This is a genomic window from Ureibacillus aquaedulcis, from assembly GCF_030418165.1.
GTDB classification, from domain to species: Bacteria; Bacillota; Bacilli; order Bacillales_A; family Planococcaceae; genus Ureibacillus; species Ureibacillus aquaedulcis.
The window spans coordinates 1-54214 of the sequence record NZ_JAUHTQ010000020.1 but is presented as its reverse complement, the minus strand read 5'-3'; the positions used below and the strand labels follow the sequence as shown (position 1 = coordinate 54214).

At 38.6% G+C, this 54214-nt stretch carries 53 protein-coding genes; 49 read left to right on the top strand and 4 right to left on the bottom strand.

Annotated features, from left to right (window positions below; all coding sequences use genetic code 11):
• Positions 1–538: 538 nt before the first annotated feature.
• The 10 genes from QYB95_RS17790 to rsmI all read left to right on the top strand — a co-directional run bounded on the left by QYB95_RS17790 (position 539) and on the right by rsmI (position 7996).
• Positions 539–1960 (top strand): aminotransferase class I/II-fold pyridoxal phosphate-dependent enzyme, encoded by a 1422-nt coding sequence (locus QYB95_RS17790; RefSeq protein WP_301139715.1) that lies wholly within the window; start codon positions 539–541, stop codon positions 1958–1960.
• 19 nt (positions 1961–1979) lie between these two features.
• A complete protein-coding gene (tmk, locus tag QYB95_RS17785; RefSeq protein ID WP_301139714.1) occupies positions 1980–2615 on the top strand; it encodes a dTMP kinase in 636 nt (211 codons plus the stop codon).
• Positions 2616–2679: 64 nt separating this feature from the next.
• Complete coding sequence (locus QYB95_RS17780; RefSeq protein ID WP_036197895.1) at positions 2680–3009, top strand: cyclic-di-AMP receptor; 330 nt, start codon at positions 2680–2682, stop codon at positions 3007–3009.
• 166 nt (positions 3010–3175) lie between these two features.
• Positions 3176–3616 (top strand): YaaR family protein, encoded by a 441-nt coding sequence (locus QYB95_RS17775; protein WP_301139713.1) that lies wholly within the window; start codon positions 3176–3178, stop codon positions 3614–3616.
• 114 nt (positions 3617–3730) lie between these two features.
• The gene (gene holB / locus QYB95_RS17770; protein WP_301139712.1) at positions 3731–4735 is read left to right on the top strand and encodes a DNA polymerase III subunit delta'; all 1005 of its coding nucleotides are present in this window, start codon (positions 3731–3733) and stop codon (positions 4733–4735) included.
• Positions 4728–5543 (top strand): PSP1 domain-containing protein, encoded by an 816-nt coding sequence (locus QYB95_RS17765; protein WP_301139711.1) that lies wholly within the window; start codon positions 4728–4730, stop codon positions 5541–5543. Before holB ends, QYB95_RS17765 begins: the two co-directional genes overlap by 8 nt.
• 23 nt (positions 5544–5566) lie before the next feature.
• Positions 5567–5923 carry a DNA replication initiation control protein YabA gene (gene yabA / locus QYB95_RS17760; protein ID WP_301139710.1) on the top strand — a complete coding sequence of 119 codons (357 nt, stop codon included), beginning with the start codon at positions 5567–5569 and terminating at the stop codon, positions 5921–5923.
• Positions 5924–6130: 207 nt separating this feature from the next.
• Entirely contained in the window at positions 6131–6880 is a 750-nt protein-coding gene (locus QYB95_RS17755) for a tRNA1(Val) (adenine(37)-N6)-methyltransferase (protein ID WP_301139709.1), read from the top strand.
• A complete protein-coding gene (locus QYB95_RS17750; protein WP_301139708.1) occupies positions 6864–7127 on the top strand; it encodes a GIY-YIG nuclease family protein in 264 nt (87 codons plus the stop codon). The genes QYB95_RS17755 and QYB95_RS17750 overlap by 17 nt, the downstream gene beginning before the upstream one ends.
• Positions 7124–7996 (top strand): 16S rRNA (cytidine(1402)-2'-O)-methyltransferase, encoded by an 873-nt coding sequence (gene rsmI / locus QYB95_RS17745; protein WP_301139707.1) that lies wholly within the window; start codon positions 7124–7126, stop codon positions 7994–7996. Before QYB95_RS17750 ends, rsmI begins: the two co-directional genes overlap by 4 nt.
• Before the next feature lie 200 nt (positions 7997–8196).
• Here the strand turns inward: rsmI and abrB are convergent, their stop codons facing one another.
• Positions 8197–8481 (bottom strand): transition state genes transcriptional regulator AbrB, encoded by a 285-nt coding sequence (gene abrB / locus QYB95_RS17740; protein WP_301139718.1) that lies wholly within the window; start codon positions 8479–8481, stop codon positions 8197–8199.
• Positions 8482–8843: 362 nt separating this feature from the next.
• Between abrB and metG the strand changes: the two genes are divergently transcribed.
• The 26 genes from metG (at position 8844) to QYB95_RS17610 (ending at position 36178) form a co-directional block, all read left to right on the top strand.
• Positions 8844–10808, top strand: a complete 1965-nt coding sequence (gene metG / locus QYB95_RS17735; RefSeq protein ID WP_301139706.1) for a methionine--tRNA ligase — start codon at positions 8844–8846, stop codon at positions 10806–10808.
• Between the two features lie 251 nt (positions 10809–11059).
• Positions 11060–11830 (top strand): TatD family hydrolase, encoded by a 771-nt coding sequence (locus tag QYB95_RS17730; RefSeq protein WP_301139705.1) that lies wholly within the window; start codon positions 11060–11062, stop codon positions 11828–11830.
• A 133-nt stretch (positions 11831–11963) separates the two neighbouring features.
• Positions 11964–13169, top strand: a complete 1206-nt coding sequence (locus QYB95_RS17725; protein WP_301139704.1) for a G5 and 3D domain-containing protein — start codon at positions 11964–11966, stop codon at positions 13167–13169.
• Positions 13170–13519: 350 nt separating this feature from the next.
• Positions 13520–14086: a ribonuclease M5 gene (rnmV, locus tag QYB95_RS17720; RefSeq protein WP_301139703.1), complete on the top strand. Its 567-nt coding sequence runs from the start codon at positions 13520–13522 to the stop codon at positions 14084–14086.
• Positions 14079–14966: a 16S rRNA (adenine(1518)-N(6)/adenine(1519)-N(6))-dimethyltransferase RsmA gene (gene rsmA / locus QYB95_RS17715; protein ID WP_301139702.1), complete on the top strand. Its 888-nt coding sequence runs from the start codon at positions 14079–14081 to the stop codon at positions 14964–14966. The genes rnmV and rsmA overlap by 8 nt, the downstream gene beginning before the upstream one ends.
• A 148-nt stretch (positions 14967–15114) precedes the next feature.
• Positions 15115–15375 carry a biofilm formation stimulator Veg gene (veg, locus tag QYB95_RS17710; RefSeq protein WP_036197871.1) on the top strand — a complete coding sequence of 87 codons (261 nt, stop codon included), beginning with the start codon at positions 15115–15117 and terminating at the stop codon, positions 15373–15375.
• Positions 15376–15478: 103 nt separating this feature from the next.
• Complete coding sequence (locus QYB95_RS17705; protein WP_036197869.1) at positions 15479–15673, top strand: small, acid-soluble spore protein, alpha/beta type; 195 nt, start codon at positions 15479–15481, stop codon at positions 15671–15673.
• A gap of 200 nt (positions 15674–15873) precedes the next feature.
• Positions 15874–16740, top strand: a complete 867-nt coding sequence (gene ispE / locus QYB95_RS17700) for a 4-(cytidine 5'-diphospho)-2-C-methyl-D-erythritol kinase (RefSeq protein ID WP_301139701.1) — start codon at positions 15874–15876, stop codon at positions 16738–16740.
• Between the two features lie 127 nt (positions 16741–16867).
• On the top strand, positions 16868–17695 hold the full coding sequence (gene purR, locus QYB95_RS17695) for a pur operon repressor (protein WP_301139700.1): 828 nt from the start codon (positions 16868–16870) through the stop codon (positions 17693–17695).
• A complete protein-coding gene (locus tag QYB95_RS17690; protein ID WP_301139699.1) occupies positions 17696–18070 on the top strand; it encodes a RidA family protein in 375 nt (124 codons plus the stop codon). It abuts the gene before it with no gap.
• A 152-nt stretch (positions 18071–18222) separates the two neighbouring features.
• The gene (spoVG, locus tag QYB95_RS17685; protein WP_301139698.1) at positions 18223–18513 is read left to right on the top strand and encodes a septation regulator SpoVG; all 291 of its coding nucleotides are present in this window, start codon (positions 18223–18225) and stop codon (positions 18511–18513) included.
• A 166-nt stretch (positions 18514–18679) separates the two neighbouring features.
• Positions 18680–20044: a bifunctional UDP-N-acetylglucosamine diphosphorylase/glucosamine-1-phosphate N-acetyltransferase GlmU gene (gene glmU / locus QYB95_RS17680; protein ID WP_301139697.1), complete on the top strand. Its 1365-nt coding sequence runs from the start codon at positions 18680–18682 to the stop codon at positions 20042–20044.
• 25 nt (positions 20045–20069) lie between these two features.
• Positions 20070–21029: a ribose-phosphate diphosphokinase gene (locus tag QYB95_RS17675; RefSeq protein WP_301139696.1), complete on the top strand. Its 960-nt coding sequence runs from the start codon at positions 20070–20072 to the stop codon at positions 21027–21029.
• Positions 21030–21567: 538 nt separating this feature from the next.
• Positions 21568–23775 carry an MBL fold metallo-hydrolase gene (locus tag QYB95_RS17670; RefSeq protein ID WP_301139695.1) on the top strand — a complete coding sequence of 736 codons (2208 nt, stop codon included), beginning with the start codon at positions 21568–21570 and terminating at the stop codon, positions 23773–23775.
• Positions 23776–24068: 293 nt separating this feature from the next.
• A complete protein-coding gene (locus tag QYB95_RS17665) occupies positions 24069–24698 on the top strand; it encodes a 50S ribosomal protein L25/general stress protein Ctc (protein WP_301139694.1) in 630 nt (209 codons plus the stop codon).
• A gap of 304 nt (positions 24699–25002) precedes the next feature.
• The gene (pth, locus tag QYB95_RS17660) at positions 25003–25575 is read left to right on the top strand and encodes an aminoacyl-tRNA hydrolase (protein ID WP_301139693.1); all 573 of its coding nucleotides are present in this window, start codon (positions 25003–25005) and stop codon (positions 25573–25575) included.
• Positions 25576–25869: 294 nt separating this feature from the next.
• On the top strand, positions 25870–26097 hold the full coding sequence (locus QYB95_RS17655; protein WP_036197852.1) for an anti-sigma-F factor Fin: 228 nt from the start codon (positions 25870–25872) through the stop codon (positions 26095–26097).
• A gap of 217 nt (positions 26098–26314) precedes the next feature.
• Positions 26315–29827: a transcription-repair coupling factor gene (mfd, locus tag QYB95_RS17650; RefSeq protein ID WP_301139692.1), complete on the top strand. Its 3513-nt coding sequence runs from the start codon at positions 26315–26317 to the stop codon at positions 29825–29827.
• A gap of 167 nt (positions 29828–29994) precedes the next feature.
• Positions 29995–30531 (top strand): stage V sporulation protein T, encoded by a 537-nt coding sequence (gene spoVT, locus QYB95_RS17645; protein WP_301139691.1) that lies wholly within the window; start codon positions 29995–29997, stop codon positions 30529–30531.
• Between the two features lie 235 nt (positions 30532–30766).
• Complete coding sequence (locus QYB95_RS17640) at positions 30767–32374, top strand: putative polysaccharide biosynthesis protein (protein ID WP_301139690.1); 1608 nt, start codon at positions 30767–30769, stop codon at positions 32372–32374.
• An 8-nt stretch (positions 32375–32382) separates the two neighbouring features.
• Positions 32383–33852 carry a bifunctional methyltransferase/pyrophosphohydrolase YabN gene (gene yabN / locus QYB95_RS17635; protein WP_301139689.1) on the top strand — a complete coding sequence of 490 codons (1470 nt, stop codon included), beginning with the start codon at positions 32383–32385 and terminating at the stop codon, positions 33850–33852.
• Positions 33853–34143 (top strand): RNA-binding S4 domain-containing protein, encoded by a 291-nt coding sequence (locus QYB95_RS17630; protein ID WP_301139688.1) that lies wholly within the window; start codon positions 33853–33855, stop codon positions 34141–34143. It begins immediately after the preceding gene.
• A gap of 144 nt (positions 34144–34287) precedes the next feature.
• Entirely contained in the window at positions 34288–34587 is a 300-nt protein-coding gene (gene yabP, locus QYB95_RS17625; RefSeq protein WP_036197841.1) for a sporulation protein YabP, read from the top strand.
• Positions 34584–35081, top strand: coding sequence for a spore cortex biosynthesis protein YabQ (gene yabQ, locus QYB95_RS17620; RefSeq protein WP_345783733.1), 498 nt, complete (start codon positions 34584–34586; stop codon positions 35079–35081). Before yabP ends, yabQ begins: the two co-directional genes overlap by 4 nt.
• Before the next feature lie 44 nt (positions 35082–35125).
• A complete protein-coding gene (locus tag QYB95_RS17615; RefSeq protein WP_301139687.1) occupies positions 35126–35542 on the top strand; it encodes an FtsB family cell division protein in 417 nt (138 codons plus the stop codon).
• 201 nt (positions 35543–35743) lie between these two features.
• Entirely contained in the window at positions 35744–36178 is a 435-nt protein-coding gene (locus QYB95_RS17610; RefSeq protein ID WP_301139686.1) for a S1 domain-containing RNA-binding protein, read from the top strand.
• 439 nt (positions 36179–36617) lie between these two features.
• On the opposite strand, the gene QYB95_RS17605 is transcribed toward QYB95_RS17610, so the two are convergent.
• Positions 36618–36800, bottom strand: coding sequence for a hypothetical protein (locus QYB95_RS17605; protein ID WP_301139685.1), 183 nt, complete (start codon positions 36798–36800; stop codon positions 36618–36620).
• A 237-nt stretch (positions 36801–37037) separates the two neighbouring features.
• Here QYB95_RS17605 and QYB95_RS17600 point away from each other — a divergent pair, with 237 nt between their 5' ends.
• The 8 genes from QYB95_RS17600 (at position 37038) to cysK (ending at position 47774) form a co-directional block, all read left to right on the top strand.
• The gene (locus QYB95_RS17600; protein WP_301139684.1) at positions 37038–39431 is read left to right on the top strand and encodes a SpoIIE family protein phosphatase; all 2394 of its coding nucleotides are present in this window, start codon (positions 37038–37040) and stop codon (positions 39429–39431) included.
• A gap of 29 nt (positions 39432–39460) precedes the next feature.
• Entirely contained in the window at positions 39461–40888 is a 1428-nt protein-coding gene (tilS, locus tag QYB95_RS17595; protein WP_301139683.1) for a tRNA lysidine(34) synthetase TilS, read from the top strand.
• 184 nt (positions 40889–41072) lie between these two features.
• Positions 41073–41615: a hypoxanthine phosphoribosyltransferase gene (gene hpt / locus QYB95_RS17590; protein ID WP_301139682.1), complete on the top strand. Its 543-nt coding sequence runs from the start codon at positions 41073–41075 to the stop codon at positions 41613–41615.
• Positions 41616–41750: 135 nt separating this feature from the next.
• The gene (ftsH, locus tag QYB95_RS17585; RefSeq protein WP_301139681.1) at positions 41751–43805 is read left to right on the top strand and encodes an ATP-dependent zinc metalloprotease FtsH; all 2055 of its coding nucleotides are present in this window, start codon (positions 41751–41753) and stop codon (positions 43803–43805) included.
• 307 nt (positions 43806–44112) lie between these two features.
• Entirely contained in the window at positions 44113–44883 is a 771-nt protein-coding gene (locus QYB95_RS17580; RefSeq protein WP_301139680.1) for a type III pantothenate kinase, read from the top strand.
• 17 nt (positions 44884–44900) lie between these two features.
• Entirely contained in the window at positions 44901–45785 is an 885-nt protein-coding gene (hslO, locus tag QYB95_RS17575) for an Hsp33 family molecular chaperone HslO (protein ID WP_301139679.1), read from the top strand.
• Positions 45766–46719, top strand: a complete 954-nt coding sequence (locus QYB95_RS17570; protein ID WP_301139678.1) for a peptidyl-prolyl cis-trans isomerase — start codon at positions 45766–45768, stop codon at positions 46717–46719. The genes hslO and QYB95_RS17570 overlap by 20 nt, the downstream gene beginning before the upstream one ends.
• A gap of 125 nt (positions 46720–46844) precedes the next feature.
• Positions 46845–47774 (top strand): cysteine synthase A, encoded by a 930-nt coding sequence (cysK, locus tag QYB95_RS17565; protein ID WP_301139677.1) that lies wholly within the window; start codon positions 46845–46847, stop codon positions 47772–47774.
• A 66-nt stretch (positions 47775–47840) separates the two neighbouring features.
• Here the strand turns inward: cysK and QYB95_RS17560 are convergent, their stop codons facing one another.
• On the bottom strand, positions 47841–48119 hold the full coding sequence (locus tag QYB95_RS17560) for a hypothetical protein (protein WP_301139676.1): 279 nt from the start codon (positions 48117–48119) through the stop codon (positions 47841–47843).
• 252 nt (positions 48120–48371) lie between these two features.
• Between QYB95_RS17560 and folP the strand changes: the two genes are divergently transcribed.
• The 4 genes from folP to dusB all read left to right on the top strand — a co-directional run bounded on the left by folP (position 48372) and on the right by dusB (position 51246).
• Positions 48372–49235 (top strand): dihydropteroate synthase, encoded by an 864-nt coding sequence (folP, locus tag QYB95_RS17555; RefSeq protein ID WP_301139675.1) that lies wholly within the window; start codon positions 48372–48374, stop codon positions 49233–49235.
• 20 nt (positions 49236–49255) lie between these two features.
• The gene (gene folB, locus QYB95_RS17550; protein ID WP_301139716.1) at positions 49256–49627 is read left to right on the top strand and encodes a dihydroneopterin aldolase; all 372 of its coding nucleotides are present in this window, start codon (positions 49256–49258) and stop codon (positions 49625–49627) included.
• Positions 49620–50123, top strand: a complete 504-nt coding sequence (gene folK / locus QYB95_RS17545; protein WP_301139674.1) for a 2-amino-4-hydroxy-6-hydroxymethyldihydropteridine diphosphokinase — start codon at positions 49620–49622, stop codon at positions 50121–50123. Before folB ends, folK begins: the two co-directional genes overlap by 8 nt.
• 109 nt (positions 50124–50232) lie before the next feature.
• Positions 50233–51246 (top strand): tRNA dihydrouridine synthase DusB, encoded by a 1014-nt coding sequence (gene dusB / locus QYB95_RS17540; protein WP_301139673.1) that lies wholly within the window; start codon positions 50233–50235, stop codon positions 51244–51246.
• Positions 51247–51298: 52 nt separating this feature from the next.
• Here dusB and QYB95_RS17535 read toward each other — a convergent pair whose 3' ends face one another.
• Positions 51299–51778, bottom strand: coding sequence for a DinB family protein (locus QYB95_RS17535; RefSeq protein WP_301139672.1), 480 nt, complete (start codon positions 51776–51778; stop codon positions 51299–51301).
• Positions 51779–52145: 367 nt separating this feature from the next.
• Here QYB95_RS17535 and lysS point away from each other — a divergent pair, with 367 nt between their 5' ends.
• Positions 52146–53636, top strand: coding sequence for a lysine--tRNA ligase (gene lysS, locus QYB95_RS17530; RefSeq protein ID WP_301139671.1), 1491 nt, complete (start codon positions 52146–52148; stop codon positions 53634–53636).
• Positions 53637–54214: the final 578 nt, after the last annotated feature.

Genomic DNA, 54214 nt, shown 5'->3' with positions numbered 1-54214 from the left:
TAAAAGAATTAAAAGTTTAGAGATTAATAAGGAATTATTTTTTGCAAATAAATAATTTTTTGGTATCACCCAATCTCAAACTGTTAAAGCTGACGAAGGATTATTGCACGCAGCCTTAGATTGCGAAAAATGAGGGTACTCCTATGTAGTTGGAAGTGTTCTATCTACCAGTGCAATTTTGCTTGAAACTCTAGAAATGATTAGTAAGCGGGCATTGCATGTTTATGAAGGAGTGGGAATGGGAAATGGAGTAACTTTGGCAGTAGTGAAGAAGTTTGGTAAAATGGCAACGGCATTATTAAATGATCGGATAGAATCGTTGTAGATTTACTTTACGCGAAAGTGAAATGATTGAAGCTAAAACGATGAAACCAGGGGATCTTGTACTATATTTATCATCCGTCCCTTATAATTTTAAATAAAATCAAAGAGTATCTTAAATTAATTCATTTCCCTTTACGGATGCTTACCTATTCACTTCCGTTTTCGCGCTCTCTGCGACTATAATAGAAAGGAATATATGAACGGAGTGAGAAAGATGAAAAGGGAAAGACCGGTCGTTTCGGCTTTGCAAAAATTTACTGAGATGAGGCCGATGAGTTGGCATGTTCCGGGACATAAAAATGGTTTGTTATCAAATTTACCAAGTACGATCAAAGAGGCACTTACATATGACTTAACAGAGTTAACGGGCCTGGATGATTATCATCATCCCGAGGAAGCTATTGCACAGGCTGAAGAGCTCTTAGCCAAGACCTATCAAGCAAGAAAAAGTTTTTTCTTAGTAAATGGCTCTACAGTAGGAAATTTGGCAATGATCTATGCAACCTGTAAACGAAATGAAAAAATCATTGTTCAAAGAAATGCACATAAATCCATTTTCCATGCACTGGAGCTGGTTGGAGCAAAAGCCATATTTATTGCCCCGGCCTGGGATGAGGCAACTACCGCTGCTGGAGCTGTGCCAACTGCTACACTGAAAGAAGCATTGCAGGTTCACCCTGATGCGAAAGCGGTTGTTCTAACCTATCCAACATACTATGGTGTAGCAGGTAAGGAGATGGCGCTGCAAATTAAAATGTGTCAAGAACTTAAGATTCCTGTTCTTGTTGACGAGGCCCATGGAGCTCATTTAATCGCAAGCAAGGATTTCCCGCCCTCGGCCATTCAATTAGGAGCAGATATTGTTGTCCAGTCTGCACATAAAACACTCCCAGCTATGACCATGGCGTCCTTTTTGCACGTGAATTCAGATCTGATTCATCCAGAACGAATCAATCATTATCTAAGAATGCTTCAATCCAGCAGTCCATCTTATCTGCTTCTGGCTTCTCTGGATGACGCAAGGGACTATATAGATAGTTATTTAGAAAGTGATGCCAACTATTTAAAAGATAAACGAAATCAGTGGATTGAAGCATTGCGTTCAGTAGAGCCCCTACAGGTGATTGAAGTAGACGACCCATTGAAGCTATTGTTGCGCATTCCGGGTTATACTGGGTACCAGTTAAAAGAAGTACTTGAACAACAAGGAATATTTGTCGAACTTGCAGACCCTTACCAAGCATTATTGATTTTGCCGCTGCTAAAACACGGACAGGCTTATCCCTTCGCAGAGGCACGTATACGGATAAAAGAAGCAATTTTTAATTTAAGGAAAATAGGGGTAAAGACTGAACAGACGGTTTCTCCATCAAAAGAATTTACAACCGTTTCAATACCCGAGTACTCTTATGACGAGTTAGATGAGCTTGAAAAGGAATGGGTACCATATATGCGGGCAATTGGGCGGGTAAGTGCAAGTATGCTCATTCCTTATCCACCTGGAATACCCTTATTCTTGCCAGGGGAAAAAATTACAGTGGCGAAATTAAGCCAACTAGAAGAGTTACTAGCAACGGGTGCAGCTTTTCAAGGGCAACATCGTCTAAACGAAAAGCTCCTATACGTCATAAAGTAATAGTCGGAGGAATATAGAAATGAAAAGCAATTTATTTATTACATTTGAAGGACCAGAGGGCGCAGGGAAAACGACAATTTTAAATAAAATTGCCGAGCGACTTCAAGAAGAAGGCATCGACGTTTTAGCTACCCGGGAACCAGGTGGAATCGAAATCGCGGAAAAGATTCGTGAAGTAATCTTGAACCCTGAAAATACAGCGATGGATGAACGAACAGAAGCCTTATTATACGCCGCTGCAAGAAGTCAGCACTTCTTTGAAAAAGTAGAGCCGGCAATGAAACAGGGCAAACTGGTATTATGCGATCGTTTTATTGATTCCTCATTAGCCTACCAAGGTTATGCTCGTGGAATTGGCATGGATGAAGTATTATCCATAAATGAATTCGCTATTGGGAAACAGTTGCCGGACCTAACGATATTATTTGATTTAGACCCAGCAGTTGGACTAGCCCGCATTCATTCACACAATGAGCGGGAGTTGAATAGACTTGATGTTGAGAGCTTATCATTTCACGAGAAGGTTAGGGAAGGTTATCATGAGGTAGTAAAACGTTATCCTGATAGAATTAAAATAGTTAATGCTGACCAGTCTGTGGAGAAAGTGGTAGAAGATGTGTGGAGACTGATTGTTCAGTCACTAGAAGAAAAGTAAATGAAGTAGGCTAGTTTGTATGATATAATATAAACACCAATTCAATATATGGGAGTGAGTGCGGATGAAGTTAGTTGTTGCAGTCGTTCAGGACCAAGATAGTAATCGTTTGTCTAGCGCGTTAACTAAAAATAATTTTCGTGCAACAAAATTAGCAAGTACTGGTGGTTTTTTACGTTCAGGGAACACAACCTTTATCGTTGGAACGGAGGATGCATTAATTCCTCAATTGCTTGATATTATTCGAGATAATTGCCGTTCCCGCGAACAAATGGTATCACCTGTTTCGCCTTTAGGTGGCAATGCAGACTCGTATATCCCGTACCCCATTGAAGTTGAAGTTGGGGGAGCAACAGTTTTTGTATTACCGATCGAACAGTTCCACCATTTCTAACCCTATTTATTAACTATCATAATTCAACCATCAATTCATTGTAGAATTTATATAGTAAGATTTCTAGCAAATAAAAAGGTGTTGCCACAGCGGTTGTGTGAACGGATCCAGAAGATTTCGGACATATACGCTATTGGCTTTGTAATATGGTGGAGGCGAAGAGTAATTGAAGATAAATCAAGATTTACGTGTAGGCTTGAAAACCAATCATCATGATATAAAACAGCCCAACCAGCCAGGAAATCGCTTTGGTGACGTCCTTGTGAAACAAGGATCGAAGCTGCAAACAGAGCAGTTAACGAGATTAATGGGCGATATCTCCGCAGCGGGTGACCGTGTAGCAAGATCCCGTAACTTGCGAGAATTGACTCGTTTTAAAATGCTAATTAAACGGTTCTTGCAAGAAGCTGTTGAATATGGCCTCGATATGAAACAATCCCATACATGGAATCGTTTCGGAGAAGGTCGTCGCCTAAAAATTGTCGAAACGATTGATGAGCGATTAGTAGAACTTGCACAAGATATTTTAAGTGAAGAAAAGAGTTCAATCGATTTGCTTGATAAAATTGGCGAAATCAAGGGATTGTTAATTAATTTATATATGTAAAACCCGTGTCTACTTACTTCCTGTGTTGGGCACGGGATTTTTTCTAAGAAAACTTAAATGGGGGAACTTAAATTTGTTTTCATAAACGTTATCTAAAGAAAAAGGTGAAGGAAAGTGGCAGAAAATGTGGAAGAACTAAAGGTTTTACAACCGGTAGTAATGAAGCAATTACAAACGATTTTTGAGAAAAATAGAACCGGTCATGCGTACATATTTGATGGAGAAAAAGGAACAGGTAAAAAGGAAATCGCAATGTTCTTCATAAAACTGCTTTTATGTCTGAACCCGTCGAAAAATGTTCCATGTGAAACATGTCGAAATTGCAAACGTATTGAAACTGGGAATCATCCGAATATTAAACAGTTAGAACCGGACGGGCAATTTATCAAAATCGACCAAATTCGAGAGCTAATTTCTGGAATGACGAAGACAAGCATGGAAGCGGGCCGTAAAATTTATGTCCTCCATCATGCAGATCGTATGAATACATCTTCCGCTAATACACTACTTAAATTTTTAGAAGAGCCAGAGGGTAATGTGACAGCCATTTTACTGACGGAAAGCTATCAATCCATTTTGCCGACCATACAGTCACGTTGCCAGCATATAAAATTTGCTAGCATTCCACGAGATATTTTATTAAAGCAACTTCAAGAACAAGGTATCACCTTTTCAATGGCATCCACTGTTAGTATGCTGACAAATAACTTGGATACGGCGATTTCATTGGCACATGATGAGCAGTTTGCACATGCAAGAAAAACAGTGTTAAAATTAGTAGAGACAGTTAGAAAAAATGTCCATGAGGCATTATTCGTTGTCTATGAAGATTGGCTGCTTTCCTTTAAAGAAAAAGAGGAGATAGAACGAGCCCTAGACTTACTACTTTTCGCATACCGTGATATTGTAGCTGTAAAGGCGAATCCGCAAAGCTCATGTACATATCCGGACATGTTACAAAGTTGGAAGGAAATTGCGTTGCATACAACGTATGATCGTCTATCTGATCAATTGCAAGCAATTTTGCATGCTAGACAAAATTTGCAGCGCAATATGAATCGGTCGCTTTTGATGGAGCAGTTAATGCTTAATCTGCAGGAGGGGTATACATTTGTATAATGTAGTAGGAGTCCGTTTTAAAAAAGCGGGTAAAATATATTATTTTGACCCCGGTGAATTTCTACTGGAAATTGGGCAGTATGTCATAGTAGAAACAGCAAGAGGGGTTGAATACGGAAAGATTGTTGTTCCGATGAAACAGGTTGGGGAAAATGATGTTGTTTTACCACTAAAACAAGTATTGCGCCCAGCTGATGAACGGGATCGAATCCAGGTTGATGAAAATAAGCAGGAATCACAGCGAGCATTCGAACTAGCCAGCACTAAAATTAGTGAGCACAAGTTGGAAATGAAGCTTGTTGATGTTGAGTATACATTTGATCGCAATAAAATTATCTTTTACTTCACTGCTGAAGGTAGAGTTGACTTCAGGGAATTAGTAAAGGACTTAGCTTCGATTTTCCGAACACGCATTGAGCTACGTCAAATTGGCGTGCGTGATGAAGCGAAACTTCTTGGGGGTATAGGTCCTTGTGGCAGAATGCTTTGCTGTTCGACATTTTTAGGAGATTTTGATCCAGTCTCAATTAAAATGGCGAAGGATCAAAACCTATCGTTAAACCCAACGAAAATCTCTGGATTATGTGGTCGTCTTATGTGCTGTCTTAAGTACGAGAATGACGATTATGAGAATGCCAAGGAAGGAATGCCTGACATCGGTGATTCAACAATGACACCAGATGGTCCAGGTAAAGTAATAGGAATTAATGTATTAGAACGATTGATTCAAGTCTTCTTAGAAGAGCAGGTGCGCACTGTTGAATATTCATTAGAAGAAATTATTGAATGTGAGAAGAATTTGATTTAGATAAACAATGGGGTGGCTTTCCAGTGAAGGACCGTAATTTTTTAGATACAGTTATGGAATTCGAACAACAGCTCGAATCGCTGCAGCAACAATATAATGATTTGAAAAAATATGTTGCACATATGGTGGAAGATCATCAAGCAATCCAAACGGAAAACCTTCACCTACGCAGACGTCTAGAGGAACTTTTATCTGCAGATTCTACCGATGAGAGTAGTAATGAAGAGAAAGTAAACCTATTAGATATTGGCGAGGGGTATGATAACCTAGCACGTCTATACCAAGAAGGGTTCCATGTTTGCCATGTACACTTTGGCGGTTCTCGAAAAGGTGAAGATTGTTTATTTTGCCTATCGTTTTTAAATAAACAAAATGCATAAATTCTCCCTTGTTAGTAGAAAGGCTGATACCACTTTATAATGGTTTCAGTCTTTTCTTTTGTTTAATTTTTATAATTTTCTTTTTGATAGTACAATGATAAAAGAAAAATAAACTGGGTAGTCAAAGTTGGAATAACCGTAACTTCGATAGTTCATTTTAAGCGGAGAACTATCAGGCTATATAGTGGATTTATTAGGAGGTTTTTTATGGAACAATGGTTAAAAGAAGATGAACGGCTGGATTATTTATTGGCTGAGGATTTGCGAATTATTCAGAGTCCGTCCGTGTTTTCTTTTTCATTGGATGCAGTACTATTATCGAGATTTGTCAATGTCCCTATAAATAAAGGTAAAATTGTCGACCTTTGTTCTGGAAATGGCGTGATACCATTGTTTCTAAGTGCCCGAACGAAAGCGGAGATTATTGGTGTCGAATTACAGGAACGATTGTTTGATATGGCAGAACGCAGTGTGAAATACAATGGATTGGAAAACCAAATCCATATGATTCTTGGAGACGTAAAGACGATTCCACCTCAGCTGGGCATTGAAAAATATGACGTGGTGACATGTAATCCGCCCTATTTTTTGGCGCATGAACTGAGTGATAAGAATATCAGTGAGCATTATGCTATTGCACGTCACGAGCTGCATCTCACATTGGAGGAAGCGATTGAATCAGCAAGCAAATTATTAAAACAGGGCGGAAAGGCCGCTTTTGTTCACCGTCCAGGGAGGCTTCTCGATATTGTAACAGCAATGAGAGCACATCGACTTGAACCGAAGCGCATTCGTTTTGTCTATCCGAAATTTGGCAAAGAAGCCAATACGTTATTAATAGAGGGCATCAAAGACGGGAAACCGGATTTAAAGGTATTGCCTCCATTATACGTATATAATGAGAATAACGAGTATACGGATGAAGTGAGTGAAATTCTATATGGAGACAAAAAATAATCATTTCTTTTATGTATTGGAATGTGCAGATCAATCTCTTTATGCGGGCTACACTAATAACTTGGAAAAGCGGGTTGCCACTCATAATGCCGGAAAGGGAGCAAAATATACCAAAGCACATTTACCTGTCAAATGCGTCTATTTTGAGCGCTATGAAACGAAGCAAGAGGCGATGCGTGCGGAATACGCATTTAAACAATTAAAACGAAATGAAAAGTTGAAGTATATTGGAGGGGCACCAACATGAAATCACAAAAAAGCAGTCAGCACGAACAGGGTAGCTGTCTATATTTAGTGGGAACACCAATAGGAAATTTAGAAGATATGACAGTCCGAGCACTGCGAATCTTGAAAGAAGTAGACGTCATTGCAGCAGAAGATACACGAAATACCAAAAAGCTATGCAATTATTTTGAAATTCAAACACCACTTGTGAGCTATCACGAACATAATATCGAGCAAGGGGGAGAGAAGCTGCTAGGGTATCTAAGAGAAGGAAAATCAGTTGCCTTGGTTAGTGATGCGGGCCTTCCTTGTATCTCGGATCCTGGTGCTGATATAGTCGTTAAGGCCATTGAAGAAGAATTTGCCGTCGTACCAGTACCAGGAGCAAACGCGGCTTTGACTGCATTGATTGCGTCAGGGATTTCACCTCAGCCTTTTTATTTCTTTGGCTTCTTGAATCGCCAAAAAAAAGAACGCAGATTACAGCTTGAGAGATTAGCAAAGCGGGAAGAAACGATGATTTTTTATGAAGCCCCTCATCGATTAAAAGAGACATTAAAGGATTTGGAACTTGTTTTAGGAAATCGAAGAATTGTGTTGGCACGGGAATTAACAAAGAAATTTGAAGAATTTTTGCGCGGAACGATTTCTGATGCACTTAATTGGGTTAATGATAATGAAATTCGCGGTGAATTTTGCGTAATTTTAGAAGGAAACGCAAACGGAGAGATAGAGAAGGAAGAAGAAGCCTATTGGGCAAACCTGTCAATTGTAGAACATGTTGACTATTTAATAGAAGAAAACCAAATGAACTCAAAGGACGCGATTAAAGAAGCAGCCAGATTGAGAGGCTTACCAAAGCGCGATGTATATCAGCAATATCACGTTTAGTGATGAAGGTAAAGATATAAAAAAGTGTAAAATGACATACCCATAGCGCGTTAAAATGTACATACGTTAACACGTATGCAGTAAATAAAAAGGAGGATCTCATCCACTCATGAGACCTCCTTTTTTCCTGTAAAAAAATATTATTGAATAAGAAAAAAGAAGTTGCCATTTTAATGGCGAAAATCATATTTTCTCATAAATTATTTTGAAAAGTGTTTTTGAATTTCTTTTACTAGAATTTCTGCACCTTCTGGACTTAAGATTAATTTTCCGTCAGCAAGACGTAAATTCTCGTCTGATACTTCCCCAGTCACAGCACAAGTCATATTTGGCATGTATTTTTTTAGAATGATTTTATCATCATCAACGTAGATTTCTAATGCATCCTTTTCAGCAATTCCTAGTGTACGACGAAGTTCGATAGGGATAACTACACGTCCTAATTCATCTACTTTACGAACGATACCTGTTGATTTCATGGCAATATTTCCTCCTATATTTTGTATAATATATTTTACATTCGTCAAAATTCGACATATTTCTTCTTTCTGAATAGAATCATACCAAGTAATACCATATACGTCAATTATTTAGTATTAATGGTTGAAACTTGATGTGAACATGTTGTGAACATTATTATAGATAAATGAGGTTTAATATATATAAATAGCATTAATTGGAGATTATTATTATAAAGAATGAATTCTAGTGGAAAAGTTTCAGTAAATTTACACCATTTTCTAATCATATTTTTCCACAAGTGCCTGTAATAATATTCTTTCATTGAAACAATTTTCTTACTTCGATAAAATAAACATTATACAGTTGACAATGGAGGCCATTTTACGTGAACGAAAAGAACACATTTTATATAACTACCCCAATTTATTATCCAAGTGGTAAATTTCATATCGGTACCGCATACACTACTGTCGCATCAGATACAATCTCACGTTATAAACGTTTAAGAGGATATGATGTACGCTTCTTGACAGGAATGGACGAGCATGGACAAAAAATTCAGGAAAAGGCTGCGGAAGCGGGCAAGAATCCTCAAGACTATGTAAATGAAATTGCTGAAAGTGCCAAGAAGCTTTGGGCTTTAATGGATATTTCTTACGATGACTTTATCCAGACTACACAAGAACGCCACAAAAAAAGTGTAGAAAAAATTTTCCAGAAGTTTTTGGATAATGGAGATATTTACAAAGGTGAGTACGAAGGATGGTACTGTACGCCTTGTGAATCTTTCTATACGGATACGCAATTAGAGAACGGAAATTGCCCGGACTGTGGACGCCCAGTACACAAAGTAAAAGAAGAATCTTATTTCTTCAATATGAAAAAGTACTCTGAACGTCTTCTGCAATACTATGAAGAAAACGTTGAATTCATCGAACCAGAATCACGTAAAAACGAGATGATTAACAATTTTATTAGACCAGGACTAGAAGATTTATCAGTATCACGTACTTCATTTGACTGGGGAATCAAAGTTCCAGGCGATCCAAGACATGTTATTTATGTTTGGGTGGATGCGCTGACAAACTATATTACAGCATTGGGATATGGCTCGGATAATGAAGAGTTATTTAACAAATACTGGCCGGCGGATGTGCATGTAGTAGGAAAAGATATCGTTCGGTTCCATACAATTTACTGGCCGATTTTCCTAATGGCGCTGGATCTGCCATTACCGAAAAAGGTATTTGCACATGGATTCATTATGATGAAAGATGGAAAAATGTCGAAGTCCAAAGGGAATGTTGTATACCCGGAAATGCTAATCGAGCGTTATGGATTGGATGCTACACGCTACTTCCTTCTACGTGAATTGCCATTTGGTGCTGATGGCGTATTCTCGCCTGAATCCTTTGTCGAACGGACAAATTTCGATTTAGCAAATGATTTAGGAAACTTACTAAATCGCACTGTTTCCATGATGAATAAATATTTTGACGGCATTATTCCAACCGAGAACCTGGTTGAGACAGAATTTGATGCAGCTTTAAAAGTGCATGCCAAAGAAACGCGCTTAATTTATGAGAAGAATATCGAGAAAATGCAATTTAGTGTTGTATTGTCCGATGTCTGGTCACTTATTTCTCGTACAAACAAGTATATCGATGAAACACAGCCATGGGTTTTGGCAAAAGATGAGGAAAATAAAGGGAAGCTTGCTTCGGTAATGTATAACTTGGCTGAGAGTCTTCGCCACATTGCTGTAATGCTTCAGCCATTTATGACTTCTGCGCCTAAGCAAATTGTCGAACAATTAGGTTTAGACGCGACTCACCTGGCTTGGGAAACAATTGAAACATACGGAAATACTATTTCAGCAAATACAAAAGTGGTAGAAAAAGGAATACCTATTTTCCCGCGCCTAGATGTTGAAGTAGAAGTTGGATATATAAGAGAGCAAATGAGAGCATCTGTAAAAACACCTCAGGATGAGGAGAAAAAAGCAGTGGTAGAAGTGCCGGAAGTACCGGAAATCTCGATTGATGACTTTATGAAAGTGGACTTGCGAGTGGCTACTGTTACAGCATGCGAACCAGTTCCAAAAGCAGATAAATTACTTAAGCTTCAGGTTGACCTTGGCTACGAACAACGCCAAGTTGTATCCGGAATTGCACAATATTATAAACCAGAGGAATTAGTGGGGCAAAAAGTAATTGTTGTGGCAAACTTAAAACCTGTAAAACTTCGTGGTGAACTATCACAAGGAATGATTCTGGCAGGCTCCCATGATGGGGTTTTAACACTTGCTACAGTGGATCCAAAACTTCAAAATGGTGCAAAAGTAAAATAACTTTTAATAATTAGTTAGCCTGTTGGACAAACTTTGTTCAGCAGGCTTTTCACTCGAAAACTTTCTATCCATGAAACTATATTATAATAATAAAATCCTGTAAAATGACTGTCGAAATAGGGAAAAATTACTAAGTACAGCAGAAAACTGTATGATTTATGACACGAATTGTAGCCCTTGTAATAATTCTGTAATTTTATTGTCAACTAAGAAATGTTTATATCCAATACAATAGGTTAGGAGAATGAAGTATGTTTATAGATACACATGTCCATTTAAATGCAGATCAGTATGATGAAGATTTACAGCAAGTAATCGAGAGAGCAATCGAAGCGAAAGTTGAAAAAATGGTGGTAGTCGGGTTCGATCGTAAAACAATCGAAAGAGCTATGAAGCTAGCAGATGACTATGAATTTATCTATGCGGTGATTGGTTGGCATCCTGTTGATGCAATTGACTGTACCCCCGAAGATTTGGAGTGGATTGAACAAATTGCCGCTCATCCAAAAGTTGTCGGTATTGGCGAAACTGGTTTGGATTATTATTGGGATAAGTCACCAAAAGATGTACAACAGAAGCTATTCCGCAAACAAATTCATCTGGCACAGAAATTAGAACTGCCGATTATTATTCATAATCGCGAAGCTACAGGTGATGTTGTAAGGATATTACGTGAAGAAAATGCAGCATCCGTTGGCGGTGTTATGCATTGTTTCAGTGGAAGTGTTGAAACTGCTCGTGAATGCATTGATATGAATTTCATGATTAGTCTGGGTGGCCCTGTTACATTCAAAAATGCTCGACAACCAAAAGAGGTAGCAAAGGAAATTCCTCTGGAGCATTTAATGATTGAAACGGACGCCCCTTATTTAGCACCACATCCTTATCGCGGAAAGCGCAATGAACCGTCATTTGTACCATTGGTTGCAGAAGAAATTGCCCGCCAAAAAGAGCTATCGGTTGATGAGGTTGCAAAAGCAACAACCTCAAATGCTATTAAATTTTTCAATCTCGATGAATAGATTTCCTAAATGCCTCCAATACTGCGTTTAGGAAGGCTTCGTTTAAATGGACTATTTTTTAAAAAAGTTAATTTGGTTGACAGCTAGAAAAGTAGTCCGTATAATCCAACGAGTGCTAAGGAGGCGTTTTTTCATGTCAAAAATTATTTCCATGAAAAACTTGTTCCGAGGATCATTGAGGAGTAAGCAAACAGTAGTTGGTGTAATTTCGCTAATTCTGTTTGTTTCAGTAGTATCATTCGTAGTATTTCAAGTCACCAAGGACTCGGTGGTAGTGAATGCAAACGGAAAAGAAGAAGAAATATTAACACATGCAAATACAGTAGGCGACCTTCTAGATTCTGAAGGTATCGCAATCACTCAATATGATAAAGTATCACCCTCACTGAATACAAAAATCGTCGATGGTATGACGGTTGATTGGGAACAAGCAAGAGAAGTCACAATTTCAGTTGACGGAAGTCAGTCAAAGGTATGGACAACTGAAAGTAAAGTGAAGAACATTTTGGAAGAAGCAAATATCGAAGTAACAGAGCAAGATAAATTATCAGCTGCTCTGGACGCAGAAGTAGGCGAGACTAACCAAATTGATATTCAAAAAGCGTTTCAGTTAACGCTTGTCGATGGTTTAGAAGAAAGACAAGTTTGGTCCACTTCGACTACGGTCGCTAACTTTTTGAAACAACAGGGAATTCAGCTTAATGAGTTTGATCGTGTTGAAAATGGTCTGGAGAAAGAAATTGCCCCAGGAGATAAAATCACAGTTGTTCGCGTAGAAAAGGTTACCGATGTAGTGGAAGAAGCTATTGATTTCGCGGTAGAAACGAAATCCGACTCTTCATTGCTAAAAGGAAAAGAAAAAGTAATTACACAAGGTGAGCCAGGTAAAGTTGCTCGTACTTATGAAATCACAAAGAAAAATGGTAAGGTCTCACAAAAAGTGATTAAATCTGAAGAAGTGATTCAAGAACCAACTACGAAAGTAGTGGCAGTTGGAACGAAGGTTGTAACAGCAGCTGTTTCACGTAGTAAGAGCACTGCTTCTAGCAGCAGCAGTAAAGAATTTTATGTTACGGCAACAGCTTACACCGCAAACTGCTCAGGTTGTTCAGGTATAACGGCAACAGGTTTAGCCTTGAAAGATGGCATGAAAGTTATTGCTGTAGATCCAAGCGTGATTCCGTTAGGGTCTAAAGTATGGGTTGAAGGTTACGGAAATGCCATCGCAGCAGATAAGGGCAGTGCCATTAAAGGAAATAAAATCGACGTATTTATAGGCTCTAATTCAAAAGCAAATAGTTGGGGCCGCAAAAAAGTACGCATAAAAGTTTTGAATTAAACTGGTACTATACAAAAAGTTTAGCAGCGTTCAACCAAAATGATGAAAGCCTTCCTGTAGACTGACAGGAAGGCTTTTCTTTTTTTATGTAGAATCAAGGTAATTGTGGCTGCCTATTATTAGTGAGATCGGGATCAGAGCTAGTATGGTGAAACATTCAAGCGCAAATAAGTTTGTTTTGTCTGAATAAAAAGCCCGTATGGTGAAATTCTATTAGCCAAAGCACACCATACTGATATTTTAATAGTCGAGCATTCTAGACTTAAGTATACAACAAACCAATGAAAACGACGTTTAACCACTTTTCGTGTTATTATAGTCAGAGATTGCTTTAGAAGAGAGGTATATTTTTGAATATACAAGAAATCATTGTTGTAGAAGGAAAAGATGATACAACGGCGATTAAAAGAGCGGTAAATGCAGATACAATCGAAACAAATGGTTCCGCTATTTCCGAGGAAACAATTCGCCGTATCGCCCATGCGCATTCAAAACGTGGTGTGATTGTTTTTACAGACCCCGATTACCCGGGCCGTCGCATACGTGCCATAATTGAAGAAAGAGTTCCTGGAGTAAAGCACGCATTTTTAGCGAAGGAAAAAACCATTGCGAAAAATGGAAAGGGACTTGGAATCGAGCATGCACGGGATGAAGATATTCGAGAAGCTTTACGTCATGTATATACGCCAAATCCCGGGTTTAAAACGGAAATTGATATTACTATGGAAGATTTACTATTAGCCCGAATGATTGGACATCCCCAGTCAAAGCAACGTCGCAATCGTTTAGGAGAAATACTGAATATCGGGATGACGAATGGTAAACAATTGCATAAAAGACTTGCAATGTTCCAAATTACTGCAGAGCAATTTGGTGAAGCAGTAGTTCAACTAGATCAGGAGGATCAAAATGCATAAAGATATCGCAACCCCAATACGAACGAAAGAAATTCTAAATAAATATGGCTTTGCCTTTAAAAAAAGCTTGGGTCAAAACTTTTTAATTGACCCGAATATTCTACGCAATATCGTGAGCCATGCAAACTTGACAAAAGATAGTGGAGCCATTGAGGTGGGACCCGGTATTGGTGCACTAACGGAGCATCTTGCACGCGAGGCAAAAAAAGTTGTTTCCTTTGAAATTGACCAACGACTTTTACCGGTACTAGAAGATACATTAAGCCCATACAATAATGTGAAAATTGTCCATTCCGATATTTTAAAAGCGGATGTAGAAAAAGTAATAAAAGAAGAAATGCCAGGTATAGAAGATATCATGGTTGTGGCAAACTTACCTTATTACGTCACTACGCCAATTTTATTGAAATTGCTGAATGATCGCCTTCCGATTCGCGGATTTGTTGTAATGATGCAAAAAGAAGTGGCAGACCGTATTACGGCAAAGCCAGGTACAAAGGAATATGGCTCGTTATCCATCGCGATTCAATATTACGTATCAGCAGAAGTAGCGATGGTTGTGCCGAAAACGGTATTTATGCCGCAACCAAATGTTGACTCTGCCGTTATTCGTCTAATCAAGCATAATGAACCACCTGTAAAAGTGATCAATGAAGACTTCTTGTTTGAAGTGACTAGAGCCTCTTTTGCCCAACGCAGGAAAACCATTTTAAACAATCTGCAGTCAGGGCTCCCAGCCGGGAAGGAAAAGAAAGAACTTATTTTGGCTGCACTTGAAGAAGCGAATGTTGACCCGACAAGAAGAGGGGAAACTTTGTCGATTGTTGAATTCGGTAAATTGGCAGACGCACTCCATCCCCATTTTTGCAATGTACAATAATTTGAACATGACTCTATAATCTATAAGATTTATGAATATTTTTATATAAAAAAGTTGACAAGGATATTTGTCTGCTGATAAAATATTATAATTTGTTGACATTTATCCAAAAATGGGCTACACTATTATATAGTGAGGTGTATGCGAAATGCCAAAAACGTTAGCTGACATTAAGAAGTCTCTAGATTGTAATTTGGGTAAACGTTTGCGATTAAAAGCAAACGGAGGTCGCAAGAAAACGGTTGAGTGTGATGGAGTGCTAAGTGACACATATCACGCAGTCTTTGTCGTTGAACTCGACCAAGAAGATAACGCATGTAAACGCGTTTCTTATAGCTACACAGATATTTTGACAGAAGCAGTAGAAATTACTTTTTTAGATGATGTACAGGTTGCAATTGCCAAATAGTTTTTATTTGTCTTATTAAAACACTCAGATCTTGAGTGTTTTTTATTTTCTTTCGCACATACTACTATTGTCAACTTACTTATTCCTAAGGAGGCAAAACTGCATGGCCAGAAGAAAAGGTATCATGTCGAGTCGTCTAAAAGAAGAGATAGCCAAGGAACTCGGATTTTATGATGTAGTCGAACGTGAAGGCTGGGGTGGAATTAAATCACGTGATGCAGGTAATATGGTAAAGCGGGCAATTGAAATGGCCGAACAAGGTCTAGCACAGCAAAACCAAAACAATATGAATAAGTAATGTTGACATTTTGCCAATAGCTCCTTTTAGGGAGTCTATTGGCTTTTGCTTTATATAAAGATTATTTAACCAATTCAAAACGGTAAGGAAGAATGAGCTAGCGACACTGCTATGTATAATATGGTAAAATATATGGAAGTATTAATGCTCAAATTTAAGGTTAAGAAAAGGATTTGGATGGCAATCCGAGGAGGATATATATGCTTTATGTAAAAGCCCCTGCGAAAATAAATTTAACATTAGATGTTCTATATAAACGTCCTGATAATTATCATGAAGTGGAAATGATTATGACGACGGTAGATCTAAGCGATCGAATTGGACTGGAGTCCCGAGCTGATGGTCTCATTAAAATCATTTCAACAAATGGTTTTATACCGGATGATAGTCGAAATCTTGCTTATCAAGCTGCCCAGCTCATTAAGGATACATATGGTGTAGCAGAAGGTGTGACCATCTCCATTGAGAAGGAGATACCGGTAGCTGCCGGCCTTGCCGGTGGCAGCAGCGATGCTGCAGCTACATTAAAAGGATTAAATGAATTATGGCAGTTAAATTTATCGGTCGATACTCTAGCTGAACTAGGGGCTAAAATTGGGTCTGATGTTTCGTTTTGCATTTATGGCGGGACAGCACTGGCAACCGGACGGGGGGAAAAGATTCAAAAATTACCGGCTCCTCCAACTTGCTGGGTCGTTTTGGCGAAGCCCAAAATCGGTGTTTCTACTGCCCAGGTCTATGGCGGGTTAAATATTGAAGGGATAGAACACCCTAATACCAAACAGATGATTCAAGCGATTGAAACAAACGATTATGATTTAATGTGCCAATCACTTGGGAACGTCCTGGAATCTGTTACATTTAAATTGCACCCGGAAGTGATCATGATTAAAGAGCAAATGAAACGCTTCGGAGCGGATGCTGTACTAATGAGCGGAAGTGGCCCGACAGTATTTGGTTTAGTAGATAATGAATCAAGATTAGGAAGAATATATAACGGCTTAAGAGGATTTTGTGATGAGGTTTTTGCGGTTCGTTTATTAGGTGAAAGGAATTCACTTGCTTAAATGCGTATGTTTATGTTACTTTTTCTATAAAATATTCGTGTTTAAAAACTGATTCGAATTGCAATAAATCGGGGGAACTGTCTGCTGTTAGTAGGCAGTTAATTTTACATGTGTAGGAGTGGATCTCGTGAAATGGAAGCGAAGCGAACGTCTTGTTGATATGACGTATTATTTACTTGAGCATCCACATCAGCTAATTCCGCTTACCTTTTTTTCTGAAACATACCAATCTGCCAAATCATCTATCAGTGAGGATCTTTCGATTGTTAAAGAAACGTTTGAAGAAAAGGGAATCGGGTTGTTGATGACAGTACCTGGAGCAGCAGGCGGGGTGAAATATATCCCGAAGATGTCGGAGAACGAAGTGCGGGAGATTATTCAAATCTTGATTTCGGAATTAAGTCAGTCAGATCGTTTGTTGCCGGGTGGTTATTTGTTCATGACGGATTTACTAGGAAATCCTGAACTGATGAATAGAGTCGGCAAAGTATTTGCAAGCATCTATGCTGACCAGCAAATTGACGTTATTATGACGGTGGCAACAAAAGGAATATCGATTGCGCATTCGATCGCGAGACATCTAAACGTGCCTGTTGTTGTAGTGCGCCGTGATAGTAAAGTAACAGAAGGTTCTACAGTAAGTATCAATTATGTATCCGGATCATCACGCCGTATTCAAACAATGGTACTTTCTAAACGCAGTATGAAAGGCGGCCAACGCGTTCTGATTACCGATGACTTTATGAAAGTTGGCGGAACAATGAACGGCATGAAAAACCTGCTTGAAGAGTTTGATTGCCAGCTAGCTGGGATGGCGGTTCTGGTAGAAGCAGAACATGCTGATGAAACATTGGTAGATGATTACTATTCTTTAGTAAAACTTCATGCTGTGAATGAAAAGGATCGTACAATTGCTTTAAGTGAAGGTAATTACTTTTTAAAGGAGAGAAAATAAATGAAAACAGTATCTACAACAAATGCACCAGCCGCAATTGGACCATATGCACAAGGAATCGTAGTAAATGGAATTTTTTATAGTTCAGGACAAATTCCTTTAACCGCTTCCGGCGAATTAGTTGAAGGTGATATCGTTGCCCAAACGAATCAAGTTTTCGAAAACTTGAAAGCAGTTCTGGAAGCAGCAGGAAGCTCGCTGGATAAAGTTGTGAAGACAACGGTTTTCATGGGTGATATGAATGACTTCGCTGCTATGAATGAAACATATGCAAATCATTTCGGTAATCATAAACCGGCTCGTTCAGCAGTAGAAGTTGCTAGATTGCCAAAGGATGTAAAAGTAGAAATTGAAGTAATAGCAGTTGTGGAATAGAATTTTAATGATGGATGCAAAATTAGCATCCATCTTTTTTTACAAAAAAAATATTTATAATTTTTCAAATTTTTGTATAATAAAAGAAGGAAAATTAAAGTTTTTGTAGAATCATATCTTTTAAAGGCATCATAGAAGAGAGGAGTGAAAGAATGGAAGTAACTGACGTAAGATTAAGACGTGTCCAAACTGATGGACGTATGCGAGCGATTGCTTCAATTACATTAGATGACGAATTTGTCGTACATGATATTCGTGTAATTGATGGCAACAATGGATTATTTGTTGCAATGCCAAGTAAACGGACACCAGACGGAGAATTCCGTGATATCGCACACCCTATTAACTCTGATACACGAAATAAACTTCAGGAAGTTGTACTGGCTGCATATCATGCATCTAATGAAGAAGAAGTACTGCAACTTGAAGAAGCAAATGCTTAATACTTAGAATGGTGGGTCTACTCAATATGGGTGGGCTCTTTTTCGTCTTAGAATAAATTTCCAAAGCAGATGTCATTGATTTGTCAAGTCTGGAAACCTTGAAAAAGCAGAGAATTTACTATATAGTCATAAGAGAATATGAACATAAATGGAGGACTCAAAGATCATGACGAACATTTTTGCGGTCATTTTGGCTGCTGGTCAAGGAACTCGCATGAAGTCCAAATTATATAAGGTGCTCCACCCTGTATGTGGAAAGCCAATGGTAGAACATGTTGTAGATAATATTCAATCATTGAATGTTAGTCGAATTGTTACTATTGTTGGACATGGAGCTGAAAAAGTAAAAGAACAGCTTGGTGACAAAAGCGAGTATGTACTTCAGGAACAACAACTTGGTACTGCACATGCAGTGATTCAAGCAGAAAGTATATTGAATGGTCTTGAGGGAACAACATTAGTTGTCTGTGGCGATACACCACTAATTCAGCCAGAAACAATGAAAGCGCTGTATGAACACCATAATAGTCAAAACGCAAAAGCAACAATCCTAACAGCTGTAGCTGGAAATCCAACAGGATATGGCCGAGTGATTCGTGATGCAGATGGTCAGGTTTCACAGATTGTAGAGCAAAAGGATGCTACACCAGAACAGCAGTTGGTAACTGAAATTAATACAGGCACATATTGCTTTGATAACAAAGCCTTATTCGAGGCCCTAAAATTAGTAAGCAATGAAAATGCACAAGGCGAGTATTATTTACCGGATGTCATCGAAATTTTACAAAAACAAGGTGAAATCGTTTCAGCCTATACTTGCAATGATTTTGATGAAACATTGGGAGTAAATGATCGTGTGGCATTAGCGCAAGCAGAAGAAATAATGCGTAACCGTATTAATGAAAAGCATATGCGAAATGGTGTTACAATCATTAATCCATTGACAACGCATATTAGTGCAGATGCACAAATCGGCCGCGACACGGTGATTAAGCCAGGTACGACTATCGAGGGGCAAACAGTCATTGGTGAGGATTGTATTATAGGACCTAATTCTAACATTGTGAATAGTAGAATTAGTGACCGTACTACTGTACAGAATTCTGTTGTAACTGATAGTTATATAGGGGAAGATACAGCCGTTGGTCCATTTGCACATTTACGCCCAGAAACACAATTAGGCAACCATGTGAAAATTGGTAACTTCGTTGAAGTGAAGAAAAGCACTTTAGGGAATGATACAAAAGTTTCGCATTTAAGTTATATCGGTGATGCTGAAGTTGGAAGCAATGTCAATATTGGCTGCGGGTCAATCACCGTGAATTACGATGGTAAAAATAAATTTAAGACAATTATAGAAGATGATGTTTTTGTCGGCTGCAACTCTAACCTAGTAGCACCGGTTAAATTAGGTGCGGGGTCATTTATAGCAGCTGGTTCAACAATCACAAAAGAAGTACCAGCAGATGCAATGGGAATTGCACGTTCAAGACAAGAGAATAAACTAGATTACGCGAAGAAATTAAAATAATTTGTAAAACTATTAGGAGGCCATCATGCCGTTTCAATATGCTGACACAAAATTAAAAATCTTTTCTTTAAACTCTAACTACCCATTGGCACAAGAAATCGCGGAACAAATGGGAGTAGAACTTGGTAAATCATCTGTAAAGCACTTCAGTGATGGAGAAGTTCAAATTAGCATCGAAGAAAGTATCCGTGGTTGTGACGTGTTTATCGTTCAATCTACTTCTGCTCCTGTTAATGAACATTTAATGGAACTATTAATTATGATTGATGCAGTCAAACGTGCTTCTGCTCGTACAATTAATGTCGTAATGCCATACTATGGCTATGCTCGACAAGATCGTAAAGCAAAAGCCCGTGAGCCAATCACAGCAAAACTAGTAGCAAATTTATTGGAAACTGCTGGGGCAAACCGTGTAATTGTATTAGACTTGCATGCTCCACAAATCCAAGGGTTCTTTGATATCCTGATCGACCATTTACAAGCGGTCCCAATTCTATCTACTTACTTTAAGTCTAAAAACCTCAATCCCGATGAAGTAGTGGTTGTTTCTCCTGACCATGGTGGTGTTACACGTGCGCGTAAAATGGCTGAGCGTTTAAAAGCGCCAATTGCTATTATCGACAAACGCCGTCCAAAACCAAATGTGGCTGAAGTGATGAATATCGTAGGTAATATTGAAGGGAAAACTTGTATTCTAATCGATGATATCATTGATACGGCAGGTACAATTACAATTGGTGCGAATGCATTGATAGAAGCAGGAGCGAAAGAAGTTTATGCTTGCTGTTCACACCCTGTTCTGTCTGGCCCGGCAATTGATCGTATTGAAAACTCAGTTATTAAAGAACTTGTAGTAACAAATACAATTCAACTTACCGAAGAAAAAATGTCTCCGAAAGTAAAACAACTTTCAGTAGCAAATTTAATGGCTGAAGCAATTTCTCGCGTATATGAAAACAAATCTGTAAGTACATTATTTGATTAATATATCTAGTTATAAAAGACAAGGCGAACCTATGCCTTGTCTTTTTCAATGTAAGTATTATTAGTTATTAGGTAGAGAATGTCTTAGTGATTCTGTATTAATAGGTGAATCTCTAGCAAAGTAGCCCTAACACGGAATTAATTTATTAAAATTTTCTGAATTGACAATCATTTTAATTTGTCTTACAATCAGATTTGTAAACTATTACACTATGTTTGAAAACCATATCTTTGCAGGGTTTTTAAAAGTAATCACTTAACATATATAAACTTTCCCACAAACATCCTCAATTATAAATAAATAACAGAGCCGTAGAATCATACATACTCACAACTACAAACATAAAAATTCCAATTAACCAGAGCCTTCGTGTCTATTTTATGGAGTTTTCCTAGCATAGGAACTCCTATAAAATAAATAAATTTACAGTAAAGGAGTGTTTCTATAATTAAGTAATTTCAAAATGAAATATAGTACAAGCCAAAAACAAACTAGTTTTTAGCAGCTGCTAGGCAGCAAAAAAATTAAGGAGGGTTATATGGGAAAAGTAAAAACAGGATTATTTATTGTAATTGTATTTTTAATAGTTGCAGCTGGAGCTGCTAACAATGAGGTTTTTGCTGCAAAAAAAGACGATGTACAAACCTTTGATGGACTTGTAATCGGAAATCCTATTATCACGAAAGTAGGAAGTAAAGAAGTAGTTTCAGTTGAATTGTTAACACAAGGAACTCGAATGAACCTTCTAACACAGCCTATTGATAGCAGTGACGCTGACAAAGTAACAGTAAATCTTGCAAAAGGGAATCTGGTAGACTATAAGTTGCATAAGAGTGTTCTAGTTATTCCCGAAGACCCTTCAGAAACATTCAATAAGGTTCTGGCAAAAGGTACATCTACTGATGCCCAGTTTGACACTATGAAGTATGGTCCGGAGCTTTCCCCAATAAATGGTGAGGCGGGCAATATGGTCGCTGCAGGCTGGGTATATAATAAAACAAAAAATACGATAACTGTCGGGGATGGGAGAATCTTAACTGAAGATATTAGTGGCAGGCCATTACCGGAACCAATAAAACGCTATGAAGAAACATATCGTATAGACAAAAATGTATCCGTTTACAATATCAACACAGAAAACTACGCGAACTCTGCGGTCTCTGAATTTGAGACCATACCTGTTACTGCCGACTATAACTATTCCACAACACACAGACAAGCAGTATACGTTGTATTTGATCGAAACTATGAACAATCCAATGCTGCAAAGGTAACTTCCATCTACTATTTTACGCCACAGTCAACTTCTGATGGAAAACCTGTCTGGGATGTTCCTTCCATGAGTTATTTACTGAAAGACAAAGGCGTTGATCCGATTTCAGGGGAGCGCTACGATAAAATTAGAGGAAACAAGCCTACTGTATCTCCGTATGCCAGCAGTACTGAACCTTTTGAAATTGTAGAAGATACGTTCTATTATGTTGGCGATAATGAAGTGTCAGCCTATTTATTCAACGCAGATATGGGAACGAAAAAGAAATCGGATGACCGGCTGATTTTGTTTGATGGTGGTTGGCCATACAGTGGTTATCAATACTGGAAGAACATAGAGGCTGTCGGCTATGATCCACGCGAAATAACGGATATTATGCTAACACACGGCCACCTTGATCACTATGGAACAACGGTAGAATTAATCGAGATGATTGAAAATGCTGGTGGCTCTGTTACTCTATATGGTGCATATGAAGAGGCTTACGGCATTCAGAAAGATGCAATGGGGAACATTTGGAATATCGAGGGAGCCCTGCCTGAAGAAGAAACAGAAATTAGAAATAAAATAGAACCGTATATTTATGACGAATACATGGATTTCGGAAATGTCCAACTTTTAATAGCTCATACACCGGGACATACACCAGGAACGACATCGGCTATATTTAAGCTGAAAAATCCAGAGAATGGTGAATGGGTAAGCTTTGGGTACATGGGTGGATATGGTTTTAATGGACTATACACACCAACTGAAGAGAATGGATATTTGAGGCTCGGTTTCCAGTATGGACTTGCTTGGCTACAACAAAAGTTTGATGTAGATTATGTAGCGCCTCAACATACAAACCAATATCCGATAATTGAGATCTACCAAGCGCTGAAGGCCTACAACAATGACCCAGCGAACGCGAAACAACAGTTGACGATGCTCGATGCTTTGGCAAAGGATGAATTTGTTAATTTTCTGGAGAAAAGATACTCCGTTGCGACTAATGCCTTAAGCGATCTTTCCAATCCGAATTATGAGAGTATTGAAAACCATGGACCATTTAAGCCAGGCAGGGAAAACGGCCTTACAGATGTAACAGCAACATTGGTAGATGGTGGAAAGATCATTCAAGGGTTCGATAGCTATCAAAATGTAAACGAAGAGATCCCACTATTAGAAAATGGCATAAAGATTGAAATAGATTCGTACACACATGATCCAGATGGATGGTATGTTCAATTCGAAATCGATGTACATGATCGCTACCAAGGTTATTTACCAGATAACGGTCCGGTCGAATCAATTCGACTTGCAAAAGGCACACCGGAAATCTTGCGAACACAAAGATTAAGCTCAAAAGAAGAAGCTGAGGCAATCTTAAACGCTGTTCAGCAGGGAGAAACTTATACGATTAGTCTAACAAAAGCGAGCGCAATCATCGTTCCTGAAAATGTAATCAATACATTTAGAAGTGCCCAATAAGGCAGAAAAAGAGAGTTCAACCAGGTAAAGTTTTTAAGGGCCATATTATGGTCCTTTTTTATTTTGTATGATTTCCTCAAAAATGATCTCTTTATTTGTTTAATGTAAGCAGCTTACATAGTATGTTCTTCTTCTGGTAAAGACCAATTTTAAATCTTTGCATAAACGAGAAGAGGCCATTATTAATCCCAAGATAACCCTTTTAGCTAAATTTTTGTCCGGGAAAGTTTAGGATTCCACAAATAAAGGAATAATAAGAAAGGATGGTCAGAACTTTGAAAGGGGTTTTAATTATGGATATTATTTTAGAAGCAAAACCTAGAGAAATAGGAGCTCAATCTACTCTAACAAAACTTCGCAACGAGGGACAGTTACCTGGAGTCATTTATGGATATAACGTTGATAATAAACCAGTAACACTTGATTACAAAGAAATGGCTAAAGCAGTACAAAAATATGGTCGTACAAGTGTATTTAAAATTGATTTAGAAGGCAAGCAAATCAATGCCGTCCTAACCGATGTACAAAGATGCGCACTAAAAGGAAATGTAAAACATGTAGATTTGCTATCTATTAATATGGCTGAGGAATTAGAAGTAGAAGTTCCGGTTACTGTAATCGGAGAGTCATCTGGCGTAAAAGAGGGCGGCGTCTTAATGCAGCCTGTTCGTGAATTGAAAATTAAAGTAAAACCGTCGGATATCCCGGATTCAATTGAAGTCGATGCATCAAATGTCGGGATGAATGAATCCATCTCTGTAGCGGAAATCAGAAATACGGTTCCATATGAAATCCTGAATGCAGATGAGGATACACTTGTTTCTGTTACTCCACCGGTTGTCGTAAATGATGATACGGCTGGACAAGGGGATGATGAAGTCCAAGACATTAAGGCGACTGAGGCACCAGAATCACAAAGCTAATAGTCCAAAATGTATGAGTCAACTGCTCATACATTTTTATTTTTTATAAGGAAATGCATGGAAATCTTAATTGTTAATAAAAAGGGGGTAATTCCATTCTGCATAGGGTAACCTACTAAGTGGGCGTCAATACTATAAAAGTGATAGTATGATGAATATCACCATTATATCTTTTATAATATTATTTGAAATTAAAAGGTAATTTTGTTTTTATGAAGTAATACATACATAGAAAAACTAGTTTTTTTTCTTTCAATCCAGGCTATGTTAAAATATTTACGATTAGAAAAAAAGGATGGTATTCATGAAGTTAATAATTGGATTGGGAAATCCCGGGAAGCAATATGACTATACACGCCACAATATAGGCTTTGAATGTATTGATGCATTATCCAAGAAATGGGATGCACCATTGAATCAAATGAAGTTTAATGGAATGTACGCTACCGTTCATCGACCTGAAGGAAAAGTAATTTTATTAAAACCTTTAACATATATGAATTTATCAGGCGAATCTGTCCGTCCGTTGATGGATTACTTTGGTATTGGAATAGAAGATATTATTGTCATTTATGACGATCTGGACTTAGAAACAGGGAAGTTGCGGTTGCGCCAAAAGGGAAGTGCTGGTGGACACAATGGAATTAAATCCCTGATCCAGCATCTAGGTACACAGGAATTTAATCGTATTCGAGTGGGCATTAGCCGACCTCCTGCTGGAATGAAGGTAACGGATTATGTATTAGCTAAATTTACAAAAGAAGATGGTCCAGCCATCGAGCAGGCTATTGAAAAAACAGTTTCTGCAATTGAGGCATCTTTATCTAATAAATTTTTAGACGTGATGTCACAATTTAACTCTATTCAGCAAAAGTAATTTCCTTACTATAGCTATATAAGCGTGGCGAGTGAAAAAGTAAATAACTTTATGAAAGTACTAACAATGCTGAATAAAGTTAAAGCCTTCGGCGGACTGCACAGATTTTAAAAGGTAATTTTTCGAGCAAACTCGAAAAAATCAGGCCCCACATGTTTTGACTGCGACGAAAGCTTGCGGCAGTCGCAAATACGAAAGCTCGTATTTGATTGGTGCATAAATAGGCAAAATTAGGTCAATACTTTGAGTATAACAAAGCGTTTGCTTACATACTCGAGGGGGAGGACGATCAGGATGCCTGTTAAATATCGTTGCCGACATTGTGAAACGGAAATTGGGACATTGCCTTTTGATGCGGATGACACGATTCGTAAATTGCATTTATTTGAAGTTGGGGAAGTTGACGACTATATCGAGAAAAATGAACGCGGTGATACAACCGTACATTGTATTTGTGAACATTGCGAAGACTCACTGAGGCAATTTCCCGATTATTATGCACTCAAAAAGTGGTTGCAGTAATAGGATCGCTTTCGCTGTCTAACTCGTTTAAATATTAGAGTAGCCAGCAATTATGTTAAAAGACATCTCCAATATTGGCCATTGTGCGAAAGAGTGGGCGACTTGAGAAAACAGTCTCCCGCTTTTTGTACTTTGTTTCTCTGAAATAATGAAAGAAAATAATTCATATCAAATAGGACGAACTACATAAATAGGAATGAAGGAAGGGGGTTTATGAATGAATGTCATTCATCAATTATTCTCTCAAGATAAACATATAAATACATTCATCCAGCAAATTGGTGAAAAGAATTATGATTCACAGCTTATTACTGGTTTGACGGGTAGTGCTCGACCGGCATTTATCCAGACTATATTCGAGAACCTAAAAAAGCCGCTTTATATTTTATCGCCGAATCTTTTGCAAGCCCAGAAATTAGTAGATGATTTATCATCCCTGGTAGGAGAAGATATTGTTCATTATTACCCGGCAGATGAGTTTATAGCCGCCGACATGACAATTGCCTCACCGGAATCTAGGGCTGCGCGAATTGCTACATTGGATCATTTGGCTAAAAAAGAGAAAGCCATTTATGTAATCCCGATTGCGGGAATGCGCAAAATAATGACATCTCCTGAACAGTGGAAAGGCTACTTTTTAAAAGCAACGATTGGAAAAGATATCAATATCGAAGAATGGTTGCTTCACTTAGTGACGATGGGATACACAAGAAGTCAGATGGTCACAACACCTGGTGAGTTTGCGTTGCGTGGGGGAATTCTCGATATCTACCCACCGTATGCAGAGTCACCTATTCGAATTGAACTTTTTGATACTGAAATCGATTCCATTCGTACCTTCTCGGCAGATGACCAACGCTCCATCGAAAAACTGGATGCTGTGGAAATATTGCCGGCTTCGGAAATCTTATTGACGAAGGACCAACGTCTACTATTGGCACAAAAACTGGAAACAGCTCTTGCCAAAAGCTTGAAGAAAATCAAAAAACAAGAAACTCAAGAAATACTGTATCAAAATATCCAGCATGATATTGAACTTTTAAATCAGGGAAGTATACCTAACCATGTAACAAAGTATGGGTCTCTTCTCTATGACAATTTATCCTACTTAGGTGATTACTTTGATGAAGACGGAATTGTCCTTTTCGATGAACTAGGCCGAATTCAAGAAGTAATGGATGCTTGGGAGCGCGAAGAAGAGGACTGGTTTATCTCATTGATAGAAGAAGGGAAAATCGTACACGATGTAAAACCTTCTTTCTCATTTAAAGAAATCAACTCCATGCTGGAACACCAAAAACTCTATTTTGCTCTTTTTGCACGCACTTTTTCCGGCGTTCAATTTAAGAAAACAACGAATTTTTCTTGTAAACCCATGCAGCAATTCCACGGTCAGATTGCCCTTTTGCAAAATGAAGTGGAAAGATGGATGCAGGAGAATTTTACGGTACTCTTTATGGCCGATGGAAAAGAACGGGTCAAAAAACTCCAAAGTATGCTGGAGGAGTATGGGATTCATAGTTTAATAGGAAACCCTGAAGCTGCGGGAATCTATATCGTGGATGGCCAACTGGCTTCAGGTTTCGAACTGCCGCTGCAGCGAATTGCGGTTGTGACAGACGACGAATTATTTAAGCAGCAGCCAAAAAGAAAAACACGCCGTCCACAAAAAATGTCCAATGCCGAACGCATCAAGAGTTATACAGAAATTAATCCCGGTGATTATGTCGTACATATTCATCATGGGATAGGAAGATATATCGGAATTGAAACACTGGAAGTCAACGGTACACATAAGGATTATCTTCATATTAAGTACCGTGCGGATGATAAGTTATTTGTTCCTGTTGAGCAAATTGATTTGATTCAGAAATATGTAGCTTCTGAAGGAAAAGAACCCAAACTTCATAAACTTGGCGGAGCGGAATGGAAAAAGGCGAAAGCCAAAGTTTCGTCAGCCATTAATGATATAGCAGATGATTTAATCAAGCTTTATGCCAAACGAGAAGCGGAAAAAGGGTATGCCTTCGCTCCTGATACAGATGAGCAGCGTGCATTTGAAAGTGCTTTCCCATATGAAGAAACCGAGGACCAGCTGCGTTCGATCATCGAAGTAAAGCATGATATGGAACGGGAACGCCCAATGGATCGCCTTGTTTGTGGGGATGTAGGTTATGGAAAAACGGAAGTTGCGATTCGTGCGGCTTTTAAAGCCATAATGGATGGCAAACAAGTTGCTTTTCTTGTACCAACAACCATATTGGCGCAACAGCATTTTGAAACGATTCAAGAGCGTTTTGAGGGTCATGCCATTAATGTCGGATTATTAAGTCGCTTCCGTACCAAAAAACAACAAACAGAAACGATCAAAGGATTGAAAGAGGGAACTGTCGATATAGTGGTTGGTACACATCGCATTCTATCGAAAGATCTGATCTTCCGTGATTTAGGATTACTGATTGTCGATGAGGAACAACGATTTGGTGTAACGCATAAAGAAAAAATTAAACAATTAAAAACCAATGTAGATGTGCTAACTTTAACCGCTACTCCAATTCCACGTACATTACATATGTCGATGGTAGGGGTAAGGGATTTATCGGTTATTGAAACACCCCCACAAAATCGATTCCCTGTACAAACGTATGTTATGGAGTATAGTGGGGCACTTGTGCGTGAAGCCATAGAGAGAGAAATGGCCCGTGGCGGACAAACATTTTATCTTTATAATCGTGTAGAGGACATGACAAGAAAAGTAGAAGAAATTCAAATGCTTGTTCCGGATGCACGTGTTGGCTATGCGCATGGGAAGATGACCGAATCTCAATTGGAATCCATCATTTTAAGCTTCCTGGACGGAGAATATGATGTGCTTGTTACGACAACCATCATTGAAACGGGTGTTGATATTCCAAATGTGAATACCTTAATTGTCCATGATGCAGATCGTATGGGGTTATCCCAGCTCTATCAGCTGCGCGGTCGTGTTGGTCGTTCAAATCGTATTGCGTATGCTTATTTCATGTATCAGAGAGATAAAGTATTAACAGATGTGGCAGAACAGCGACTTCAAACAATCAAGGAGTTTACGGAACTCGGCTCCGGGTTCAAAATTGCTATGCGGGATTTATCGATTCGTGGTGCTGGTAACCTTTTAGGTGCACAACAGCATGGCTTTATTGACTCGGTTGGGTTTGACCTGTATTCACAAATGCTTGAAGAAGCGATTGAAGAGCGCAGGACGGGTGTTATTAAAGAGGAAAAACCCGATGTCGAGATTATACTTCAAACAGATGCCTATATTCCGGATGCATATATACCAGATGGCTATCAAAAAATCCAAATGTATAAACGCATTAAATCGATGGAACGTGTGGAAGATTTTAATGAAATTTGGGATGAGTTAGTGGACCGCTTTGGCGATTTGCCGGTTGAAACCGAAAAACTGCTGCGCATTGCCCGAGTAAAAGTATGGGCGTTGGAAGCGGGCATCACAGCGATCAAGGAAAAACAAAAAGTAATCTCCATTTACTTGTCAGAAGAAGGTACAGCCAATGTGGATGGCAGTGTGATTGTATCAGAATCCATGAAATTTGACCGTGCAGTTGGATTTTTAATGGATGGGGCAAAATTAACACTAACAATAGAAGAGAAAAAATGCGGCAAGATTCCTCCTTTTGAAGTGCTTGAACAATTGGTTGAAATTGTTGCCAAAGCCAAAAAGCAATAACAAGACTTTCGTACAGATGTACTTTAATGAATATTAGCATAATAATTTACTTTTGTTGCCCGACTTTAGAATTTAAACCTCTTCATACACTTTCTGCATACATTGACCAATTCTTAACCATACTATCAATGTGAATGAAAATTGATTCTGAAAGAGAGGCAGCAAAGATGAAAGCAACAGGAATTGTCCGTCGTATAGACGATTTAGGTCGCGTTGTTATTCCTAAGGAAATTCGCAGAACGATGCGTATTCGTGAAGGCGATCCATTAGAGATTTATACGGACCGTGAAGGTGAAGTTATCTTAAAAAAATATTCCCCAATAAATGACTTAGGTGAGTTTGCAAAAGAGTATGTTGAATCACTCTATGAAACGGTTGGTACGCCAGCTCTAATTAGTGACCGAGATGAAATGATTGCAATCGCTGGTCTAGCGAAGAAAGAATATGCCAATCGTCGTCTATCCGTGTTTGCCGAAGAGTTCATGAAGCAACGCTCTATTGTATTGGAGAAAAATGAATCAACAATAGAACTTGTACCGGGCCAGTTTGAACAAGTGAAATCTTATTGTGTAGCGCCAATTATTACAAACGGTGATGCAATCGGAGCGGTATATTTAATATCAAAGGTTCATGTCATTAGTGAAGTTGAATTAAAAGCAGCTGAAACAGCAGCCAATTTCTTGGCAAAGCAAATGGAAAACTAAATTGCGAAAAAACGTCTCTATTCAAAGGAGGCGTTTTTTGTTTATCAATGATTACTCCAATTATAAGAATAGTAAAGAGATGTGGAGATTTTTTTGAAGAACTAAGCACACAAGCCTTATTTAGGCTAACATCTATTCTTACATAAAATCATCTGAAAGGAGCCTATCTCTGAAGTCGAGCGCTCCTGGTATTTCGTGGTATACTATTGGCATTGTTATGAGGGATAGGGTGAAAATGGCAGATAATTTTGGAATGAAAGAATATATGAAGGGTGCACTACTATTAACGATGGCCGCCTTATTGGTAAAAGTGTTAAGTGCCGTTTACCGGGTGCCCTTTCAGAATTTAGTAGGAGACCAAGGTTTTTATATATATCAACAGGTATATCCGTTTATTTCCTTTTTTGTTGTTTGGACATCCGGTGGGTTTGCGGTCGCCATTTCTAAAATGCTGGCTGATGCACAGAACATGACGGATGCTGAGCAAAGAAAAAATATAATTAAGCGCACAGTTTTTCAGTATCTGACATTATTATCCGTAATTTTCTTTTGTATTTTATTTTTCGGAGCTGAATTGCTCGCACATATCATGGGTGATGCACAACTATCCACAATTTTAAGGACGGGTTCTTTTGTAACGCTTTTTATGCCACTAGTAGCCTTAATGAAAGGGCACTTCCAGGCGAAAGCTGAAATGACGCCTGTTGCTTATGCACAGGTGATTGAACAGTTTGTTCGTGTGGCTATTATATTGATAGGTGCAATTTTTATTATGACAACATCCAAGTCATTATATGCAGCCGGCAATGCAGCAGTCATTGGTACAGTAATTGGAGAAATAGCGGGAGTCATTCTATTGCTTTATTTTTCAAAAAGAGTAAAGGTGATACCAGGGAAAGTTAGTAGTAGTATAGGGCCGAAATGGCCAATCATAAAAGAAGTGACAATCCTGAGCTTAAGTGTAAGTATGAGTAGCTTACTGCTTTTATGCTTTCAGTTAATTGATTCATTTACTGTATTCTCACTACTGCTGGATAATGGAGTAGCAGAAATTCAAGCGATGAAAATAAAGGGAATCTATGATCGTGGTCAGCCCTTAGTACAGCTGGGCGTTATTATTGCTTCCTCACTTTCACTTGCGATTGTTCCTTTAGTAGCTTATCAGTCAAGAAAAATAGGGGGACGGGGAGCAGCTCCATTTATTCAATTGACCTATCGTGTGTCGTTGCTCTTAGGAGTTGCAGCTTCAATTGGGTTGGTGATTGTCATGCCTTACGTAAATGAGATGCTTTTTGAGACAAACAGTCTATCAGCTGTGCTAATGATCTATGTGCTACAAATTATTCCGTTATCGATTATATTAACATTTACGGCCATCCTACAAGGAATGAATAGGCTGAAAATCCCGGCGTTAATATTACTGGTAGGGATTATCCTGAAGTTTATTGGAAATCATCTGTTTATTCCTAACCTGGATGTAATGGGAGCTGCTATTGCAAGCAATATCGGATTGTATGTCTGTGCAGGAGCTCTGATGATTTATTTAAAAAGAGTGTTGAAGTTGAAACTGGCAAAACGGGACTTCTACATAAAACTATGTCTTGCGAGCGGAAGTATGATCTTGACGGTAATGATGATGGAGAGGATTCTTCAAATGGCTATCGGCTCATTTTCAGGGCGAATCGGTGCGGTTTTCTTGGGAGGCAACCTAATAGTAATTGGGGCTGTTATTTATTTAACTATTGTTGCCAAAACAAGAATGCTCGCAGAGAAAGAATGGTTCTTAGTGCCTTTTGGACGTAGAATGGCAGCTTTCCAGCTATTACTAAATAAAAAGAAGTAGGTGAACATATGCACAAGTTAACAGTTATTGGCCTAGGGGCGGCAGAACTTAGTCAACTGCAAATGGGCGTATATAAAAAACTTAAATCAGCACGGAAAATCTATGTTCGAACAATGGACCACCCTGTTATCAGGGAGTTGCAGGAGGAAGGCATTGTATTCGAAAGTTTTGATGCTGTTTACGAAAAACATAGTACATTTCAACCAGTCTATGAAGAAATAACAACAAAACTGGTAGAAGCTGCGGTACTGGAACCTGTTATGTATGCAGTTCCGGGACATCCATTAGTTGCTGAACAAACTGTCCAGCTTTTGATCAATGAGGAAAAGGAAGGGAAAATCGACTTGAAAATCGAGGGGGGTCAAAGCTTTCTGGACCCAATTTTCGGTGCCCTTAAAATTGATCCAATCGAAGGATTCCAATTGTTGGACGGGACAAGTTTTTCTATTCATGATGTCAACATGCATGGACATGTATTAATAGCGCAGGTATACGACGCTTTCAGTGCATCGGAAGTCAAGCTTTCATTAATGGAAAAATACCGGGATGATTACCCAGTCACGATTGTAACAGCAGCAGGGTCTTCCTTGGAACGTTTAACGACCGTTCCTTTATATGAGCTGGACCAATCAGTGGACATAAATAATCTAACAACAATCTATGTACCGCCAGTCCAGAGTGACTTGGATGCCCTGCGTGATTGGACTACGTTTAGACGAATTATTGCCACTTTAAGGGGACCAAATGGCTGTCCATGGGATCAAAAGCAAACACATGAAAGTCTAAAAAAATACCTTTTGGAAGAAGCCCACGAATTTTTGGCGGCAATCGATGCTGAAGATGATTTTGGAATGGTGGAAGAATTGGGAGATGTACTGCTGCAAGTCTTCCTGCATGCCCAGATTGGCGAGGATAATGGGTACTTTAACCTGGAGGAAGTGCTGGCTTCAATCAGTGAGAAGATGATCCGCAGACATCCTCATGTTTTTGGTGATGTATCGGTTCAGGATGCTGATGAGGTAGTGGTAAATTGGGATGCAATCAAACAACAGGAAAAAGGGGAACAAACAGGCTCGTTATTAAAAGAAGAGTACAGAGCAACGTCTTCTCTTTTGACTTCTTTTAATTATCAAAAGAAAGCCGCTTCTGTAGGCTTCGATTGGCCAAACGCAGAGGGGGCATGGGAGAAATTTTCGGAGGAATGGAACGAGTTTAAAGAAGAAGTATCAAAGGGAACTTCAGCAACTCGTTTAGATGAATTCGGGGATGTTTTATTTACTTTAGTCAATATTGCGCGATTTTACAAAATTTCACCAGAAGAAGCGATGATTCATGCGAACGAAAAGTTTGCCCGCAGATTTCAATTTGTGGAAAGTAAGGTAAAGGATAGTGGGCTTGCCTTTAGTGAATTTACTTTAGAGCAATTAGACGCATTCTGGAATGAGGCAAAAGTATTGGAGAAAAGGGAGAACGAATAAATGCGAATAGATAAATTCTTGAAAGTTTCCAGATTGATTAAAAGACGTACGCTGGCAAAAGAAGTAGCAGATCAGGGTAGAATTACGATTAACGGAAAAGTGGCAAAGGCTGGTTCTGCTGTAAAAGTAGGAGATGAGCTTGCAATCCGTTTCGGACAGAAAGTAGTAACAGCGCGTGTAGAAGATTTGCGAGAAAATGTACGTAAAGAAGAAGCGATGAATATGTTTACAATTCTAAAAGAAGAAAAGCTTGATAAAATCGAACCTCAATTTATTGATGATGAAGAATAGAGAGCAGAACATCTTAACAGAATCTAATTATGAGAAATAAAAATAGTAAATTTCTAGAGCATGGCAGCAAAATTGTTGTCATGCTTCTTTTAGTTTCAGCATAAAGTGAACAGAACAAACACAAAGAAGCGAAGGAGGAACGATATGACGCTACATCAAGAAAGTAATCGTTACACTATGACATCTGGTGACCATCTTGTGACAGTGCGCAATCGAAAAAGAATGGACATGACTTCTGTAAAGGAAATTGAGCGTTTTGACCAAGAAGAGTTTTATATTCGAACAGCTCAAGGCCATTTACTAATCCGTGGTGAGGAATTACGTATTGTCCATTTAGACGTCGATAAAGGGTTGTTGACATTGGAAGGAAATGTAAAACTAGTACAATATGATGACGAAGATTCAGGGTTATCAAAAGGCTTCCTCCATAAATTATTTGGATGACCATAAATGAACAGGTTGTAAGTATATTGATCATGGCGCTTAGTGGTTTACTGATTGGTGCAATTATTGATTGTACACGTTTCTCACTAAGTGCCTTAAGTCAAAAATCAATCTTAAGAAGAATGGGATATGGAGTAGAGCTAATCGTTTGGGCACTTTTAGGTGCCCTGACATTTTATATTTTATTTACTATTAAGGGTGGAGAATGGCGTTTAGTTGACCCATTAGCGCAAATATTGGGTATCTTCTTGTATGAAGCTGTGTTTCAACCGTATTTCCGTTTTTTTGGACGAGTATTTATTTTCCTTATAATTAAGCCTATTATCGGCATTATTAAATTGATAAAAAATATTATTGTAGGTACTTTCAAACTGGTGATTCGTATTATTTTGATTATCTTCCTACCATTTCGCAAAATATATAATAAATTCCTTAAAAAGCATTTTCGAAAATTTTATACAAAAGTTAGAAGGACAATCTTTAAAAAAAGTTGAAATAGAAGTATAATAGAATGTACAGACTTTTGGAGGTGACGGATATGGCAGAGCGTCAGAAAAAACAACTTAATAATGTTCGAGCGCTTGAAAATGACTATGTCCGATCAACTGAAACACATACACAGTATACAAGAAAGCAAAAGGTGAGAACCCGTAGAAGGCTGCTCGTCTTCGGATTACTGGCTTCGATTGTTCTTGTTTTTTTAATAAGTACATCCTTAACACAAACCAAACGACTAGCTGAAAAAGAACAGCAAAAAGAAGAAGTAGCAGCAAAACTCGGCGAAGTAAAAGAACAGCAAGACATGTTAAACTTACAAATAACAAAACTTGAAGATGATGAGTATATTGCAAAATTAGCTCGTAAAGAGTATTTTTTATCAGATGATGGAGAAATTATATTTACGATTCCGGATGATGAGGAAAAAGTTGGAGGCTCTGATAGCAATTCCAACTAATACCATAAAAAAATGACAAATAATCTTGTAGGTTTAATACAAAAAGTGTTTTTCGAGTGATAGAAAAAGAGTTGTCTTGTTGACACTCTTTTTTTGTTGGCTATAATAAAAGATAAACGTGAATCAATTCATGCACGTTACACTAAATTTGATTACTGGCTTCTAAGAGCCGCTTAAATTTTAAGGAGGAGCATTTTTTTTATGTCAATTGAAGTAGGCAGCAAAGTACAAGGTAAAGTAACAGGAATCACAAATTTTGGAGCATTCGTTGAGCTGCCAGATGGCAAAACGGGCCTAGTTCACATTAGTGAAGTTGCAGACAACTATGTCAAAGACATCAACGAACATCTTAAAGTTGGAGATGTTGTTGAAGTTAAAGTGATGAATGTTGAAGCGGATGGTAAGATCGGTTTATCAATCCGTAAAGCAAAGCCTCAACCAGAAAGACCGGAACGTCCTGAACGTCCTCATCGTCCACGTCGTGATAACAACCGTTCTAATGATCGAAATGGTCAAACAAAAGAAAACTTTGAGCAAAAAATGGCACGATTCCTAAAAGATAGTGACGAACGTCTTGCAACTTTAAAACGTGCAACTGAGTCAAAACGCGGTGGCCGTGGAGCTAGAAGAGGGTAGTTTGCTGTCTGTTTTAAAGCGTAGAAAAAGTGTTATATAGATAAAGGCTGTTTGTGGGAAACATCTCACAAACAGCTTTTTTGTTTGTGGAGTACTATAAGAATTCTCGAAAGATACATTAGTAAAGGAGATTATAAGTTACCATACAGAATGTCTAAATGAAAGCTGCAACCTAACACGTAAGTTTTGGCAAGGTATCCAGAAGTTTATAAAGCACTACACGAATGTTGGCGGGCCTTACACAAAGCTGTTGTATAAACGCCACATCGTGTGGCAATGGCAGCATGAGCAACATCGTGCTTGCCTCAAAGACAAGTCGTAGAGACAACAAGTTGGCTCTGCGGCTTGTGTGCTAAGCCCCTTACCCAAGGTACTCTATATTAGAATCTTTTAGTGACATAAGATTCCCAGAAAGCTCTAATGAATACGATGCTCCCTTTTATCTCCCTTTTTCGCTTAAAAGGAGTTTCGTTACCCCGAATATACCGATGCCACAAAGGATTAAACCTACTATCAGCATAAAAAGTTGGAGGCCAACAGGGATTGTTAAAATGATACCTAAAACGACTAAAATCGAGCCAGTCGAACATAAAAGCGCAAGTATGCTGAAGCTATTGAACATGATAAATTGCCTCCGAAATTCTATTATATAATCTATAGTTCCAGTTTATCCTTCACAACCCTTGAAATAAAGTAGTCTCCCCCAACTTTCTAAGAACTTGCACCATGTATTTCGTATTGTTGTCTTATCGGACATTACGTCGAACGATTTTATTCTATTATTTCACTACTAGACAAATTTTATGGAAACTCTTTTATATAATAGGCGCTAACACTATTAATTAAGGGGCTGTAGAAAATGGCAAATATTGGAATGATCAATGAAAAGACGTCGGCGCTAACTTTCTTTAAAGGCTTTGCTCTTAAGAAATCAAGTTTCTTGATACACATTTTCTTTTTGTTATTGGCGTTGTTTCTATCCAGGGCAGTAATGTTTGAAGCGGCCGTTCCGTTTTTATTGCCTCTATGGGCTATAGTCAAACAAAGATACGAAAATGAGAAATGGGCAGTACTAGTTGGAGGTTTAATAGGGGCGTTTACTTTAAGTTTGGGACAAGCATTTATTTTGGGTTTGCAGCTTGTGCTGTATGAAGCAATTACCCGATTTAAGTTTTGGAAATTGCCAATAGGCATTTCTGTTAGTTTGGCCATCTTTTTTGGACAATTTCTCTGGCAAGGTATCTTGCACATGGGAATACCGCCATTAATCGTACAGCTTTACATTTATTATGAAGTCATTTTGGCATTCTTGATGACCATTTTTGTGAATCTCTTTTTAGTGCACCCTCACCGATTCTGGGCTGCTGGCTGGAGTTATGAGCGGGTAGGGGCAGGGCTTGTTATTTTGGCGATGGTGCTGACAGGTGTGCAATCCGTAGTAGTTTCCTATTTTGGTTTGTATCCGTTTTTGCTGCATCTGGCCATTTGTATTGCAGCCATAACAGGAGGAGTTCCTATCGCAGCGATGGTAGCTACTATAGTCGGGGCCTTGGTTGGCATAGCAAAATTATCTTTTACCGGAATGATTTCTGTTTATGCCATGACAGGTGTTGTAGCCGGGTTATTTAGCAAGGTAGGGCGTTTTGGGGTTGTTTTGGGAAGTATGGTTCCAAGTGTATTCTTTTTCTTTTACGATGCAACGCTTCCCCTGGATACAGTGTATTTTGTGTCAATTGCTATTGCGGGGATTATTTTCTTGGCATTACCAAAGAGCATGACAACATTTCTTTATGATGCAATTCATCCAAAACGGGATGAAGTCTTGCTTCAACGGCAGCAATGGTTGACAGAACATACAACGGATAAATTGGAGTCCTTTCAAAACTTTGTTTTATTTATGAAGGAGTTGGTATTCGACCGATTTACTTCGACGGAAACAGTAAATGAGCCCAGCAAGGTTGAACCTTGTGCAACGTGCTTAAGTTGTTTTCGATATGATAGCTGTTGGGGTGCAAGAAATACCATGGAACCCCTTATCGAAGATTGGTTTGTGGCGAGGGCAGGCGTGAAGGAATCGGAGCAGATCCGGGCTGAGAAACGTATAAAAGCACAGTGTGTGAAATCAACAAGATTGTTGGAAGAGTTGGATCATCAACTCTATACTGACAAGATGAATGGTCAATTCTACCATGGCAAAAAAATGATTGCCCTCCAGCTTCGAGATCTAAGCAACCATTTAAATAAATTAATGGAGGATATGAGAGACGAGACGCTTTCTTTTAAAACCATCGAGGAGGAACTTGAGCAGCAATTTAAACGAGCTCAGGTGCATTGTTTTCAAATTGATGTTCTAAATAATACAGTAGGAGAACGAGTTGTTATTTGTTCGTTTGCACAAAAGAACCGGACACACGAGGATCAATATATGCTTTGTGAACGAATTGTTTTACCCATTCTATATGATGTCTTTGCAGAGCCATTTCAAGTGGAGAAGATTTCGGATCAAAAAAATCCATTTGCCCATGTACAAATACGTTTTCGCTCAGCAGTTCGCTATGAAATAGAGTATGATATATACAGTAGAGCAAAAAATTCAGCCTGGGTTTCTGGAGACACCCATGCAATTTTCCATATCCACCCCGGGCTTGTTGCCGTTATGTTATCGGACGGTATGGGCCAAAGCCGCGAAGCGCAGCGTGAAAGCCGCCGATTGGTGCGTTTAATGAGAGAATGCTTAAGCTATAATATGAATCCGGAAACAGCGATGCACACTTTACACTATGTTATGTCTCTAAATCGGGAAGTAGACATGTACGCAACGATAGATTTTGCATTGGTTGATCTGCAAAAGGGCTCTCTTTGGTCATGGAAGGCCGGAAGCATGTCGACATATATATTACGCGGTGAAAAATTACTAAAAGTAGATGGGGCAGCAGCTCCTGTAGGATTCATGCCCGTATTTTCAATTGAGACTGAAAAAGTGAATTTGCTTGCAGATGATTTTGTTGTCATGGTTTCCGATGGTGTCTTCTCGAGTGAGTTTGATTGGGAAGAACAAGAGAGATATTTGGTAAAACTATTAAAGGCGCGCATCCAAAATGATATGCCGATTGAAGTAATCTTATATGATGTGATGGAGCAATTTGGGGAAGCTTATCCGGTTGATGATGATTGTACCGTTATTATGTTTACAGTGAATCATGTAGTCCCGAAATGGGCTGTTTTTAGTCCTTTAAGCAAAGAAATCTCATAATTGATATTGAAATACTGAGGTGAGAAGATGTGTCATTAGAATTAAAAGTGCAAAAGTTTATTTCAGAACAACATCTAGTGGAAAAAGGCGACCGTCTTCTCATTGCATGCTCCGGCGGCATGGACTCCATGGGATTAGTACATTTTTTCAAGAAGTTTCAACATATTTTTGAAATCAACTTATTTGTTGCCCATGTAGACCATATGCTAAGAGGAGAGACATCTTTGGAAGATCGTCGTTTTGTGGAACAGTTTTGCCATCACAATAATATTCCTGTTTTTAGTACCTCAATCCCCATCCCTCAACTGCTTCTGGAAGAAGGAGGTAACTCCCAGGCCATCTGTCGCAGAGAGCGCTACACCTATTTTGATGAGTTGATGAAAAAAAACTCCATTGATAAGCTGGTAACGGCTCACCATGCGGACGATCAATTGGAATCGATCCTGATGGCTTTAACAAAAGCTGGGACCATAAGTGGGATGAAAGGGATCCATACAAAAAGAAGTTTTTCTGCCGGAACAATTATTCGTCCATTTTTAGCGATTACAAAAGAGGAAATTAGGGAATATTTACAAAAAGAGGGTGGTTCGTATCGGGAAGATGCCAGTAATGCAAAAGATGATTACACACGGAATCGCTTCCGCCACCACATTGTCCCTCTATTAAAAAGCGAAAATAGCAACATTTCTTCCCATGCAGTACAGTTTGCGGAAAGTCTACAGCAGGATGATGATGTATTGAGAGAGTTAGCTCTAGAGCGTTTCCCCCACATTGTCGCAGAAAATGGAAAACAATCATTTACACTTAAAATTCCCTTATTTCAAAATGAACCAGTTGCTTTACAAAGAAGGATCATTTTAATACTATTAAACTATCTTTACAGAAGTTCAAGATTTAACCATAGTCATACACTTATTTCCTCTATCTTAGGTTTGTGTCGAACATCCCATGGTAGTGCAAGTCTCCATTTACCAGAACAGTTCATTGCTAGGCGAAATTACGGAGAAGTGAAATTTGAAAATTTGACAAACTTAAAGCATGAAGACCTTCCCGATCAAATGGTACTGAAGGAAGAATGGACGCAGCTGCAGAATGGCATTCGATTATACATAGGAGAAGCCTCAAATGTTGTATGCGAGAAGGGACAAAGTGTAAGTAAGTACTTCTTTAATTCAAATTTGGTTACTACCCCACTTTTAGTAAGAACTCGAACAAATGGCGATCGCATATCATTAAAAGGGATGGAAGACCCAAAACGATTATCCAGACTGTTTATTGATGAAAAAATCCCTTTGGATGAACGAGCACATTGGCCGATACTTGTCGATTCCCAAAATCAAGTACTGGCTGTGTTAGGAATAAGGGTGAGTAAAACGCTTTCAAGCATAAGACGCGAAAGTGATGATATGGTTCTGATTATTGCAAGTGAAAATAGTAACGATTCTTCTTTAAAATAAGTTATTATTAATAGCAATGAAATGTTTTTTGGAGTAGCGCAAATTGCGCTATGCTAAAATGTTTATATTTTTCATATAAAGTAAGACAAAACGATTAATTTTTTAAGCAATTGAACACATTTTTAAAGGGTATTTACATGAATGATTGTTTTTAAGGTGTTTGAAAATTCAAGGAGGAACCACCATGATTCAAAATGATATTGAAAAAATTCTATTAACTGAAGAACAAATCCAAGAAAGAATTGCTGAACTAGGGGCTCAATTAACAGAAGAGTACAAGAACCAATTCCCTCTGGCAATCGGTGTTTTAAAAGGCGCTGTCCCTTTTATGACAGATTTAATGAAGCGTTTTGAATCATATATTGAAGTCGATTTTATGGATGTATCGAGCTATGGGAACGCGACGGTATCTTCAGGGGAAGTAAAAATTTTAAAAGACTTGAACACAAGTGTGGAAGGCCGGGATGTCATCATTATTGAAGATATTATTGATAGCGGCTTAACACTAAGTTATCTAGTAGATTTATTTAAATATCGTAAAGCTAAAACAATTAAAATTGTTACACTTCTTGATAAGCCTTCTGGACGTAAAGTGGATTTGAAAGCTGATATCGTCGGCTTTGAAGTACCAGATGGATTTGTAGTTGGATATGGATTAGATTACGCAGAAAAATATCGTAACTTACCATACATTGGCATCTTGAAAAGAGAGGTTTATTCCTTCTAAAATTTAGATTTTTGAATACTTTTCAACAAAAATTGTAAATTATGAATTTTGCCGGTGCTTTTCGTTGTATGAAAAAATAATGGTATGATAAGATTTTACTTATAGTTTTTCTGTTATGTTGTGAGGAGGCTGGGGATGAATCGAATATTTCGATACACCATATTTTACTTATTAATTTTTCTCGTGATTATCGGTATTTTTGGAACCTTCAATGGTGGGAATACCAATTCGGAAGAGTTAACGTATCATGAGTTTTTAGAGGCTTTAGATGCAGGTTCAGTTGAAAACGCAAATATTCAACCTGATGCAGGCGTACTTGTAGTAGAAGGGAAATTGACAGGGTATGATGAAGGGCAAACCTTTGTTGTTAATCTCCCACAAGATAACCAAGCTTTAATGACTAAGATTAATGAAACAGCGGCAAATAATCCGAATATCAATTGGCTAAAAGCCCCGGAAACTAGCGGGTGGGTCCAATTCTTTACCGGTATTATCCCGTTCATCATTATTATCATTTTATTCTTCTTCCTATTGAGTCAATCTCAAGGTGGCGGCAATAAAGTGATGAACTTCGGAAAAAGTAAAGCGAAGTTATACGATACTGAAAAGAAAAAAGTACGATTTAACGATGTTGCTGGTGCAGACGAAGAAAAAGCTGAACTAGTAGAGGTAGTAGATTTCTTGAAAGATCATCGTAAATTTACTGACATGGGTGCACGTATTCCAAAAGGTATCTTATTAGTAGGTCCTCCAGGGACAGGTAAGACATTGCTTGCACGTGCGGTTGCCGGGGAGGCTGGCGTACCTTTCTTCTCGATTTCAGGTTCTGACTTCGTTGAAATGTTCGTCGGTGTCGGGGCGAGCCGTGTACGTGACTTATTCGAAAATGCCAAGAAAAATGCACCATGTATCATCTTTATCGATGAAATAGATGCTGTTGGTCGTCAACGTGGAGCTGGTCTTGGCGGCGGTCACGATGAACGTGAGCAAACGCTAAATCAATTGCTTGTTGAAATGGATGGTTTCGGTGTTAATGAAGGAATCATCATTATCGCTGCGACAAACCGCCCAGATATTTTAGACCCTGCATTACTTCGTCCAGGACGTTTTGACCGTCAAATTACGGTTGGCCGTCCAGATGTTAAAGGTCGTGAGCAAATCCTGAAAGTACATGCACGCAATAAACCATTGCGTGAAGATGTTGACCTAAAAGCGATTGCTCAACGTACACCGGGCTTCTCGGGTGCGGATTTAGAAAACCTGTTAAACGAGGCGGCACTTGTTGCTACTCGCCGCAGTAAGAAAAAGATTGACATGCTGGATATTGATGAAGCAACAGACCGAGTTATTGCTGGTCCAGCAAAATCAAGCCGTGTAATTTCCCAGAAAGAACGTAATATTGTTGCCTTCCATGAAGCAGGTCACGTTGTTGTTGGTTTAACATTGGACCAAGCTGAAAAGGTGCACAAAGTAACAATTGTTCCTCGAGGTCAAGCGGGTGGTTATGCTGTAATGCTTCCTAAAGAAGATCGCTACTTCATGACAAAGCCAGAATTGCTGGATAAAATTGCAGGGCTGCTTGGAGGACGTGTTGCCGAAGATATTACATTCGGTGAAGTATCAACAGGTGCACATAATGACTTCCAGCGTGCAACTGGCATCGCCCGTTCCATGGTTACAGAGTATGGAATGAGCGATAAATTAGGACCAATGCAATTTGGTTCAAGTCAAGGCGGTAATGTATTCCTAGGTCGTGACTTTAATTCGGAACAGAATTATTCCGATTCTATCGCTTACGAAATTGATAAAGAAATGCAATCAATCATCGTGGAGCAATATGAACGAACTAAACAAATTCTAACGGAAAAACGTGACTTATTAAAGTTAATCGCGGAGACATTACTTGAGGTCGAAACTTTGGATGCTGGGCAAATTGAGCATTTGAGAGACCACGGGAAACTTCCGGAACGTATCGATTATTCAAAAGTTGAAGAAGATTCAGCTGTTGAACTATCAAAACCTGCTTCCGAAAACTCTGAGCCAAAAGAATTGGCAGTTGAAAAAGCGGGCAATACTTCGCTAGAAAAAGAAATTGTAGGCCAAACACAAGATCCAACAATAACGGATTTACCTAAAGAAAAGAATTCAACTCAATCAACTGACGGAATTAAAGAAGATCGAGAAAAATAATCATTTCTGAAAGTATAAATCCATATCAATTAAATAAATGATTCTAGACTGAATGAGTATGCTACGGTATATTCATTCAGTTTTTTTGTTTTAGAAGAGCAAATTGTTATGCTTCGTCCGCCCATTTAAGGAGTACCAAATTAGAATCTAATAAAGAAATAATATATGGCCATAATAAAGATTCCTCTGATTTAACCAAAATAAAGGAAGTAATTTCTTGGAGTTGATATAATTGTTATGACTATAAATAGTAACCAACAATATGGTATTATTTTTAAAAATTGGACTTAAAAATGAGCGTGATTAGATGATTCTCGTACTGAATGCAGGCAATTCCAATATTGCCTTGGGAATATTTGAGGAAGATAAATTAAAGCATCATTGGCGGATGGAAACAAATCGTCAGAAAACAGAAGATGAGTACGCGATGCAAGTAAAGGCGTTTTTTTCACATGTTCAAATTTCATTAGAGCAAATTAAAGGAATTATTATTTCCTCCGTTGTTCCACCGATTATGTATGTATTAGAAGAAATGTGCCGAAAATATTTTCAGATTAAACCATTAATAGTAGGTCCGGGAGTAAAAAATGGGCTGAATATTAAAGTTGAAAATCCACGAGAAGTAGGTGCGGATCGCATCGTGAATGCCGTTGCTGCCCTTGAGCAGTATGGCGGGGATGGCCCATTGATTGTAATTGATTTTGGTACTGCTATAACCTATTGCTATATAGATGAAAAAGGATACTATCTTGGGGGAGCAATCGCCCCAGGCCTTACGATTTCCACGGAGGCACTTTATTCTCGGGCTTCAAAGTTGCCGCGTATCGAGATTTCTCGTCCATCGAATGTGATTGGCAAAAATACAATCTCTTCCATGCAATCGGGTATTATCTTCGGGTTTGTTGGCCAAGTAGAAGGAATCGTGAGTCGCATGAAAGAAAATAGTAAGACGCCGCCTCTAGTAGTGGCAACAGGAAGTTTGGCAAACTTGATAGCAAGGGAAACAATGTCAATTGATATTGTAGATGATTTATTAACCCTAAAAGGCCTCCATGCAATTTATAAAAAAAACGTATAAGAAATGAGGAGTAACTTATGAATGATTACCTGATAAGAGCATTAGGTTTCAATGGAAATGTCCGAGCTTTTGCGGCAAGAACAACAGAAACAGTTGGAGAAGCACAGAGAAGACATAATACATGGCCTACTGCAACGGCTGCATTAGGACGTTCAATGACGGCGACGGTCATGATGGGTGCAATGTTAAAAGGTGAAGAAAAACTAACAGTGAAGATTGAAGGAAACGGCCCGATTGGTCCAATGATTATTGATGCCAATGCAAAGGGGGAAGTGCGTGGTTTTGTCACGAACCCACAAGTTCATTTTGACTTGAATTCTGCTGGGAAGTTAGATGTCCGCCGTGCAGTAGGGACAGAAGGAGCACTAACAGTGGTAAAGGATTTAGGTTTACGGGATATGTTCTCGGGGCAAACACCGATCGTATCGGGCGAAATCGGGGAAGACTTTACTTATTACTTTGCAGTTTCTGAACAAGTTCCTTCATCTGTGGGGCTGGGCGTACTCGTAAACCCGGATAATAGTGTATTGGCGGCGGGTGGTTTTATCATTCAATTAATGCCCGGTTGTGATGAAGAAACCGTTACTATGATTGAACAACACTTACAAAACATAGAGCCAGTCTCGAAAATGATTGAAAGAGGTCTATCTCCAGAACAAATATTGGAAGTCGTTTTAGGTCAAGACAATGTTCAAGTACTCAGCAAGTCTCCGGTAGAATTTAAATGTCAATGTTCAAAAGAACGTTTTGGTGTAGCTGTCATAAGTTTGGGTGCTCAGGAAATTCAAGAGATGATCGACGAAGATGGTGGGGCGGAAGCGGAATGCCACTTCTGTTTAGAAAAATATCATTTCGATCAACAAGAGCTTGAAGGTTTTATTAATGAAATCAAATCACAATAACTATTCAAATCAAACATCAAACCAAACACCCCTTTCACAGCGGAGACTAAAAACAAAACCAACTTTAACAGTATTGGCATTACTATTTGCAGGAAATATTCTTTGGTTCATCGTTTGGCTTTGGCCGGATGGGGAACAACAAATTGGTGGCGACGAAATTGTCGCTACCATTGACCAAAAAAAGATAACACGCCAGGACTGGATGGCGGCAATGGAAAGTAGATATGGAAAAGAGACGCTGCAAACCTTGGTAAATGAAGCGGTTATGGAAAATGCAGCAAAAGAGTATGATATAAAGGTTACAGATAAGGAAGTTGATCTAGAAATAGCCCTTATGCGTTCGGCACAGGATAAAACAGATACGACAATTCAAGAACTAACGGATGAGGAATTGCGTCAAAAAGTACGTGCTCAGCTGATTCTTGAGAAGGTACTAACAAAAGACGTTGTTACAGACGCCGAACAAATAGCAAATTACTATGAAGAGAATCAGTCCCTTTATAACATCCCGACTACATATAGAACAAGCATCATAATTGTAGAATCAAAGAAAGATGCAGAAAGTGTTAAAAGCGAACTGGAAGATGGTTCAGATTTCTCTGTACTAGCGCGTGAACGTTCTCTGGATACGACATCAGCAAGTCTGGGCGGAGATATTGGATTTATCACGGAATCCCAAAGCAACATAGACACAAGCATACCTCAAGCTGTGCAAGATGTAAGTGTAGGAGACATAAGTGAACCATTTGTTATGAATGACGGCCGTTACGGAATCGTCTATGTAAAAGAAGTCAACGACGGTAAATCGTTTACATATGAAGAAGTAAAAGGGCATATAGAACGAGTGTTGGCTTTGGAACAATTACCAACGACAATTACTCCGGAAGCGTTTTGGAAGGAATTTGATGCTACATGGTTCTATGGGGAGTCATAACGGATTTAGTAAAATATTCACAATATTTAATTCGAAATTGTTGACATAAAGTATCTTAAATTGCTAATATACTAAATAGATAAAACCTATTAACATAGTAGGTATTGAGGAGAGGGCTGACAAATATGAGTAAATTAGTGAATTCGGTTGCAGAGTTAGTTGGGAAAACACCAATCGTTAAGTTAAACCATGCAACAGGGGAAAATGAAGGAAATGTTTACGTAAAATTAGAGTTCTTTAACCCTGGTAGTTCTGTAAAAGACCGTATTGCTCTAGCGATGATCGAGGCAGCTGAAAAAGATGGTACATTAAAACCGGGCGGTACAATCATTGAACCTACATCTGGCAACACTGGGATTGGTCTAGCAATGGTCGCTGCTGCAAAAGGCTACCGTGCCATTTTAGTAATGCCTGAAACAATGAGTATCGAGCGCCGTAAATTATTACGTGCTTATGGTGCTGAGTTGGTATTGACACCTGGTCCAGAAGGAATGAAAGGTGCTATCGCAAAAGCAGAAAGTCTTGCTCAAGAAAATGGCTACTTCCTACCGCAACAATTTGAAAACCAAGCAAACGCAGAAGTTCACCGCTTAACGACAGGTCCAGAAATCGTAGAAGCATTTGATGGCCTTAAACTAGATGCATTTGTAGCTGGAATCGGAACTGGTGGTACGATTACTGGTGCCGGGGAAGTTCTGAAAGAAAAATATCCTGAGATTGAAATTATTGCTGTTGAACCAAAAGACTCTCCAGTCCTTGCGGGTGGAAACCCAGGTCCACACAAAATCCAAGGAATCGGTGCTGGATTTGTACCAAAAGTATTAAACACGGAAGTATATACTTCGATTTTCCCAGTTGATAACGAAACTGCTTTTGAAGTAGCTCGTAAAACAGGTCGTGAAGAAGGAATTCTTGTTGGTATTTCTTCCGGAGCCGCAATCCATGCAGCGATTGAAACTGCTAAACGTCTTGGCAAAGATTCAAACGTATTAGCAATCGTTCCATCTAATGGAGAACGTTACTTATCTACAGCACTTTACAACTTTGAAGACTAATTGAATAAAACGGTTGGGGTATTACCTTTGGGGTAATGCCCTTTTCTTTTTCCCAAAATCAACTAGTTATCGAGTTCGGTTGCTTAATAGCATTTTTTTCATCTGTCTTATTTCATTTTCCAGGCTATCAATCTTTCGTTCTATGTTTTGCAAATCAATTTTTGCGCTATTAGCATCTCTTGCTTGATTTTTTTTCTGTTCTTCTTGGAGAGCAAGGGCAGCGGAGAGTGTGGCAAATCCTTCTCCAAGGGTTGAAAACAAGCCCGCAATTACCGCAAGTGCCCCAGCTTGATCTATATTGGGCTTTTGAGTCTTTTTATTATCAATGTTGTTATTATTTTTCATTTTATATGCCTCCTAAAGAATAACTCATATGCATCATATGCCATAATTATTTTCTTGTGTAAGAAGGAAGACTATAAAAGAATCACGATTTTGCGCAAAAATTAAGCAATAAAAAATAAACTATATCAAAATGATGGTAAAATTATTTGAGCCTGAGTTTTCGTATTAATTCCGCGGGAAATATTTTGCTAAAAAAGTATTTCCTAAAAAGATACATAGAAAACAAACAATTATATGAAGAGAGGGAAACTTATGCTTTCGAAATATCAAATACCATTAAAGCTTAATAATATAGAACTCGATTATAAGAAAGAAACGTTTGTTATGGGAATCTTAAATGTAACGCCAGATTCCTTTTCGGATGGAGGGAAATTTAATTCTGTTGAAAGAGCTGTACAGCATGCCAAGGAAATGGTCGCAAATGGTGCTAAAATAATCGATATCGGAGGAGAATCAACTCGCCCTGGATATACACGAATTTCAGATGAAGATGAAATTGCGAGAGTGGTGCCTGTCATAAAAGCTTTGTTAAAGGAAGTGCCGGCCATACTTTCCATTGATACATACAAATCAGCAGTTGCAAGAGCAGCAGTTGAAGCAGGTGCTCATATGATTAACGATATATGGGGGGCAAAAGCCGACCCCGAAATAGCAAAAGTAGCTGCTGAGTTCAATGTTCCCATAATCTTGATGCACAATAGGGAAGAAGCTTCCTATAATAATTTTTTTGAAGACTACCTGGACGATCTTCAAAAGAGTATTGAGATTGTGAAAGAAGCGGGTGTCCCGGACAGTCATATTATCTTAGATCCGGGTATTGGCTTTGTAAAGAACCTAAAGCAAAGCATTGAAACGATGCAGCGGTTAGAGGATCTTGTTGCTATTGGATACCCGGTACTACTTGCGACTTCCCGTAAACGGTTGATAGGGACCATTCTAAATTTACCTTTGGAAGAACGTGTTGAGGGAACAGCAGCAACTTGTGCTTTTGGCGTGATGAAGGGATGCCATATTGTTCGCGTTCATGATGTCAAAGAAGTGGCACGTACCGTTAAAATGATTGATGCATTAATGGGAAAATTCCAGGTAACTGAAGAATTGCCCGCTAGACACTAATTGCTTAAGGAGATGAAATGATGGATTATATACATTTAAGAGACATGCAATTTTTTGGTTATCACGGCGTATTAGCAGAAGAGAACGTATTAGGTCAAAGGTTCAGAGCGACTGTTTCATTGGCTGTTGATATTCAAAAAGCGGGGCAAACAGATGAATTGGAGAACACGGTAAGCTATGTGGGCGTCTATGATATTTGTAAGGAAGTAATAGAGGGGAAACCCTATAAATTAATTGAAGCTGTCGCTGAAAATATCGCGGCTAAAATACTAATGAATTATGAGGGACAAGTATACGGTTGCAAGGTGGAAGTGATAAAACCGGATCCCCCAATCCCTGGACACTATAAAGAAGTAGCAGTAGAGATCGTAAGAGGTCGCTTTTATGAATAGAGTTTATTTATCTTTAGGTACCAATATTGGGGAGCGGGAACAAAACCTGCAGCTTGCCGTTCAACTCCTGAAGGATAAACCGAATGTAAATGTAAAGACGATTTCTTCAATATACGAAACTGCTCCTGTTGGCTATGTAGACCAGCCGGCATTTCTAAATATAGCCCTTGGCATAGAAACATCACACTCGGCTGCGGATATGCTGGAAATTTGCCAATCCGTTGAAAATGAGCTGGGTCGGGTTCGGGAAATCAGATGGGGTCCTCGAATTATAGACCTTGACATTTTGCTTTATAATAACGACAATATTGAAACTGAGAACTTAATCGTTCCACATCCAAGAATGTTTGAAAGAGCCTTTGTACTAGTTCCGCTTTTAGAGATTGCCAAGAGCTTAGAGACGCCCCAGCTTGAAATGGCTAAGTCAAGCCTGGAAAGTATGGAGCTCGAGGCAGAAGGCATTATTAAGTGGAAAGATAGTATGAGTGTTGAGTAGTTTTTAAGGTTAGTAAAAAGTCATTGACTGAAAAGCGAATTATGATTTGTGATCTATAGATTAATTTAGAAAGGGAAAGGTTCGACTTTCCTATTCGGAGGAGAATGTATTGACTACACAAAAAAAGCCATTTCAAATTGGCGATATTGTCATGGATAACCGTGTCGTGCTAGCGCCAATGGCCGGAGTATGCAACTCGGCTTTCCGTTTAACAGTAAAAGAATTCGGTGCTGGTTTAGTATATGCTGAAATGATCAGCGATAAAGGGTTGGTTCAGCGCAACCAAAAAACATTGGATATGCTCTATATCGATGAACGTGAAAATCCACTTTCTTTACAAATCTTTGGTGGAGATAAGGAAACACTGGTAGAAGCTGCACGATATGTTGATAAAAATACGAATGCAGATATTATCGATATCAACATGGGCTGCCCGGTAAATAAGATCATTAAATGTGAAGCGGGAGCAAAATGGCTTCTTGATCCTAATAAAATCTATGAAATGGTTTCTGCCGTTGTAGATGCAGTTGATAAGCCGGTTAGTGTAAAAATGCGGATTGGCTGGGATGACGAACATATTTTCGCAGTCGAAAATGCACAAGCAGCCGAACGTGCCGGTGCAGCAGCCATTGCCATGCATGGGCGTACAAGGGTACAGATGTATGAAGGAAAAGCGAACTGGGAAATTATCAAAGAAGTGAAGAAAAATATAAGTATTCCATTCATCGGGAACGGTGATGTTGAAACACCCCAAGATGCAAAACGCATGTTAGATGAAACGGGTGTAGATGCAGTTATGATAGGACGTGCTGCATTAGGGAACCCGTGGATGATTTATCGTACGGTGCAATACCTTGAAACTGGTGAATTAAAACCGGAACCTTCAGTAGCTGAGAAAATGGACGTTTGCTTGCTTCACTTTGAACGTTTAATGCAGCTTAAAGGTGAGAGTGTAGCTGTTCGTGAAATGCGTAAACACGCTTCATGGTATTTAAAAGGAATCCGCGGTAATGGAAAAGTCCGTAATGCCATTAATCAGATGGAAACAGCAGCTGAATTACGAGCTGTATTACAAAGTGTAGCAGTGGAATTAGCTGAACACGAAGAAGCTCAAGCAATGTAATAAAAAACGGCATCCTTGTATCAATATTGATAGAGGATGCCTTTTATCGTATTTATCTCGCTAAATCTTCTTTTGTTGGTCCCATAACACCAGGAACGCGTAATCCTGCTTGGCGAAGCAATACTTGCATCTGGGCGCGGTGATGTGTTTGATGATCAACCATTAAACGAAGAACAGCCCCAATCGGTGTTAATTGTCCATGACTATTAACTTCTGTTAAAAGCTTTTCATCAGACAGATTTTCCTTTGCCACTTTCGCGACATTTTCACTTGCAGTTTTATAAATACCTACAATTTCACTGATTGCTGCCGGAGTATTTTTAGGATTTAACTCGACATCTAGAGAAAGCCCCGCTTGTCCCATGAAATAGGCAGGAGCTGTTGTTAAGTGCCAGCTTAATGATTCAAGTGAACTATGACCTTCGGCGATTGCTGTATGTTTTTTCTCATCTGTTATTGATTCGAAAATTGCTAATGTCCCCGCGCAGTTTCTTTCCCATTCCTGAATAAAATCATTTAAATTACGATACATAATAAAATCCCCTCTCAAGTTAATACGGAAATTTTAGCATATTTTTACTTCATTGTAGGAATAAATAAACTCGTACAAGTAAAAGAGAGATTTCTGTCTAAACCTAATATAGCGGAAATGAATTTTTTGAAAAATAAAATATTTATGAATCCGTATAAATTGAATCGAAAGTGATGAATAGCATACGGAAATTGTGTACAATAGGTACATTATGGATTAATTGAACGCTATTGGTGGAATGCAAGTAATTACATTTAGTTAATTGGTTGTAGTGGACTGGAACGTTTTCTAAGGAAATTTAGTGTCCCCCTAACCGACTTTTTAGACGGTCTCTACTGACAAAGCACAAATATAAGGAGTGAAGCATATGTCAAACATTGAAGAATTAAACGACCAACTTTTGGTGAGACGCCAAAAGATGACGAATATTCGTGAAAACGGTATGGACCCATTTGGCAGCCGTTTCGAACGTACACACTTATCAAATGAAGTGGTGGAACAATTCGACCAATTTTCAAAAGAAGAATTAGAAGAAAACTTACGTGAAGTTGTTATTGCTGGACGGATTATGACTAAGCGCGGAAAAGGGAAAGCGGGCTTTGCTCACATCCAGGACCTAGCAGGACAGATTCAAATTTATGTTCGTAAAGACCATGTTGGCGACGAACAGTATGATTTATTTAATCAAGCAGATTTGGGTGATATTGTAGGGATTCGCGGAAATGTATTCCGTACACAAGTAGGAGAGCTATCCGTGAAGGCGGAGGAGTTTTCTTTCTTAACGAAATCATTACGCCCAATGCCCGAGAAATTCCATGGTTTACAGGACGTAGAACAACGCTATCGTCAACGCTATTTGGATTTAATGACAAATTCAGATAGTAAAAAAACATTCATTACACGTTCTAAGATTATCCGTGCTATCCGCAATTATCTAGATAGCCATGATTATTTAGAAGTGGAAACACCAATGTTGCACACGATTGCTGGTGGTGCAGCAGCGCGTCCTTTCATTACGCACCACAATGCGTTAGATATGGAATTATACATGCGTATAGCAATTGAATTACATCTTAAACGTTTAATCGTTGGGGGACTTGAAAAAGTTTATGAGATTGGACGTGTATTCCGAAATGAAGGTATCTCGACTCGTCATAACCCTGAATTTACAATGATTGAGTTGTACGAAGCATATGCAGATTACCGCGATATCATGGCGCTTACTGAAAATTTGATTTCTCATGTGGCACAAGAAGTATTAGGTACTACTGATGTTCAATATGGAGATGATCTAATCCATCTTGCTCCAGGATGGAAACGACTTCACATGGTAGATGCAGTAAAAGAAGCAACAGGTGTAGACTTCTGGAAGCCGATGACAAAAGAAGAAGCACAAGCTCTTGCGAAAGAACATGGTGTAGAAATCAAGGATGTTCATGAAGTTGGACATATTATTAATGAATTCTTTGAACAAAAAGTAGAAGAAACATTGGTTCAACCAACATTCATCTACGGGCACCCAGTGGAAATCTCGCCATTAGCTAAGAAAAATCCTGAAGACGAACGCTTCACAGACCGTTTCGAACTATTTATCGTGCGTCGTGAACACGCGAATGCCTTTACAGAATTAAATGACCCAATTGATCAAAGAGAACGCTTTGAAGCACAATTAGCTGAAAAAGAGGCTGGTAATGATGAAGCACACGATATGGATAATGACTTCATTGAAGCGTTAGAATACGGTATGCCTCCTACAGGTGGACTAGGAATCGGTATTGATCGTCTAATCATGTTATTAACAAACGCACAATCAATCCGTGATGTTTTACTATTCCCAACTATGCGTCATCGTGACTAATAGAAGAAATTGCGATAGTGAACATAATAAAATCACCTCATATAAATTTAAGGTGAAATGATAAGTAGAGAGTCGGAGTGCATTGAGCACTTCGACTTTTTTGGTTGTTGAAGGGAAAGTGGGATATATAGAAAGCTGAAGCTGTAAGTGTATTTTGTTTAATTGCATCTCGCGGTAGTTCAAGCAATATATAACCGGGGTGCAAACAAATCTATAGAAACTAATATTATTCTGGCATTATAAATAAAGAGCGTGATCTTTCTATCACTGTTTAAAACTAGATATCATAAAGGGTTAATACTGGTTGTTTCTTCAGTATTTATTATGGATAAAAAAGAATTAAAGTTTTTTTAGAAAAACTCTTGCATGTTATTCTAAAAGATGATAAATTATTAAAGTCGCTGAAACGCGATGAGACATTTAAAAAGCTTTCAAAAATATTGTTGACAATGTAATTTGAAAGTGATAAGATATAAAAGCTGCTATTTGATAGCGACGAAATAAAAGAAATAAAAAAGTGTTGACAACTTAGTTGTTAACGAGTATAATATAAGAGTTGCTGTTGAAAACAGCGATGA

Excerpts from the sequence above, each read along its gene's own strand:
- QYB95_RS17790 (WP_301139715.1), top strand. The coding sequence starts at position 539 with ATGAAAAGGGAAAGACCGGTCGTTTCGGCTTTGCAAAAATTTACTGAG.
- tmk (WP_301139714.1), top strand. The coding sequence starts at position 1,980 with ATGAAAAGCAATTTATTTATTACATTTGAAGGACCAGAGGGCGCAGGG.
- QYB95_RS17780 (WP_036197895.1), top strand. The coding sequence starts at position 2,680 with ATGAAGTTAGTTGTTGCAGTCGTTCAGGACCAAGATAGTAATCGTTTG.
- QYB95_RS17755 (WP_301139709.1), top strand. The coding sequence starts at position 6,131 with ATGGAACAATGGTTAAAAGAAGATGAACGGCTGGATTATTTATTGGCT.
- QYB95_RS17750 (WP_301139708.1), top strand. The coding sequence starts at position 6,864 with ATGGAGACAAAAAATAATCATTTCTTTTATGTATTGGAATGTGCAGAT.
- rsmI (WP_301139707.1), top strand. The coding sequence starts at position 7,124 with ATGAAATCACAAAAAAGCAGTCAGCACGAACAGGGTAGCTGTCTATAT.
- QYB95_RS17730 (WP_301139705.1), top strand. The coding sequence starts at position 11,060 with ATGTTTATAGATACACATGTCCATTTAAATGCAGATCAGTATGATGAA.
- QYB95_RS17725 (WP_301139704.1), top strand. The coding sequence starts at position 11,964 with ATGTCAAAAATTATTTCCATGAAAAACTTGTTCCGAGGATCATTGAGG.
- rsmA (WP_301139702.1), top strand. The coding sequence starts at position 14,079 with ATGCATAAAGATATCGCAACCCCAATACGAACGAAAGAAATTCTAAAT.
- veg (WP_036197871.1), top strand. The coding sequence starts at position 15,115 with ATGCCAAAAACGTTAGCTGACATTAAGAAGTCTCTAGATTGTAATTTG.
- QYB95_RS17705 (WP_036197869.1), top strand. The coding sequence starts at position 15,479 with ATGGCCAGAAGAAAAGGTATCATGTCGAGTCGTCTAAAAGAAGAGATA.
- ispE (WP_301139701.1), top strand. The coding sequence starts at position 15,874 with ATGCTTTATGTAAAAGCCCCTGCGAAAATAAATTTAACATTAGATGTT.
- QYB95_RS17690 (WP_301139699.1), top strand. The coding sequence starts at position 17,696 with ATGAAAACAGTATCTACAACAAATGCACCAGCCGCAATTGGACCATAT.
- spoVG (WP_301139698.1), top strand. The coding sequence starts at position 18,223 with ATGGAAGTAACTGACGTAAGATTAAGACGTGTCCAAACTGATGGACGT.
- glmU (WP_301139697.1), top strand. The coding sequence starts at position 18,680 with ATGACGAACATTTTTGCGGTCATTTTGGCTGCTGGTCAAGGAACTCGC.
- QYB95_RS17675 (WP_301139696.1), top strand. The coding sequence starts at position 20,070 with ATGCCGTTTCAATATGCTGACACAAAATTAAAAATCTTTTCTTTAAAC.
- QYB95_RS17670 (WP_301139695.1), top strand. The coding sequence starts at position 21,568 with ATGGGAAAAGTAAAAACAGGATTATTTATTGTAATTGTATTTTTAATA.
- QYB95_RS17665 (WP_301139694.1), top strand. The coding sequence starts at position 24,069 with ATGGATATTATTTTAGAAGCAAAACCTAGAGAAATAGGAGCTCAATCT.
- pth (WP_301139693.1), top strand. The coding sequence starts at position 25,003 with ATGAAGTTAATAATTGGATTGGGAAATCCCGGGAAGCAATATGACTAT.
- QYB95_RS17655 (WP_036197852.1), top strand. The coding sequence starts at position 25,870 with ATGCCTGTTAAATATCGTTGCCGACATTGTGAAACGGAAATTGGGACA.
- mfd (WP_301139692.1), top strand. The coding sequence starts at position 26,315 with ATGAATGTCATTCATCAATTATTCTCTCAAGATAAACATATAAATACA.
- spoVT (WP_301139691.1), top strand. The coding sequence starts at position 29,995 with ATGAAAGCAACAGGAATTGTCCGTCGTATAGACGATTTAGGTCGCGTT.
- QYB95_RS17640 (WP_301139690.1), top strand. The coding sequence starts at position 30,767 with ATGGCAGATAATTTTGGAATGAAAGAATATATGAAGGGTGCACTACTA.
- yabN (WP_301139689.1), top strand. The coding sequence starts at position 32,383 with ATGCACAAGTTAACAGTTATTGGCCTAGGGGCGGCAGAACTTAGTCAA.
- QYB95_RS17630 (WP_301139688.1), top strand. The coding sequence starts at position 33,853 with ATGCGAATAGATAAATTCTTGAAAGTTTCCAGATTGATTAAAAGACGT.
- yabP (WP_036197841.1), top strand. The coding sequence starts at position 34,288 with ATGACGCTACATCAAGAAAGTAATCGTTACACTATGACATCTGGTGAC.
- yabQ (WP_345783733.1), top strand. The coding sequence starts at position 34,584 with ATGACCATAAATGAACAGGTTGTAAGTATATTGATCATGGCGCTTAGT.
- QYB95_RS17615 (WP_301139687.1), top strand. The coding sequence starts at position 35,126 with ATGGCAGAGCGTCAGAAAAAACAACTTAATAATGTTCGAGCGCTTGAA.
- QYB95_RS17610 (WP_301139686.1), top strand. The coding sequence starts at position 35,744 with ATGTCAATTGAAGTAGGCAGCAAAGTACAAGGTAAAGTAACAGGAATC.
- QYB95_RS17605 (WP_301139685.1), bottom strand. The coding sequence starts at position 36,800 with ATGTTCAATAGCTTCAGCATACTTGCGCTTTTATGTTCGACTGGCTCG.
- QYB95_RS17600 (WP_301139684.1), top strand. The coding sequence starts at position 37,038 with ATGGCAAATATTGGAATGATCAATGAAAAGACGTCGGCGCTAACTTTC.
- hpt (WP_301139682.1), top strand. The coding sequence starts at position 41,073 with ATGATTCAAAATGATATTGAAAAAATTCTATTAACTGAAGAACAAATC.
- ftsH (WP_301139681.1), top strand. The coding sequence starts at position 41,751 with ATGAATCGAATATTTCGATACACCATATTTTACTTATTAATTTTTCTC.
- QYB95_RS17580 (WP_301139680.1), top strand. The coding sequence starts at position 44,113 with ATGATTCTCGTACTGAATGCAGGCAATTCCAATATTGCCTTGGGAATA.
- hslO (WP_301139679.1), top strand. The coding sequence starts at position 44,901 with ATGAATGATTACCTGATAAGAGCATTAGGTTTCAATGGAAATGTCCGA.
- QYB95_RS17570 (WP_301139678.1), top strand. The coding sequence starts at position 45,766 with ATGAAATCAAATCACAATAACTATTCAAATCAAACATCAAACCAAACA.
- cysK (WP_301139677.1), top strand. The coding sequence starts at position 46,845 with ATGAGTAAATTAGTGAATTCGGTTGCAGAGTTAGTTGGGAAAACACCA.
- QYB95_RS17560 (WP_301139676.1), bottom strand. The coding sequence starts at position 48,119 with ATGAAAAATAATAACAACATTGATAATAAAAAGACTCAAAAGCCCAAT.
- folP (WP_301139675.1), top strand. The coding sequence starts at position 48,372 with ATGCTTTCGAAATATCAAATACCATTAAAGCTTAATAATATAGAACTC.
- folB (WP_301139716.1), top strand. The coding sequence starts at position 49,256 with ATGGATTATATACATTTAAGAGACATGCAATTTTTTGGTTATCACGGC.
- folK (WP_301139674.1), top strand. The coding sequence starts at position 49,620 with ATGAATAGAGTTTATTTATCTTTAGGTACCAATATTGGGGAGCGGGAA.
- QYB95_RS17535 (WP_301139672.1), bottom strand. The coding sequence starts at position 51,778 with ATGTATCGTAATTTAAATGATTTTATTCAGGAATGGGAAAGAAACTGC.
- lysS (WP_301139671.1), top strand. The coding sequence starts at position 52,146 with ATGTCAAACATTGAAGAATTAAACGACCAACTTTTGGTGAGACGCCAA.